Origin of the sequence: Polaromonas sp. (assembly GCF_039930745.1) — a bacterium.
Classification (GTDB): domain Bacteria; phylum Pseudomonadota; class Gammaproteobacteria; order Burkholderiales; family Burkholderiaceae_C; genus Polaromonas.
Genome location: NZ_JBDTTH010000019.1, coordinates 1 through 55,804, shown reverse-complemented (window position 1 = coordinate 55,804; position 55,804 = coordinate 1). Strand labels below are relative to the sequence as shown.

General features: G+C 62.9%; 57 protein-coding genes (1 of these 57 cut by a window edge). 34 read left to right on the top strand and 23 right to left on the bottom strand.

Translation table 11 applies throughout. The features are described 5' to 3' along the window. Together ABI660_RS08895 and ABI660_RS08890 are read right to left on the bottom strand one after the other, a co-directional pair. Positions 1-285 carry the 5' end (the start) of a flavin-dependent oxidoreductase gene (locus tag ABI660_RS08895; protein WP_348067017.1) on the bottom strand. Its footprint begins 954 nt before the window's first position, so only the first 285 of its 1,239 coding nucleotides appear in the window; its start codon is at positions 283-285; its stop codon lies beyond the left edge, outside the window. A gap of 196 nt (positions 286-481) precedes the next feature. Next, a complete protein-coding gene (locus tag ABI660_RS08890) occupies positions 482-1,486 on the bottom strand; it encodes a tripartite tricarboxylate transporter substrate binding protein (protein WP_348067015.1) in 1,005 nt (334 codons plus the stop codon). A 114-nt stretch (positions 1,487-1,600) separates the two neighbouring features. Between ABI660_RS08890 and ABI660_RS08885 the strand changes: the two genes are divergently transcribed. After that, the gene (locus ABI660_RS08885; protein WP_348067013.1) at positions 1,601-2,095 is read left to right on the top strand and encodes a MarR family transcriptional regulator; all 495 of its coding nucleotides are present in this window, start codon (positions 1,601-1,603) and stop codon (positions 2,093-2,095) included. 118 nt (positions 2,096-2,213) lie between these two features. Here ABI660_RS08885 and ABI660_RS08880 read toward each other — a convergent pair whose 3' ends face one another. Continuing rightward, positions 2,214-2,780 carry a molybdenum cofactor biosynthesis protein MoaE gene (locus tag ABI660_RS08880; protein ID WP_348067011.1) on the bottom strand — a complete coding sequence of 189 codons (567 nt, stop codon included), beginning with the start codon at positions 2,778-2,780 and terminating at the stop codon, positions 2,214-2,216. A 285-nt stretch (positions 2,781-3,065) separates the two neighbouring features. Between ABI660_RS08880 and dapA the strand changes: the two genes are divergently transcribed. Continuing rightward, positions 3,066-3,974 carry a 4-hydroxy-tetrahydrodipicolinate synthase gene (gene dapA / locus ABI660_RS08875; RefSeq protein ID WP_348067009.1) on the top strand — a complete coding sequence of 303 codons (909 nt, stop codon included), beginning with the start codon at positions 3,066-3,068 and terminating at the stop codon, positions 3,972-3,974. Here dapA and moaD read toward each other — a convergent pair. The 6 genes from moaD to ABI660_RS08845 form a co-directional block, all read right to left on the bottom strand. Next, complete coding sequence (gene moaD / locus ABI660_RS08870; protein ID WP_348067007.1) at positions 3,971-4,222, bottom strand: molybdopterin converting factor subunit 1; 252 nt, start codon at positions 4,220-4,222, stop codon at positions 3,971-3,973. The two genes, dapA and moaD, sit on opposite strands and share 4 nt — an antisense overlap. After that, positions 4,219-5,478 (bottom strand): gephyrin-like molybdotransferase Glp, encoded by a 1,260-nt coding sequence (gene glp, locus ABI660_RS08865; protein ID WP_348067005.1) that lies wholly within the window; start codon positions 5,476-5,478, stop codon positions 4,219-4,221. The genes moaD and glp overlap by 4 nt, the downstream gene beginning before the upstream one ends. Then, positions 5,475-6,008, bottom strand: coding sequence for a molybdopterin-guanine dinucleotide biosynthesis protein B (gene mobB / locus ABI660_RS08860; RefSeq protein ID WP_348067003.1), 534 nt, complete (start codon positions 6,006-6,008; stop codon positions 5,475-5,477). Before mobB ends, glp begins: the two co-directional genes overlap by 4 nt. Positions 6,009-6,086: 78 nt before the next feature. Then, positions 6,087-7,514: a threonine synthase gene (gene thrC, locus ABI660_RS08855; RefSeq protein WP_348067001.1), complete on the bottom strand. Its 1,428-nt coding sequence runs from the start codon at positions 7,512-7,514 to the stop codon at positions 6,087-6,089. A gap of 163 nt (positions 7,515-7,677) precedes the next feature. Continuing rightward, positions 7,678-9,000 (bottom strand): homoserine dehydrogenase, encoded by a 1,323-nt coding sequence (locus ABI660_RS08850; RefSeq protein ID WP_348067027.1) that lies wholly within the window; start codon positions 8,998-9,000, stop codon positions 7,678-7,680. A 26-nt stretch (positions 9,001-9,026) separates the two neighbouring features. Then, entirely contained in the window at positions 9,027-10,286 is a 1,260-nt protein-coding gene (locus ABI660_RS08845; RefSeq protein ID WP_348066999.1) for a pyridoxal phosphate-dependent aminotransferase, read from the bottom strand. A 150-nt stretch (positions 10,287-10,436) separates the two neighbouring features. Between ABI660_RS08845 and ABI660_RS08840 the strand changes: the two genes are divergently transcribed. The 3 genes from ABI660_RS08840 to ABI660_RS08830 all read left to right on the top strand — a co-directional run bounded on the left by ABI660_RS08840 (position 10,437) and on the right by ABI660_RS08830 (position 13,422). Next, on the top strand, positions 10,437-10,838 hold the full coding sequence (locus ABI660_RS08840; protein ID WP_348066997.1) for an Mth938-like domain-containing protein: 402 nt from the start codon (positions 10,437-10,439) through the stop codon (positions 10,836-10,838). 246 nt (positions 10,839-11,084) lie between these two features. After that, on the top strand, positions 11,085-11,561 hold the full coding sequence (locus tag ABI660_RS08835) for a peroxiredoxin (RefSeq protein WP_348066995.1): 477 nt from the start codon (positions 11,085-11,087) through the stop codon (positions 11,559-11,561). A 166-nt stretch (positions 11,562-11,727) separates the two neighbouring features. Continuing rightward, positions 11,728-13,422: a PhoH family protein gene (locus tag ABI660_RS08830; protein WP_348066993.1), complete on the top strand. Its 1,695-nt coding sequence runs from the start codon at positions 11,728-11,730 to the stop codon at positions 13,420-13,422. A 494-nt stretch (positions 13,423-13,916) separates the two neighbouring features. Here the strand turns inward: ABI660_RS08830 and queG are convergent, their stop codons facing one another. Then, on the bottom strand, positions 13,917-15,017 hold the full coding sequence (gene queG, locus ABI660_RS08825) for a tRNA epoxyqueuosine(34) reductase QueG (protein WP_348067025.1): 1,101 nt from the start codon (positions 15,015-15,017) through the stop codon (positions 13,917-13,919). On the opposite strand from queG, the gene tsaE reads away from it, so the two are divergent. From tsaE to ABI660_RS08810, 3 genes are all read left to right on the top strand, one after another. Further along, entirely contained in the window at positions 15,003-15,509 is a 507-nt protein-coding gene (gene tsaE, locus ABI660_RS08820) for a tRNA (adenosine(37)-N6)-threonylcarbamoyltransferase complex ATPase subunit type 1 TsaE (RefSeq protein ID WP_348066991.1), read from the top strand. The two genes, queG and tsaE, sit on opposite strands and share 15 nt — an antisense overlap. Continuing rightward, the gene (locus ABI660_RS08815; RefSeq protein ID WP_348066989.1) at positions 15,506-16,894 is read left to right on the top strand and encodes an N-acetylmuramoyl-L-alanine amidase; all 1,389 of its coding nucleotides are present in this window, start codon (positions 15,506-15,508) and stop codon (positions 16,892-16,894) included. The genes tsaE and ABI660_RS08815 overlap by 4 nt, the downstream gene beginning before the upstream one ends. Before the next feature lie 148 nt (positions 16,895-17,042). Further along, a complete protein-coding gene (locus tag ABI660_RS08810) occupies positions 17,043-17,261 on the top strand; it encodes a glycine zipper domain-containing protein (RefSeq protein ID WP_348066987.1) in 219 nt (72 codons plus the stop codon). Positions 17,262-17,314: 53 nt separating this feature from the next. Here ABI660_RS08810 and ABI660_RS08805 read toward each other — a convergent pair whose 3' ends face one another. The 3 genes from ABI660_RS08805 to ABI660_RS08795 form a co-directional block, all read right to left on the bottom strand. Next, positions 17,315-17,803, bottom strand: coding sequence for an aromatic-ring-hydroxylating dioxygenase subunit beta (locus ABI660_RS08805; RefSeq protein WP_348066985.1), 489 nt, complete (start codon positions 17,801-17,803; stop codon positions 17,315-17,317). Beyond that, positions 17,800-19,107, bottom strand: a complete 1,308-nt coding sequence (locus ABI660_RS08800; RefSeq protein ID WP_348066983.1) for an aromatic ring-hydroxylating dioxygenase subunit alpha — start codon at positions 19,105-19,107, stop codon at positions 17,800-17,802. Before ABI660_RS08800 ends, ABI660_RS08805 begins: the two co-directional genes overlap by 4 nt. A 364-nt stretch (positions 19,108-19,471) precedes the next feature. Further along, positions 19,472-20,488, bottom strand: coding sequence for a PfkB family carbohydrate kinase (locus ABI660_RS08795; protein WP_348066981.1), 1,017 nt, complete (start codon positions 20,486-20,488; stop codon positions 19,472-19,474). Between the two features lie 128 nt (positions 20,489-20,616). On the opposite strand from ABI660_RS08795, the gene ABI660_RS08790 reads away from it, so the two are divergent. The 5 genes from ABI660_RS08790 (at position 20,617) to ABI660_RS08770 (ending at position 25,592) form a co-directional block, all read left to right on the top strand. Then, on the top strand, positions 20,617-21,606 hold the full coding sequence (locus tag ABI660_RS08790) for a sugar ABC transporter substrate-binding protein (protein ID WP_348066979.1): 990 nt from the start codon (positions 20,617-20,619) through the stop codon (positions 21,604-21,606). A 401-nt stretch (positions 21,607-22,007) separates the two neighbouring features. Next, positions 22,008-22,964, top strand: a complete 957-nt coding sequence (locus ABI660_RS08785; protein ID WP_348066977.1) for an ABC transporter permease — start codon at positions 22,008-22,010, stop codon at positions 22,962-22,964. Next, positions 22,964-23,773: an ATP-binding cassette domain-containing protein gene (locus tag ABI660_RS08780; RefSeq protein WP_348066975.1), complete on the top strand. Its 810-nt coding sequence runs from the start codon at positions 22,964-22,966 to the stop codon at positions 23,771-23,773. The genes ABI660_RS08785 and ABI660_RS08780 overlap by 1 nt, the downstream gene beginning before the upstream one ends. A gap of 122 nt (positions 23,774-23,895) precedes the next feature. Next, complete coding sequence (locus ABI660_RS08775; protein WP_348066973.1) at positions 23,896-24,348, top strand: RbsD/FucU domain-containing protein; 453 nt, start codon at positions 23,896-23,898, stop codon at positions 24,346-24,348. Positions 24,349-24,437: 89 nt separating this feature from the next. Continuing rightward, positions 24,438-25,592, top strand: a complete 1,155-nt coding sequence (locus tag ABI660_RS08770; protein ID WP_348067023.1) for an ROK family transcriptional regulator — start codon at positions 24,438-24,440, stop codon at positions 25,590-25,592. Here ABI660_RS08770 and ABI660_RS08765 read toward each other — a convergent pair. Next, the gene (locus ABI660_RS08765) at positions 25,585-26,247 is read right to left on the bottom strand and encodes a DedA family protein (RefSeq protein WP_348066971.1); all 663 of its coding nucleotides are present in this window, start codon (positions 26,245-26,247) and stop codon (positions 25,585-25,587) included. The genes ABI660_RS08770 and ABI660_RS08765 overlap by 8 nt on opposite strands. Before the next feature lie 137 nt (positions 26,248-26,384). On the opposite strand from ABI660_RS08765, the gene mutL reads away from it, so the two are divergent. Further along, positions 26,385-28,280, top strand: a complete 1,896-nt coding sequence (gene mutL, locus ABI660_RS08760; RefSeq protein WP_348066969.1) for a DNA mismatch repair endonuclease MutL — start codon at positions 26,385-26,387, stop codon at positions 28,278-28,280. Positions 28,281-28,284: 4 nt separating this feature from the next. Here mutL and ABI660_RS08755 read toward each other — a convergent pair whose 3' ends face one another. Beyond that, positions 28,285-29,457 (bottom strand): glycerophosphodiester phosphodiesterase, encoded by a 1,173-nt coding sequence (locus ABI660_RS08755; RefSeq protein ID WP_348066967.1) that lies wholly within the window; start codon positions 29,455-29,457, stop codon positions 28,285-28,287. A 191-nt stretch (positions 29,458-29,648) separates the two neighbouring features. Between ABI660_RS08755 and ABI660_RS08750 the strand changes: the two genes are divergently transcribed. The 5 genes from ABI660_RS08750 (at position 29,649) to ypfH (ending at position 34,456) form a co-directional block, all read left to right on the top strand. After that, complete coding sequence (locus ABI660_RS08750) at positions 29,649-30,515, top strand: alpha/beta fold hydrolase (RefSeq protein WP_348066965.1); 867 nt, start codon at positions 29,649-29,651, stop codon at positions 30,513-30,515. Positions 30,516-30,634: 119 nt separating this feature from the next. Next, the gene (locus ABI660_RS08745; RefSeq protein WP_348066963.1) at positions 30,635-31,834 is read left to right on the top strand and encodes a multidrug effflux MFS transporter; all 1,200 of its coding nucleotides are present in this window, start codon (positions 30,635-30,637) and stop codon (positions 31,832-31,834) included. 166 nt (positions 31,835-32,000) lie between these two features. After that, on the top strand, positions 32,001-32,951 hold the full coding sequence (miaA, locus tag ABI660_RS08740; protein WP_348066961.1) for a tRNA (adenosine(37)-N6)-dimethylallyltransferase MiaA: 951 nt from the start codon (positions 32,001-32,003) through the stop codon (positions 32,949-32,951). Between the two features lie 133 nt (positions 32,952-33,084). Next, entirely contained in the window at positions 33,085-33,732 is a 648-nt protein-coding gene (locus ABI660_RS08735) for an ABC transporter ATP-binding protein (protein WP_348066960.1), read from the top strand. Between the two features lie 61 nt (positions 33,733-33,793). Next, positions 33,794-34,456 carry an esterase gene (ypfH, locus tag ABI660_RS08730; protein WP_348066958.1) on the top strand — a complete coding sequence of 221 codons (663 nt, stop codon included), beginning with the start codon at positions 33,794-33,796 and terminating at the stop codon, positions 34,454-34,456. 17 nt (positions 34,457-34,473) lie between these two features. Here the strand turns inward: ypfH and ABI660_RS08725 are convergent, their stop codons facing one another. Continuing rightward, positions 34,474-35,436, bottom strand: coding sequence for a threo-3-hydroxy-L-aspartate ammonia-lyase (locus tag ABI660_RS08725; RefSeq protein ID WP_348066956.1), 963 nt, complete (start codon positions 35,434-35,436; stop codon positions 34,474-34,476). A gap of 343 nt (positions 35,437-35,779) precedes the next feature. Between ABI660_RS08725 and ABI660_RS08720 the strand changes: the two genes are divergently transcribed. Beyond that, positions 35,780-38,416, top strand: coding sequence for an ABC transporter permease (locus ABI660_RS08720; protein ID WP_348066954.1), 2,637 nt, complete (start codon positions 35,780-35,782; stop codon positions 38,414-38,416). A 105-nt stretch (positions 38,417-38,521) separates the two neighbouring features. Beyond that, complete coding sequence (locus ABI660_RS08715) at positions 38,522-38,782, top strand: hypothetical protein (RefSeq protein ID WP_348066952.1); 261 nt, start codon at positions 38,522-38,524, stop codon at positions 38,780-38,782. A gap of 11 nt (positions 38,783-38,793) precedes the next feature. Here ABI660_RS08715 and ABI660_RS08710 read toward each other — a convergent pair whose 3' ends face one another. Further along, complete coding sequence (locus tag ABI660_RS08710; protein ID WP_348066950.1) at positions 38,794-39,696, bottom strand: LysR family transcriptional regulator; 903 nt, start codon at positions 39,694-39,696, stop codon at positions 38,794-38,796. Between the two features lie 90 nt (positions 39,697-39,786). Between ABI660_RS08710 and ABI660_RS08705 the strand changes: the two genes are divergently transcribed. Both ABI660_RS08705 and ABI660_RS08700 read left to right on the top strand, forming a co-directional pair. After that, complete coding sequence (locus ABI660_RS08705; protein WP_348066948.1) at positions 39,787-40,011, top strand: DUF1127 domain-containing protein; 225 nt, start codon at positions 39,787-39,789, stop codon at positions 40,009-40,011. 98 nt (positions 40,012-40,109) lie between these two features. Then, positions 40,110-40,364 (top strand): hypothetical protein, encoded by a 255-nt coding sequence (locus tag ABI660_RS08700; RefSeq protein ID WP_348066946.1) that lies wholly within the window; start codon positions 40,110-40,112, stop codon positions 40,362-40,364. 18 nt (positions 40,365-40,382) lie between these two features. Here ABI660_RS08700 and ABI660_RS08695 read toward each other — a convergent pair whose 3' ends face one another. After that, positions 40,383-40,820 carry a universal stress protein gene (locus ABI660_RS08695; protein ID WP_348066944.1) on the bottom strand — a complete coding sequence of 146 codons (438 nt, stop codon included), beginning with the start codon at positions 40,818-40,820 and terminating at the stop codon, positions 40,383-40,385. A gap of 117 nt (positions 40,821-40,937) precedes the next feature. Here ABI660_RS08695 and ABI660_RS08690 point away from each other — a divergent pair, with 117 nt between their 5' ends. Both ABI660_RS08690 and ABI660_RS08685 read left to right on the top strand, forming a co-directional pair. Then, entirely contained in the window at positions 40,938-42,023 is a 1,086-nt protein-coding gene (locus ABI660_RS08690) for a lipocalin-like domain-containing protein (RefSeq protein ID WP_348066942.1), read from the top strand. A 193-nt stretch (positions 42,024-42,216) separates the two neighbouring features. Beyond that, positions 42,217-42,939: a phytanoyl-CoA dioxygenase family protein gene (locus ABI660_RS08685; RefSeq protein ID WP_348066940.1), complete on the top strand. Its 723-nt coding sequence runs from the start codon at positions 42,217-42,219 to the stop codon at positions 42,937-42,939. Between the two features lie 49 nt (positions 42,940-42,988). On the opposite strand, the gene ABI660_RS08680 is transcribed toward ABI660_RS08685, so the two are convergent. Continuing rightward, on the bottom strand, positions 42,989-43,414 hold the full coding sequence (locus ABI660_RS08680) for a helix-turn-helix domain-containing protein (RefSeq protein ID WP_348066938.1): 426 nt from the start codon (positions 43,412-43,414) through the stop codon (positions 42,989-42,991). A 77-nt stretch (positions 43,415-43,491) separates the two neighbouring features. On the opposite strand from ABI660_RS08680, the gene ABI660_RS08675 reads away from it, so the two are divergent. The 7 genes from ABI660_RS08675 (at position 43,492) to ABI660_RS08645 (ending at position 49,222) form a co-directional block, all read left to right on the top strand. After that, positions 43,492-44,001, top strand: a complete 510-nt coding sequence (locus tag ABI660_RS08675) for a DUF2938 domain-containing protein (RefSeq protein WP_348066936.1) — start codon at positions 43,492-43,494, stop codon at positions 43,999-44,001. 55 nt (positions 44,002-44,056) lie between these two features. Continuing rightward, positions 44,057-44,650 (top strand): flavodoxin family protein, encoded by a 594-nt coding sequence (locus tag ABI660_RS08670; RefSeq protein WP_348066934.1) that lies wholly within the window; start codon positions 44,057-44,059, stop codon positions 44,648-44,650. Beyond that, positions 44,647-44,874: a DUF2798 domain-containing protein gene (locus ABI660_RS08665; protein ID WP_348066932.1), complete on the top strand. Its 228-nt coding sequence runs from the start codon at positions 44,647-44,649 to the stop codon at positions 44,872-44,874. Before ABI660_RS08670 ends, ABI660_RS08665 begins: the two co-directional genes overlap by 4 nt. Positions 44,875-45,229: 355 nt before the next feature. Then, positions 45,230-46,726, top strand: a complete 1,497-nt coding sequence (locus tag ABI660_RS08660) for a hypothetical protein (RefSeq protein WP_348066930.1) — start codon at positions 45,230-45,232, stop codon at positions 46,724-46,726. Between the two features lie 143 nt (positions 46,727-46,869). Then, the gene (locus ABI660_RS08655; RefSeq protein ID WP_348066928.1) at positions 46,870-48,834 is read left to right on the top strand and encodes an ATP-binding protein; all 1,965 of its coding nucleotides are present in this window, start codon (positions 46,870-46,872) and stop codon (positions 48,832-48,834) included. Then, complete coding sequence (locus tag ABI660_RS08650) at positions 48,831-49,013, top strand: hypothetical protein (protein ID WP_348066926.1); 183 nt, start codon at positions 48,831-48,833, stop codon at positions 49,011-49,013. Before ABI660_RS08655 ends, ABI660_RS08650 begins: the two co-directional genes overlap by 4 nt. A gap of 26 nt (positions 49,014-49,039) precedes the next feature. Continuing rightward, positions 49,040-49,222, top strand: coding sequence for a hypothetical protein (locus ABI660_RS08645; protein ID WP_348066924.1), 183 nt, complete (start codon positions 49,040-49,042; stop codon positions 49,220-49,222). A gap of 110 nt (positions 49,223-49,332) precedes the next feature. On the opposite strand, the gene ABI660_RS08640 is transcribed toward ABI660_RS08645, so the two are convergent. Then, positions 49,333-50,232, bottom strand: a complete 900-nt coding sequence (locus tag ABI660_RS08640) for a KUP/HAK/KT family potassium transporter (protein ID WP_348066922.1) — start codon at positions 50,230-50,232, stop codon at positions 49,333-49,335. Between the two features lie 213 nt (positions 50,233-50,445). Here ABI660_RS08640 and ABI660_RS08635 point away from each other — a divergent pair, with 213 nt between their 5' ends. After that, the gene (locus ABI660_RS08635; RefSeq protein WP_348066920.1) at positions 50,446-51,378 is read left to right on the top strand and encodes an LOG family protein; all 933 of its coding nucleotides are present in this window, start codon (positions 50,446-50,448) and stop codon (positions 51,376-51,378) included. A 404-nt stretch (positions 51,379-51,782) separates the two neighbouring features. Here the strand turns inward: ABI660_RS08635 and ABI660_RS08630 are convergent, their stop codons facing one another. Beyond that, complete coding sequence (locus ABI660_RS08630) at positions 51,783-52,010, bottom strand: hypothetical protein (RefSeq protein ID WP_348066918.1); 228 nt, start codon at positions 52,008-52,010, stop codon at positions 51,783-51,785. Positions 52,011-52,163: 153 nt separating this feature from the next. On the opposite strand from ABI660_RS08630, the gene ABI660_RS08625 reads away from it, so the two are divergent. After that, on the top strand, positions 52,164-53,072 hold the full coding sequence (locus ABI660_RS08625) for a LysR family transcriptional regulator (protein ID WP_348066917.1): 909 nt from the start codon (positions 52,164-52,166) through the stop codon (positions 53,070-53,072). A 10-nt stretch (positions 53,073-53,082) separates the two neighbouring features. Here the strand turns inward: ABI660_RS08625 and ABI660_RS08620 are convergent, their stop codons facing one another. After that, the gene (locus ABI660_RS08620) at positions 53,083-54,645 is read right to left on the bottom strand and encodes a DHA2 family efflux MFS transporter permease subunit (protein WP_348066915.1); all 1,563 of its coding nucleotides are present in this window, start codon (positions 54,643-54,645) and stop codon (positions 53,083-53,085) included. A gap of 2 nt (positions 54,646-54,647) precedes the next feature. Then, positions 54,648-55,804: efflux RND transporter periplasmic adaptor subunit (locus tag ABI660_RS08615; protein WP_348066913.1), on the bottom strand; the 1,157-nt coding region annotated here is incomplete at its 5' end.

Genomic DNA, 55,804 nt, shown 5'->3' with positions numbered 1-55,804 from the left:
AGGCAGCGCGTAGCCGGCGTGGCGGCCGCGCGGCTCGCGGTAGATGAACTGGCCGAAGCGGTTGAAAAACACGCTTTCCTCGTTTGCTATGCCTACCGCTTCCAGCTGAGGCTGCAGGCCCAGCGCGGCCAGTTCGCGCATGGCGTGCGGCAGCAGCGTGATGCCGACGCCCAGCTCGCGCACCTCAGGAACGGTTTCAAAAACCTCGCAGGCCAGGCCGCGCTGGTGCAAGGCCAGCGCCAGGCTCAGGCCGCCTATGCCGCCACCGACGATTGTTATTTTCATGGTGTTCTCTTCGTGGTTTCCACCGGACGGTCATTGCGGACTTGATCCGCAATCTATGCAGGCACACCGCAGTCCGAGTTCATGCGGCATGGATCCCGGATCGAGTCCGGGATGACAGACTTTGGGAAATTTTTTGATAAAAATGGCCTTCAGCCCTTACGGAACGGACGCAAGCAGCTATTGATTCAATAGCAAATCAATTGGCGGTGATGCCCTGGGCCTTGATCAACTGGGCCCAGCGTTTGGCGTCCGCTTCGACCAGGCGCTGGAACTCGGCAGCGCTACTGCCGCCGGGGTCCATGCCCTGGGTCTGGAAAGCCTTTTTGACTTCCTCGCTCTGCAGGATCTCCCTGATTTCGCGGTTGTACAAAGCCACCAGCTCGGGCGAAGTGCCGGGCGGCGCAAAGATGCCGTACCACATGTCCACGTTGACCTTGCCGGCCTTGGCCTCGGCCAGCGTCGGCAGCTCCGGCAGCAGGGGGTGACGCTTCTCGCTGCCGATGCCCAGCGCCAGCAGCCGGCCCGACTTCACGTGCGGCAAGGCCACATGGATGGGCAAAAACATGGTGTCGATCTGGCCACCGAGCAGGTCGGTCAGGGCCGGGCCGGTGCCGCGGTAAGGAATGTGCGTGACAAACACCCCGGCCGTCGCCTTGAACAGCTCCATGGACAGGTGGTGCGGCGTGCCGACGCCCGGCGAGCCGTAGTTGAGGCGGCCGGGCGAACGGCGCGCGGCCGCTATCAGATCCGTCGCGGTTTTAAAGCCGGTTTTGGGGTGGGCAACGAGGATGAGTTGGCCCCAGCTGGTCAGGGTCACCGGTGTCAGGTCTTTCACCGGGTCGAAAGGCAGCTGCGGATAGAGGCCCGCATTCATCACCAGCGTGTTGACTGTCACCAGCAGCGTGCTGCCGTTGGGCGCGGCGCGCACCACGGCTTCTGTGCCGATGTTGCCCGAGGCGCCGGCACGGTTGTCCACCACCACCGGGCGGCCCAGGCGCTCGGACAGTTTCGGGCCGACAGTGCGGGCGATCAGGTCAATGCCGGTGCCGGGGGTGAAGGGCACGATCAGCCGGATCGGGGCCTGGGGCAGGGCCGGTGCCTGAGCCGTCTGGGCCAGCACACCGGCCGCGGCGCCTGCCACGGCCACCAGCAAGCCCAGCTTGAAGGCCAGCCGGCGATGTTGACGATAGGTGATCTGCATCAATACGCCCCTTTGGTTTGCATGCTAACTATTTTTCAATCATACCGACAAGGCACAATCCATGAATTCCCTTAGTCCCCTCTTGGTGCCCGCGTTAACGAGAACTTTACTGCCGTGCCTGCTTTTCACAAACTTACCCAACTTTATGCCCGTCCCGGCTTTCTGCTGCGCCGCGCCCACCAGATTTCCGCTGCCGTCTTCGAAGATGAATGCCGCAGCGTCGGGCTGACACCGGCCCAGTTTGGTGTGCTTAGCGTGTTGCGCGCCAGCCCGGGGCTGGACCAGTCCAGCTTGGCGCGGGCCCTGGGTTTTGACAAGGTGACGGTGCTGCGCGTGTTGCGCGGCCTGGAAACGCGCGGCCTGATCGCGCGGGCACCGGCGCCAGCCAGCCGGCGCAACCTGGCAATTTCCCTGTCCGACGAAGGCCTGGCCGTGCTCAAGCAGGCGCAGGAACCGGCTGATCGGGCGTATGACCGGCTGATGGCACCGCTGGACAAGACGCAGCGCACCCAGCTGGTGAAACTGCTGCAGGTGCTGACCACGGGGCTGGAAAACGAAGCGCGGGCGGCTTTCGTGCCACCCGAGCGAGAAAGCGGCAGCGCGGGCTGAGCCGCGCCGGGGCGTCATTCCGTTTCTAAATCATTCGTGAACGCGAAGGCGAAGCGACGACAGTACAAACGTACGGCTAGCGAAGCCGACAAAGTGCACGGATGATTTAGAAATGGAATCAGGCGTTGCTGGCCTGGATGCCCCACTTGGCCAGCGCCGCGTCGTCGCTGACCCGCGCATCCACCCAGCGCGCGCCCTCCGGCGTGTGCTCTTTCTTCCAGAACGGCGCCTGGGTCTTGAGGTAGTCCATCAGGAATTCGCAGGCCTGGAAACTCTCGCCACGGTGCGCCGAGGTCACCGCCACCATGACCACCTGGTCCAGCGGCTGCAGCAGGCCCACGCGGTGGATCACGCGGACTCCAAAAATATCGAAGCGCAGCATCGCCTCGTCGATCATGGCCTCGATGGCTTTTTCGGTCATGCCGGGGTAGTGCTCGAGTTCCATGGAAAGCACGTCGCCCGAAGCAGCCGGCGAACGCAGCGAAGGGCCGCCCCGAGCAAGTTCAGCCCCCTCGGGGGGCAGCGAACCACACGCAGTGGGGAGCGTGGGGGCCATATTGCGATCGCGAACGGTGCCTGTGAAAGTGCACACCGCGCCTACCCGTTTGTCGCCCGCGCGCAGTGCTGCCACCTCGCCGGCGAGGTTGAAGTCTTCAGTCGTGATCAGTACGCGGGGAGGTGCCATGGTTGCAATTTTGCCACTCGTGCCCCCAAAGGCGGTGGATGCAGCTAAGATTTCCCGCATGACTGGCTGCACCATGCCCACGACCTTCGGGACGCCCTCCGGCAACCCGGGTCGCCAGGCGTGCGCCAGCAAATCGAAAAAACCGTTGCTCATTTGACCGGGGCTGCGGTTCCGTCGTCGAATGAGCGATGGAGCCGCCCGGTTACTTTTCCCAAAGTCTTTGCGGACACCTTCCTTGTTCTGGCGACGGCCTTCAAGCCGGTCAGTTTTTCAGGATGTGTTCTCATGCAAGCAGAAACAGAATCAGCAAGCCATTCAACACCCGTTCAGCGTGATTTTTCGGGGCTATGGATCCCGCTTGTCACCCCGTTCGACGGGGACCGGATCGACCATGCGGCATTAAAGCGCCTGGTTGCACACTACCGCGGCAGCGGCAGCGCGGGGCTGGTGGTGTGCGGCTCCACCGGCGAGGCCGCGGCACTCAGCGACGAGGAGCAAATGGAGGTGCTGCATGCGGTGCTGGCCGAAGCGCGCGGCCTGCCGGTCATCATGGGCCTGTCGGGCTACCACCTGGGCAAGACGGCGGCACGCATCAGGGCGCTGGGTGCCGAGGGCATCAGTGGCATCCTGCTGCCGGCGCCCAGCTATATCCGCCCTTCCCAGGCCGGTCTCATCGAATGGTTCGGTGCGCTGGCCGACGCCAGCGCCGTGCCGCTGATTCTTTACGACATTCCCTACCGCACCGGCAGCACACTGGACCTGGCCACCCTGCTGGCGCTGGCCAGCCACCCGCGCATCTGCGCCATCAAGGACTGCGGCGGCGACCCGGCAAAGACGCAGGCCCTGATTGCCGATGGACGCCTGCAGGTGCTGGCTGGCGAAGACATGAACATTTTTTCAACGGTTTCGCAAGGCGGCCATGGCGCCATCGCCGCGGCCGCGCATGTGCACACGCAGCGTTTTGTCCGGATTGTTGAGTTGCTCAGGGCAGGCGAAACGGCGCAGGCCAATGCCTTATGGGCACCGCTGCTGCCGCTGATTGAGGGTTTGTTTTCGGAGCCCAACCCGGGCCCGCTCAAGGCGCTGATGGCTCACCAGGGACTGCTTCGCGACGGGCTTCGCAGCCCCATGACCCGCGCCTCCGCTGCGCTGGCCGAGCGCCTGCAGCGGCTGGACAAGTCGATCGGCAGTTAGCCGCCTGTCACCGGCGGGAAAAAAGCGACTTCACAGCCTTCGCTTAACGCCGTCGACTCGTCACTCATGACCTGGTTGAGCGCCATGCGCACCGACTTGCCGCGCGCCAAAGCCTGCGCATAAGCGGGGCCGCGCGCGATCAGCTCATCACGCAGGCCGGACAGGCTGGTTGCCGTGGTGTCGACTTGCTCGCTGCCCTGCCCGATGGCTTCACGCACGGAAGCAAAATATTTGACAGTAACTTTCATGCCAGCCATTCCGAAAAAGCAATGAAGCGCACCGTGTCGCCGTGCGTGATGGTCTGCCCCGCCGGGTTGTCCACCACGCCATCGCCCCAGACCGCGGAGGTGAGCACGCCCGAACTCTGGTTGGCAAACAGCTCCAGCCCGCCTGCGGCGTTGCGCCGCACGCGCAGAAACTCGCGGCGCTTGTCGGCCCTGGCCAAAGTGAAATGGGCCGGAACAGCGATGGACCTGGGCGCTACATCGGCCACGCCCTGCAGCCTGAGCAGGAAAGGCTGCACCAGCAGCAAAAAGGTCAGGAAGCTGGACACCGGGTTGCCCGGCAGGCCCATGAAGTGGGCGCTACCGACGCGGCCATAGGCAAAAGGCTTGCCCGGCTTCATGGCAATCTGCCAGAGGTCCAGCGAGCCGAGCTGCTGCACGGCAGGCTTGATATGGTCTTCTTCGCCGACGGACACGCCGCCGCTGGTCAGGATCAGGTCATGGCCCTCAGCGGCATTGCGCAGCGCGGCGAGCGTGGCCTCGCGCTGGTCCGGCACGATGCCGAGGTCGCTCACTTCGCAGCCCAGGCGCAGCAGCAAGGCGCGCAGGAAAAAGCGGTTGGAGTTGTAGATGGCGCCGGGCCGCATCTGCTCGGGCGCCACTTCGCCGGGCATGACCAGCTCGTCGCCGGTGGAAAACAGCGCCACCCGCGGCCGCGCGGCCACCTGCAGCACATTCATGCCAATACTGGCCGCCAGCCCAAGCGCAGCGGGCGTAAGGCGCTCACCTTTTGAGAGCACCGTGGCGCCGCGCCGGACATCTTCACCGGCACGGCGTATCCACTGGCCGGGGCGAGGAATTTGCTGGATACGGACAAAACCTTCGCGCTCAGGCAGCGGCTGGCAGTCTTCCTGCATCACGACGGCGTCGGCGCCTGCGGGAATCGGTGCGCCGGTAAAAATGCGCGCCACGGTGCCGGGCTCGAGCGCGCTGCCAGCGCTGCCGGCCGGGATGCGCTGCGACACCTCCAGCGCAACGCCCTCGTCGGCCAGCTCGGTGCTGCGCACGGCGTAACCGTCCATGGCGCTGTTGTCCTCGGGTGGCACCTGCAGCGCCGAGACCACGTCCTGGGCGAGCACGCGGCCGTCGGCGTCAAAGGTGGACACGGTCTCCCGGCCCGCCAGCGGCGTGGCACAGGCCAGCAGCTCGGCCAGTGCCTCGTCCAGTGCCTTAAGCGGCGGTCGGGCGGCGGGAACGGGTGAAGCAGCGGAAGTGTTCATACATGGAACTCGGCGCGGTAGACAAATCGCTCCTGATTGTCGAGCAGCCAGCCGGCAACGGCATCGATATCGTTCAAATCCAGCACCGGCCTGAGGGTGTCTTGCGGCAGCCGGTCGGGCGAATCGGTGGCAATGGCAACCACAAAATCGTCGTCCGGGTAACGCGCGGGTTTGCCGGAGTCGGCGCGCCAGACTTCCACCTTGAGCAGGTCGCTGCTTTTGAAGCCTTCCACCAGCACCCAGTCCACGCCCTCGTACAGCTCCGCAATCAGGTGGTGCACCGACAGCACCGTGGGCTTTTCGAATTCGCGAATCAGCGCCAGCCGGTTTTCCGATGCCACTACCACCTCGAGGGCACCGGCCTGGCGGTGCCGCCAGGTGTCCTTGCCGGGGTGGTCGATGTCGAATTTGTGGTGCGCATGTTTGACCACCGAAACCCGCAGCCCGCGCTGCTTGAGCGCGGGAATCAGGCCTTCCACCAGCGTTGTTTTTCCTGAGCCGGAATAACCGGCAAATGCAACAACGTTCATATCAAGTTCACCGATCCTGGTTTTTTGCTACTGATTCAATAGCTGATGGCGCCCGCGTCTAAAGGGCTGGAGGCCGATTTAGCTTGTATGGGCAGCGATGTAGGCTTTCACCTGCGCCACGTCGGCCGGCATGCGTTGCACGCGTTTGGGCAGCGCCTCGATGCCTTCAAACTTTGCCGGCCGCGGCGGCAACTGTCCCAGCGCCTCTTCAATGGTCTCGGCAAACTTGATCGGCAAGGCGGTCTCGAGCACGACCATGGGCACGCCGGCCTGCAGATTCTGACGCGCCACCTTGAGGCCGTCGGCTGTGTGTGTGTCGATCATGGTGCCGAAACGCTTGAAGGTATCGCGAATCGTCTGCAGCCGGTCGGCGTGGGTGCTTTTGCCGCTGGTGAAGCCGTAGTGCTGCGCGGCCGACTGGAAGGTGGTGTCGCCGCTCAGGTCAAAGCGGCCCTGCTTTGACAACTGCGTGCCAAACAGGTCGGCCAGGCGCGTCGCATCGCGGCCCAGCAGGTCGAATACAAAACGCTCGAAATTCGAGGCCTTGGAAATATCCATCGACGGGCTGGAGGTTTCGTGCGTGTCGGCGCTGGCTCGGACACGGTACACGCCGGTGCGGAAGAACTCGTCGAGTACGTCGTTCTCGTTGGTCGCGACCACCAGCTTGTCAATCGGCAAGCCCATCATGCGCGCCACATGGCCGGCGCAGACGTTGCCGAAGTTGCCGGAAGGCACGGTGAAGCTGACCCGCTGATCGCTTTCGGTGGTCGCCTGGAAATAGCCAGCGAAGTAATACACGACCTGCGCCAGTAGCCGCGCCCAGTTGATCGAGTTGACGGTGCCAATTTTGTACTTGCGCTTGAAGGCCAGATCATTGGACACGGCCTTGACAATGTCCTGGCAGTCGTCGAACACGCCTTCGATGGCGATATTGTGGATATTGGCGTCCTGCAGGCTGAACATCTGCGCCTGCTGGAAGGGGCTCATGCGGCCTTGCGGCGAGGTCATGAACACGCGCACGCCTTTTTTGCCGCGCATCGCGTATTCGGCCGCGCTGCCGGTGTCGCCGCTGGTGGCGCCCAGGATGTTGAGTTCTTCGCCGCGGCGCGCCAGTTCATATTCGAACAGGTTGCCCAGCAATTGCATGGCCATGTCCTTGAAGGCCAGGGTCGGGCCGTTGGACAGCGCCTCAAGGTACAGCCCGTCTTCGAGCTTGCGCAACGGAACAATCTCGGCTGTGCCGAAAACTTCCTTGGTGTAGGTTTTCTCGCAGAGGGCCTTCAGGTCAGCAGCCGGGATGTCGTCGATGTAGAGCGACAGCACTTCGAAAGCCAGCGCGGCGTAACCGGATTCGCGGTAGATCGTGCGCCAGGCATCGAGCATCGCCGCATTGACCTGCGGATAAGTCTCGGGCAAATAAAGCCCGCCATCGGGTGCCAGGCCTTCGAGCAGGATTTCGCAAAAGCGTTTGCGGTCCGCATGACCGCGGGTCGATAAATATTTCATTGCTCGCCCGGCCGCCCGTAGGGCAATGAGGCCTTGCAGGCCGCACCACCGCGAGACGCGGCGGCTCTTCGTGCCGTCCAAGCCTGCGCGGGCAGACTTGGAGCCGCGGCACTCAGCCCCCTCGGGGGGCAGAGAACGTAGTGAACGTGGGGGCTGTACATATTCAGGCCAGTTCTTCCTTGCGGATACGCGTGATGGGCGAGAGCACCGTGGGCAGCGCCTGCATCTGCGCCAGGGCGTTGTTCATCTTCGCTTCAACGCAGTCGTGCGTGAGGATGATGAGGTCGGTGTGGGTGGAGCCCTCGCCACCGACTTCATCGGCCTCGCGCTGCAGCACGGCGTCAATGCTGATGCCGGCTTCGGCCAGGATGCCGGTCACACTGGCCAGCACGCCGGCCTTGTCGGCCACGTTCAGGCGCAGGTAATAACTGGTGACCACTTCGCCCATGGGCAGCACCGGCATGTCGCTCATGGATTGCGGCTGGAAGGCCAGATGCGGCACGCGCTGCGCAGCGTCGGCGCCGTGCAGGCGCGCGATGTCCACCAGGTCTGCAATCACCGCGCTGGCGGTCGGCTCGCTGCCGGCACCTTTGCCGTAATACAGCGTGGTGCCGACGGCATCGCCCTGCACCACCACCGCATTCATCGCACCTTCAACATTGGCGATCAGGCGCTTGGCCGGCACCAGGCTGGGGTGCACGCGCAGCTCGATGCCTTTGGCTGTGCGTTTCGTGATGCCCAGCAGCTTGATGCGGTAGCCAAGCTGCTCGGCGTACCGGATGTCCTGCGCGCCCAGCTTGGTGATGCCCTCGACATAGGCCTTGTCAAACTGCACCGGGATGCCGAAGGCAATGGCCGACATCAGCGTGGCCTTGTGCGCGGCGTCCACGCCTTCGATGTCGAAGGTCGGGTCGGCTTCCGCGTAACCCAGGCGTTGCGCTTCCTTGAGCACCACGTCGAAGTCGAGGCCCTTGTCGCGCATTTCGCTGAGGATGAAGTTGGTTGTGCCGTTGATGATGCCGGCGATCCACTCGATCCGGTTGGCCGTGAGGCCTTCGCGCAGCGCCTTGATGATGGGAATGCCGCCAGCCACCGCGGCTTCGAACGCCACCATCACGCCGTGCTTGTGCGCGGCCGCGAAAATCTCGGTGCCATGCACGGCGAGCAGGGCCTTGTTGGCGGTGACCACGTGTTTGCCTGCTTCAATCGCTTCCATCACCAGTTGCCGGGCGATGCCGTAGCCGCCGATCAGCTCGATCACGATGTCGATCTCGGGGTTGGCAATAATCTTGCGGGCATCGGCCACCACTTCCACGCCCGCCCCGGCGGCGGCCTGCGCACGGGCGGTGTCGAGGTCGGCAACCATGGCGATTTCTATGCTGCGGCCCGCGCGGCGGAAAATTTCTTCCTGATTGCGCTTGAGGACGGTGAACACACCGCTGCCCACGGTGCCCATGCCCAGAAGGCCTATCTTGATCGGTTTCAAAGGAGTCGATGTCATTTTTGTTCGGGCTATTTAAGAAGCAGTTCGTCCGCTTTGACGCGGGCGGGCTGTCCGCTTTTTCTGCGGCTTTCGAGAAACTTGGCAATGCGCCCAATCGCTTCCCGCAGGTCTTCTTCATGCGGCAGGAAAACAATGCGGAAGTGGTCCGGCGCCGCCCAGTTGAAACCGGTGCCCTGCACCAGCATCACCTTGGTTTCCTTGAGCAGCTCCAGGAAGAACTGGCGGTCGTCGGTGATCGGGTAGACCTTGGGGTCCAGCCGCGGGAACATGTAAAGCGCCGCGCTCGGCTTGACGCAGCTCACGCCGGGAATGGCGGTGATCAGCTCGTACGCCAGATCGCGCTGGCGGCGCAGACGGCCGCCTTCGCAGGTCAGGTCGTTGATGCTCTGGTAGCCGCCCAGTGCGGTCTGGATGGCCCACTGGCCCGGTACGTTGGAGCACAGCTTCATGTTGGCCAGCATGTTCAGGCCCTCGATGTAGTCCTGCGCCTCCATCTTCGGCCCCGACACCACCATCCAGCCAGCGCGGTAGCCGCAGGAGCGGTAGCTCTTGGAGAGCGAGTTGAAGGTCAGCGTCAGCACATCGGTGGACAGGCTGGCAATCGCCGTGTGTTTGACGTCGTCGTACAGCACCTTGTCATACACCTCGTCGGCCAGGATCACCAGGCCGTGCTCGCGTGCAATCCCAACAATGCCCTTGAGCAGGTCGTCGGAATACAGCGCGCCCGTCGGGTTGTTCGGGTTGATGACCACGATGCCCTTGGTTCTGGGCGTGATTTTTGCGCGGATGTCGGCCAGGTCCGGCATCCAGCCGTTGCCCTCGTCGCACAGGTAATGCACCGGTGTGCCGCCCGAGAGGCTGGTGGAAGCCGTCCACAGGGGGTAATCGGGTGAAGGCAGCAGCAGCTCGTCGCCGTCGTCCAGCAAGGCATTGGTGGCCATGGAGATCAGCTCGCTCGCGCCATTGCCCAAATAGATGTCGTCCAGCGTCACCCCCTTGATGCCTTGCCGCTGGGTTTCGTGCATGACGGCCTTGCGCGCCGCAAAAATTCCCTTGCTGTCCGAATAGCCGGCCGAAGACGGCAGGTTCCGGATCATGTCCTGCTGGACCTCTTCGGGCGCATCGAAACCGAACACCGCCAGGTTGCCGAGGTTGAGCTTGATGAGCTTTTGCCCCTCTTCCTCCATCTGCTTGGCGGCATCCATGATCGGGCCGCGGATGTCGTAAAGCACGTTAGCCAGTTTGGCGGATTTGGTGATCGGTTTCATGGTGTGTTCTCGTTCTTCAGCTCACGCAGGCTCTGCAAGCAAGCAATAGGCACGCTCGCGAGCGGAAATTGGGACGGAATCTATAATTTGACCACATAAAACCGCGATTTCGCTGGCAGGCAACCCCCACCACCCTCGACAGAACACCGCATGAAATTACAGCCTGACCACCTCGACGCTCCCTCCATCCTCGGATACGGACCGGGCTGGATCGGCCTGGGGAACCAGGGGGTGGCCGAAAAGATCTGGCACAGCATCGTGATCGGCTCGCGCGGTGAAAAATTCGCCTGGGACTGTGCACGTTTTGAAGATCTCACCGCCGCCCACTTCGAACGCCTGGCCGAAACCCGCCCGGAGCTGGTGATCTTTGGCAGTGGAAGCCGCCTGCGGTTTCCGCCGCCGGCCTTTTTGCGCAGCCTGATGGCCGCGCGGATCGGCGTCGAGACCATGGACACGCTGGCGGCCTGCCGCACCTACAACATTCTGGCCGGTGAAGGCCGCAACGTGGTCACCGCGCTACTGATTGAGGCTTCAGACCCGCAGGACGCGTGAGCGGGTTTTGCGCACCCGCATCTGCGGTCTGCAAGCCCCGGGGATTGGGCAGGAACAGCCCAGAAAAGCGGACCAGGGACTGGCTGCCCATGCATTGCGGCCGGCACTTCCCTCGCCTTGGCACGCCTCTGGAGCTTTCAGGGTAAAATCTAGGGTTGCATCTGGCGCAGCGTAGGGGTTTTGGCCCAAATGTTGCTGCCAAAGCCAACGGCTAATTACAACTACTTTTGTCAGGGTCCAAGCAGTATGGCAGTCGTCGTCAATAAACCACTCCCCGAATTTGAAGCCAACGCCACCAGCGGCGTCAAGGTTTCCAACCAAACCCATCTCGGCCACGTGATGGTCCTGTATTTCTACCCCAAGGACAACACCCCCGGCTGCACCACCGAGGCCATGCAGTTTCGCGACCGCTACAAGGATTTCGTCAAGGCCGGCGCCACCGTGTTCGGCGTCTCGCGCGACAACATGAAGTCGCATGACGAGTTCAAGGCCAAGCTGGAACTGCCTTTCGAGCTGATTGCCGACACCGAAGAAAAAATGTGCCACATGTTCGGCGTGGTCAAGAACAAGATCATGTACGGCAAAAAGGTCAAGGGCATCGAGCGCAGCACCTTTCTCGTCGGTGCCGACGGCACGCTCAAGGAAGAGTGGCGCGGCCTGAAGGTTCCAGGCCATGTGGACGACGTTCTCAAGGCCGTCAAGGCCCTGAAAAAAGCAGCCTGAAAAACCCTTTGCGCACCATCGTCAAAGGCCTTCAGCCATGTCACAAGAGTCGTGCATAATGACTTCATGCTGTTGACCTTAGCGACTGCGCCCACCGAAAAAGCCGCCCTGGCCTCCAGGCGGCTTTTTCGCTTCTTGAACCCTTCTTTTGTGAGCCTAAAGCACTATGCCCTTGCCACCCGCCCCGACCAAACGTGCCGCTTTGCTTTCTGCCGACGCCCTCGACGCGCCGGCCCGCTCACACGCCAAAGCAACACGAAAAACGGATCAGGCCGGGCCAACCCACCAGCCGGCGGCGCTGGAGCTGTTTGACAACCGCTCGGCCGGCGGCGAGGCCGAACACCCCGTAGCCTATCTGCCCAAAGAGCCGGGGCATGCCGGCACCACGGGCGCCAAAAGCTACCAGAAGCAGGGGGCACCTGCGCCGTCCCGGCCCGAACCCGTGGCCAAGGTCAAAAAGCCGAAACACACCGGGCCGGCCAAGCTCTTCGTGCTCGACACCAATGTCCTGATGCATGACCCGATGTGCCTGTTCCGCTTCGAGGAACACGACATCTTTTTGCCGATGATCGTTCTCGAAGAGCTCGACGGCCACAAGAAAGGCATGACCGAAGTCGCACGTAATGCCCGCCAGACCAGCCGCACGCTGGACGCCCTGGCCGGCACCAACGGCGCCGACATTGCCAAGGGCCTGAAGCTCGACACCACCGGGCACAAGGAAGCCGGTGGCTGCCTGTTCTTCCAGACCAAGGTGCTGGACTACTCACTGCCCATGAGCCTGCCGCAAGGCAAGGCCGACAACCAGATCCTCGGCGTGGTCGAAGCGCTGCGCAAGGAATATGCGCCGCGCGAAGTGGTGCTGGTGTCCAAGGACATCAACATGCGCGTCAAGGCCCGCGCCCTGGGCCTGGCCACCGACGACTACCAGAACGACAAGACGCTGGAAGACGGCGACATGCTCTACGCGGGCTCGCTGGCCTTGCCCACCGACTTCTGGACACGCCAGAGCAAGACCATTGAAAGCTGGCAGCAAGGCAGCCACACCTTCTACCGCATCACCGGCCCGATTGTCGGCAGCCTGCTAATCAACCAGTTTGTGTTTTTTGAAGCGCCGGGCGAACCACCGCTGTACGCCCGAGTCACCGAAATCCGTGCCAAGACAGCGGTGCTGAAAACGCTGAAGGACTACACGCACCTCAAAAATGCCGTGTGGGGCATCACCACCCGCAACCGCGAACAGAACTTCGCGATGAATTTGCTGATGGACCCTGAAGTTGACTTTGTCACCCTGGCCGGCACGGCCGGCACCGGCAAGACGCTGATGGCCCTGGCCAGCGGCCTGACCCAGGTGCTGGACGACCGCCGCTATACCGAGATCATCATGACCCGCGCCACCGTGTCGGTCGGTGAAGACATCGGCTTCCTGCCAGGCACCGAAGAAGAAAAAATGGGCCCCTGGATGGGCGCGCTCGACGACAACCTCGAAGTGCTGGGCAAAAACGACAGCGGCTCCGGTGAGTGGGGCCGTGCCGCCACCAACGAGCTGATCCGCTCGCGCATCAAGGTCAAGAGCATGAACTTCATGCGCGGCCGCACCTTCCTGAACAAATACGTGATCATCGACGAGGCGCAAAACCTGACGCCCAAGCAGATGAAAACACTGATCACCCGCGCCGGCCCCGGCACCAAGATCATCTGCATGGGCAACCTCGCGCAGATCGACACGCCCTACCTCACCGAAGGTTCGTCCGGCATGACCTACGCCGTGGACCGCTTCAAGGGCTGGCCGCATGGCGGACACATCACACTGGCGCGTGGCGAGCGTTCGCGGCTGGCGGATTTCGCCAGCGAGGTGCTCTGACACGCCCCGGCGCTGCGGTGATCTGACTCATGAAAAGGCCCGACATGGCCGGGAGCCCGACCAAAGAGCATTTCATGCATCTGTAGCACAGCGAGTCAGCGGTTGCCAGGTCGGTCGCCCTCGCCGTCAAGCTGGCGGACAGCACCGAGAAGCTGGTCAAGAGCGACCAGGAGTGAGTCAAGAAAGAAAGCAGCGCGTCTTGCCTGATCGGCTGACACGGCTGCAGGGTCAGCCCTCCCTGCTGCGCCAAGCCAGCGCACTGCCGACCGATTTTGCGCCACCAGGGACGCTAACCTTTTCATCGCCGCAGGCTGTTCATGACTCGGCCGTTCCGTCACTTTTTTCAGTCGGCAGGCGCTGAAACAAGATACCGCGTGCCTACCAGTTGGGCTTCCCGAGGGCTTTGCCCGCAGGACTGGACGGCCCCGGCCCACCGCGCCTATACTGCTACAAAATAAGTAGCTGGTCGCGCCCGCCCACAAAGGGCTGGAGGCCTATTTTATGGATAACTTCTGGATAAATTCCTGATCAAGCCCCCACGTCACATGCTCACGCACGATTTCACTGGCATGTTCGCGCCGCGTCAGCAAGGCGCCGCGCAGGGCTTCGTCCGCACCCTTGCGCAAGGCGTTGCCCATGGCCACCGCGATGTTGCGCAGCCAGCGCTCATGGCCGATGCGCCGGATCGCGCTGCCTTCCGTGTAGCGCAAAAACTCTTCTTCCGTCCAGGCAAACAGCGTCGCCAGTTGCTGGCCGGTGAGCCCCTGGCGTTCGTCGAAGTCGGGCAAGGCGCTGCGTTGCGCAAACTTGTTCCAGGGGCAGACCAGCTGACAGTCGTCGCAGCCGTAGATGCGGTTGCCGATCAGCGGGCGCAGCTCCAGCGGTATCGGGCCCGCATGTTCGATCGTCAGGTAGGAAATGCAGCGCCGGGCATCAAGCTTGTGCGGCGCGATGATGGCCTGCGTCGGGCAGATGCTGATGCAGGCACTGCAACTGCCGCAATGTTCAGTGACCGGTTCGCTGGTCGGCAAGGCCAGGTCGACATAAATCTCACCGAGAAAAAACATGGAACCTGCCTCGCGGTTGAGCAGCAGCGTGTGTTTACCGCGCCAGCCCTGTCCGCTGCGCGCAGCAAGTTCGGCCTCGAGCACCGGCGCCGAGTCGGTGAAGACGCGGTGGCCCAGCGCCTGCACCTCGGCTTCAATGCGCTCACTGAGTTTTTGCAGCCGCGCGCGCATGATCTTGTGATAGTCGCGCCCCCTCGCATACACCGACACGATGGCTTCGCCGGGCCGCTGCAGGCGCGCCAACTCCATCGCCTGCCATTGCCCGGGCTGTGCGGGCGTGGAAGCCGGCAAATAGTCCATGCGCGCGGTGATCACGCTGACCGTGCCGGGCACCAGTTCGGCAGGCCGCGCACGCTTGAGGCCGTGCGCCGCCATGTAATTCATGTCGCCATGAAAACCGGCCGCCAGCCATGCTGACAATCCTGCTTCTGCCGATGACAGGTCCACACCGGCTATGCCGATTTGCGAGAATCCAAGCTCACGCGCCCATGTCTGAATTTGAGAAACAAATTGATGGCTATTGAAGATCACCAGGACATTGTAAAAAGGATCACCTGGGACACCGAAGCCCGGACCCAGGCTTTTGCCGAAGCACTGGCCGGCAAGCTGCGCGCCGCCACCGCAGGCGGCAACGCCATCATTCAATTGCACGGCGACCTGGGCGCCGGCAAGACCACCTTTGCACGGCATCTGCTCAAGGCCCTGGGCGTATTGGGCCGCGTCAAAAGCCCAACCTACGCGGTGGTCGAACCCTACACGGTGGCGGGCACAACAGCGGGCAGCGCGCTCGCCATCTGGCATTTCGATTTTTTCCGTTTCAACGACCCCGACGAGTGGGAGGAAGCCGGTTTTCGCGACATCTTTGCCAGCCCCGGCCTGAAGCTCGTCGAGTGGCCGGAAAAAGCCGGCAGCCACCTGCCGCCGGCCGACCTGGACATCCACATCGAGATGCTGCCCAGCGAAACGCGGGCCGTCACCTGCACCGCCCGAACGAACGCCGGCGCGGCGCTGCTGCCATGAGCGACAAGCAAGCAATCAGCCGGCGCAACGCGCTGCAGATGGGCAGCATGGTTCTGCTGCTGGGTGTGCAGCAGATTGCGCGCGGCGCGACCATTCTCGCAGTGCGAGTGTGGCCCGCCAAGGACTACAGCCGCGTCACCATCGAATCTGACGCTGGCCTCAAGACAAAAACCTACTTTATCGCCGAGCCGCCGCGGCTGGCGGTGGACATCGAAGGCATCGACCTGATCCCGGCGTTGCGCGAACTGGTGGCCAAGGTCAAGCCTGACGACCCGAACATCTCCGGCATACGCGTCGGGCAAAACGCACCGGGTGTGGTGCGTCTGGTAGTTGACCTGAAGCAGCACATGCGGCCGCAGGTGTTCACGCTGCCCCCCGTGGCCGCCTACCAGCACCGCCTGGTGTTCGACCTTTACCCGACCCAGGTGGCCGACCCACTCGAGGCCCTGATCGCCGAACGGCTGAAAGACAAGCCGGAAGCCGGCGCCGCATCCGACCCCCTGAGCGAGCTGCTGGCGCGCCAGTCGAAGCGCCCTGAAGCGGGCAAGCCGGGCGGCGACACGCCCTCAGCGGCGCCCGGCAGCGGCAAAGATCCGGCGGCAAGTTCCAGCCCGCCGGTCGCCCAGGCGCCGAAGGACGACACGAAAGGTAGTGCGCTGGACCGCAACAAAACCGACCGGCTCGTCATCGTTGCACTGGACCCGGGCCATGGCGGTGAAGACCCTGGGGCCATCGGCCCGGGCGGCACGCGCGAAAAAGACGTAGTGCTGCAGATCGCCCTGCGGCTGCGCGAGCGCATCAACAAGCAGCCCAACATGCGCGCCTTCCTGACGCGTGATGCCGACTTTTTTGTGCCGCTGCACGTGCGCGTGCAAAAGGCCAGGCGCGTGCAGGCCGACCTGTTCATCAGCATCCACGCCGACGCGTTTTTCACCCCACGGCCCCAAGGTGCCAGCATCTTTGCACTCAGCGAGAAAGGCGCGTCCAGCAGCGCCGCACGCTGGATCGCCGACAAGGAAAACTCTGCCGACCTGGTGGGTGGCGTCAACGCCAAGGCCAAGGACGCGCAAGTGCAAAAAGCGCTGTTCGACATGAGCACCACGGCGCAGATCAACGACAGCCTCAAACTCGGTGGTGCCATGCTGGGTGAAATCGGCAGTGTCGGCAAGCTGCACAAGCCGCGTGTCGAGCAAGCCAGTTTTGCCGTGCTCAAGGCGCCCGACATTCCGAGCGTTCTGGTGGAAACCGCCTTCATCAGCAACCCTGATGAAGAAGCCAAACTGCGCAGCGAGGCCTACCAGGTGCAGCTAGCCGACGCTCTGATGCGCGGTATCGGCAGCTATTTCGCCAAAAATCCGCCCTTGGCGCGCAATCGTCCGCTCTAGACCACGCCTTCCGTAGCGGGCCGACAGCCAGGCCAGTTGCTCTCCTACAGAGGCGGAAAACGCCTTGTCTAAAGTGAAAAAACAGGCTCCCAAATCCGCACATGCACGCATGCGTGACGCCTGCGCAAATACACGAAAGGTGGACACCATGAAAAAGCTATTGATAGCTGCAACAGCAGCCCTGATCACCCTGGCTGGTTGCGGTACCAACCCGACAAATGCACAAATAGGCACGGCAACTGGCGCCGTCATCGGCGGTGCGGCCGGCAGTGCGCTGGGCGGCGGCACGCTCGGCACGGTGGGTGGCGCGGCTGCCGGCGCGCTGATCGGCAATGAAGTCGGCAAACGCCAGGACCAGAAGCGTTAGGCCGTTTCTCGCTCTTTCTCTTTCTGTACGACGGCCGGTGGGCCTGCAGGGCCCTACACCGGGTAAATCAGCGAGTTGAGAATCATCTCGCTGTCGTACACACACAGGCGGCGCCTGAACTTCAGGCCGTCGCCTGTTCTTTGAAGTTCATCCAGATAGCGCCCCACGTTATAGACCTCACTGACGCCTGCTGGCCGCGTGCGGAACACGGCGTAATTCGCCTGACTTGTGAGCACATCCCCCTCCGATGAGATGACCTGCGCCGGGCTGAGGACATGCCGGGTGTAATACGGCCCGTGGTAAATCGTCTGCGTAATGCCATAGACGCGGTCTTTCATCATGCCGCGGCTTTCCAGGTCCATCAGCGCCAGCGGCAATCCGCGTTCGAAATTTTCGCGGGCCTGTACGGTGTAGCGACCGTCTTCAAGAAAAAACTCCGGCCAGGCGTCAAAGCATTTTTCATCCAGCGCCGCGGCATAAGCCGCATAAAGCTGGTCCACTTCATACTGGAGCTGCAACCGTTCCAGAGTCACGGCGTTCATGGCGCCATCACTTTCTTCCAGTAGGCATACATGCTGCGGATCAGGGTTTCGGTCACCATGTGTTCTGTCGCCTCGGTACCGGTACCGCCCAGTTCGCACAGTGTGGCGCCGCCTTCCCCGCCCTGCCTGAAGCCATCCTGGCTGAACTCGATGACCTCTCCATCGTCGGCGCTGACAAAACCCGCCGGCCCGAACAGGTTGGCCTGGCGCAGGCGCCGCCTTGTCATCTCGGGCGTGTCGTCCGCAAAACCGAAATGCGTCCAGACAAAATCAAACTCACCCTCGCCGCGCGGCACGATATGGCGCGTGCTCAGCGAGTTGACCTGCTGCTGGATGATGAGGCTGGGAAACAGGGTGATCATGGTCACGGTCGGCGTGATGGCACTGCCGGGGTGGGATGGGTCGTCCACCTTCCACCAGGCTTCCGGCATCACATCAAGCAGCCGGTCGTCATGCAGCGCCATGTTGGCCTTGAAGGAAGTCACACCTTCGGTGACAGCGGTGTTCTGCCCGCCCTCATTGCGGCGCGAGATCATCACGGCATGGCGGCCGTGTGCGTCCATCACCATGCGGCTTTTCTGGTCGGCGCGCCACAGGCCGAAGGTGACAAACCAGGTATGCAGCAAACCGGGGTGGTAGGGGTCCTTGATGTTTTCCATCATCAGCTTCCAGTTGCCCGGAATGCGCTGACGGTTGTAGCCCAGCAAGGTGAGTTTGCGACCTTTGAAGATGCGCTCGATCCAGGGCATCACGTTGGGGCCCAGGTAATCTTCCAGCGGTTCCGCCGCGTCGCTGAAGGTCGCAAACACCAGACCATGCAGCACGGCCACACGCAGCTTGGTCAGGCCGTGGTCTTTGAGCTCGAAGCCTTCGGGCATGCCACCGTTGACGCAATCACCGTCCTTCACGCCGTCCTTGAAGGGCAAGCCGGCCAGGTCGCCGTTGAGCTTGTAGGTCCACTGGTGATAAGGGCAGACAAAACTGCGCGCATTGCCTTGCGGGTTCTGGCAAAAGCGCACGCCGCGGTGGGCGCAGCGATTTTCCACCACGCGGATGCCGGGGTCGACGCCGCGATCTTTGGGGGCCACGCGGTCGCGCACCATCAGAACCTGTCGTTCGCCCACATGGCTGAGCTTGAAATCGCCGGTGTTGGGGATTTCCACTTCGAGGCCCACATAACACCAGTGCGGGCCGTAGAAAATTTTCTCAAGCTCGCGCTGGTAGAGCTGCGCGTCGGTGTAGGCCCAGAAGGGCACGCGGCTGGAACCGGGCTCGCTCCAGCGGGAAAGGGGTTGATCGGCCATCATGCTTGCATCTTCCGGGCCGGCGTCCGGCCTGTGGTTTATGTATTGGGCCTGCCATCATATAAATCGCCCCCGCGCTGGGTCTGCAAGGGGTGCACCGCTAGGCGCAGTCCGCCGGCCGGGGCATCCCCCCGGTCAAGGGCTACAACAACGCGAGGCACCCCTTGTAGCCCCAGCCCTGCGGGTGGCACCCGGAAAAGGCCGCACTCGTCGTTGCGAAGCCTCACCGGGGGCCTACCCCGGCTTCATTTCGCGTCTAGATTGCGGCCTTTTCCGGGTACCACGCGGGGGCGATTTATATGATGGCAGGCCCAAATCATAAGCTTACTTATTAATTTCAAAAAACAGGGTTTATGCGGAGCCCTCAGTCAAACACGCAAGGTGCCTGTTCAACCCTGGCCTGCACTTCCACCCGGGTCGGAGGCACACAGCCGCGCCGCATGACACACAAGCTGGCGCTGGCCACGGCATGGGCCAGCAAGCCGCGCCCCGCGCTATCCGGTAGCGCCAGCAAGGCGCCTGTATCGGCCGCACCGCCTTTTCGCGCGAGCAAGGCGGCCATGAAGCCGGCAAGGAAACAGTCGCCTGCGCCCACGGTATCCATCACCGCCAAGGGCTCCGCTTCGCGGGCGCGCCACTGCCGGCCATCGCGCGTCAACAGACAGGCCCCCTGCCGCCCCAGGGTCAGAACCAATAAACCGGCACCGCTTGCGTCCAGCAGATGCCGCGCCCGCGCAAATACATCAGCGCCAGGTACCTCCAGGTTTTCCAGGTCTTCATCGCTGACCTTGACCACGTCAGCGCACTGCAGCGCAGCGTGCACGTTGCGTCGGTAAGCCCCCAGGTCGGGCATGACCGACGGCCGCAAATTGGCATCCACCACCACCACGCTGCCGGCCTCATGTGCGGCACGCAGCCACGGCACATAGTGGCCGGCATCCTCGGGCGCGAGGGCCAGGGCGCCAGTGCACACCATCTCCAGCGCAGGTGTACGGCGGCACGACTCAATCAGGCTGCCTGCCGTGACCGCGCGGTCCGCCACGTCCTGCCGGTAAAAAACGTAGTCGGGATGGCCTGCGTCATCCAGCCCCACCACAGCCAGCGAGGTGCTTTGTGTCACTGGTTGTGAACGCGCCAGTTGCACGCCGTCATCAACCAGCGCGGCGGCCAGCTGCCGGCCGAAGCGATCACGCGACAAAGGGTTGAGATACAGAGTGTTGACGCCCTGTCGTGCCAGCGCACGGGTCAAATTGAAAACAGCGCCGCCCAGGCAGGGCTCATAACGCCCGTCCGGCTGAACAATCAGGTCAATCAATGCCTCACCAGCGGTTGCAATTTGTACCGCTTTCTCAGGGTTTTCCAGCATTTCAGGGTAATCCATAACTAAAACAACTTGATTTAATAACTCAAGCCCCACTATAGTTCACCAGCGCCCATCACTCATGGGTATTTTCCCGCGAACCCAGCGCCTGCCAGCCTGGAATGTCGATTCAACAAGGAGACCATTTCATGAAAAAGACCACCACCCTCTTGGCACTGTCCAGCCTCGCACTGGCCGCCACATCGGCCTTTGCGGCGGGCGAACCTGTGATCGGCCTGATCACCAAGACCGACACCAACCCTTTCTTCGTCAAGATGAAGGAAGGCGCGGAAGCAGAGGCCAAAAAACTCGGTGCCAAGCTGCTGACCGCTTCCGGCAAATCCGACGGTGACACCGCGGGCCAGATCACTGCCCTGGAAAACATGGCTGCCGGCGGCGCCAAAACCATTTTGATCACCGCCAGCGGCGACGCCATCAGCCCCACCGTTAAAAAACTGCAGGCCAAAGGCGTGCAGGTCATCGCGCTGGACAGCCCTTTCGACGGCGCAGACGCCCTGTTCGCCACCGACAACTACAAAGCCGGGGTGTTGATTGGCCAGTACGCCAAGGCAGCCATGGCCGGCAAGCCCGCCAAAATTGCCACGCTGGACCTGTTTCCCGGCCACCCGGTGGGCGCGCAGCGGCACAACGGTTTCATGAAGGGTTTCGGCCTGCCGGCGGCAGACGCCAAGTCCAACGAGCTGTCCAAAGATCCGGCCGTGGTCTGCATGGCCGATGGTTTTGGTGACCGGGCCAAGAGCCAGACGGCCATGGAAAACTGCCTGCAGAAAAATCCCGACATCAATGTGGTCTACACCATCAACGAACCCGCCGCCGCAGGCGCGTTCAATGCGCTGAAAAAGGCCGGCAAGGAAAAAGGCGTGACCATTCTCTCGGTGGACGGCGGTTGCCAAGGCATCAAGGACACGCAAGCAGGCATCATCACGGCCACTTCGCAGCAATACCCGCTGACCATGGCAGCACTGGGCGTGGCAGCCGGTGTGAGCTATGCCAAAGGCGGCAAAAAAGCTTCGGGATACACCGATACCGGCGTGACCCTGATCTCGGCAAAATCCATTGCCGGTGTGGATAGCAAAGACATCAAGACCGGCATGGACCTCTGCTGGGGCGCAAAGTAAGCGACCAGGTTCTAGTACTGCAACCCGAAAATATCGAAACATGAAAGCGCGTCTTCGCCCCCATGGCGGCGTTGCAATCCTTGCGAAGGCGCACAGCCTTCGCTGCGGCTTGCGCCTTGCCCTGCGCTCGAAGCCATCACTTTCATCTTGTTTCGCTACTTCCGGGTTGCAGTACTAGTGTGCTGTCCCGCAAATAAATGCGATATGAAACCGTCCATACGGCTGCCATGCGGCGTCGCTCGTCGTTGCCATAGCTACGGCTATGGCGCCTTCTCGCTCCTTGCCTGACAACCGTCTGAACAATTTCATTTCATCGCCTTATTTACGGCACAGCACACTAGCCGGCTGTCATCCCGGACCGGGATGACAGAATCATTTTCTCCATCCTGGGGCTCTTTTCGATGAACCTGACTTCGCGCCATATTCCGTGGGGAGCCCTCGGCCCCTGGCTGGCCCTGCTGGCCACCTGCATTTTTTTTACCACCCAGTCAGACCGCTTCCTGACCGGTGAAAACCTGTCCCTGGTGCTGCAGCAGGTGATGGTCGTCGGCGTGCTGGCCATTGGGCAGACGCTGATCATCCTGACGGCTGGCATCGACCTGTCCTGCGGCATGGTGATGGCATTGGGCGGCATGGTGATGACCAAGTTCGCCGTGAACTACGGCATCAATCCCTACCTGGCCATTGTCTGCGGCCTGGCGGTCACAACCGGTTTCGGTCTTCTCAACGGCTTGCTGGTCACACGCATCAAGCTGCCCCCTTTCATCGTGACGCTGGGCACCCTGAACATCGCGTTTGCCATCACCCAGATTTACTCCAACGCGCAAATCGTTCCCAACCTCCCGACAGAATTGACCGCGCTGGGTAACACCTTCGACCTGGGCAGCACGGAAGTCAGCCTGGGAACCATTGCCATGATTGGCCTGTATTTGCTGGCCTGGTTTGTCTTGCGCGACACCGCGCCGGGCCGGCACCTGTATGCCGTAGGCAACAACGCCGAAGCGGCACGCCTGACCGGCATCCGGGTGGACAGTGTGCTGGTGGCAGTCTATGCGCTGGCCGGCCTCTTTTACGGCATTGCCGCGCTTCTGTCGGTGGCGCGTACCGGTGTGGGCGACCCGAACGCCGGGCAAACCGAAAACCTCGATGCCATCACCGCGGTGGTGCTGGGCGGCACCAGCCTGTTTGGCGGGCGCGGCATCATCCTGGGCACACTGGTCGGCGCGGTGATTGTGGGCGTGTTCCGCAATGGCCTGACGCTGATGGGCGTTGCCTCCGTCTACCAAACACTGATCACCGGCATTCTGGTGATTCTGGCGGTCGCCGCTGACCAGATGTCGCGCAAGGGGCCCCGCTGATGAGCACGCAAGCTTCCACCCACGCACCCACGCCCTTGGTCATGCAGGCCAAAGGGCTGGTCAAACGTTATGGCCAGGTCACCGCGCTGGACGGCACCGACTTCGAGTTGCGCGCCGGTGAGATCCTGGCCGTGATCGGTGATAACGGCGCCGGCAAGTCTTCGCTGATCAAGGCTTTGTCGGGCGCCACGGTACCCGACGAGGGGGAGCTGCTGCTTGACGGCAAGCCGATGCGCTTCAAGTCTCCCATTGACGCCCGCCGCGCCGGCATCGAAACCGTCTACCAGGACCTGGCTGTGGCCCCCGCCATGAGCATCGCCGAGAACCTGTTCCTGGGCCGTGAACTCCTCAAACCCGGTCTGCTGGGCCAGTGGCTGCGTCTTCTCGATAAAAAGAAAATGCTGGAGCAGGCCATTGCCCGCATGCAGGAACTCAAAGTCGGGATTCGCTCAATGACACAGGCCGTGGAAACGCTCTCCGGTGGTCAACGCCAATGTGTGGCCGTGGCACGCGCCGCCGCCTTTGCCCAACATGTGGTGATCATGGACGAACCCACGGCCGCACTGGGCGTGAAAGAGGGCAACATGGTGCTGGAGCTGATCCGCCGAGTGCGCGACAAGGGCCTGCCTGTCATCCTCATCAGCCACAACATGCCGCACGTCTTTGAAATTGCCGACCGCATCCACATCCAGCGCCTGGGCCGCCGTGCGGCGGTCGTCAACCCCAAGACCATCAGCATGAGCGACACCGTCGCCGTGATGACGGGCGCCAAAACCGCCGCAGAATTGCCGGAGAGCGCGCTTGCTTGAAGCCCCCACGCTCGGCACTGACGTGTCCTCGCTGCCCCCCCGGGGGGGCGCTGCGCCTGCGGACTGGCAAAGCCAGATCCGCGGCCCCGGCTGGTAAATAGGGAACCGCATGAGGCCCACCCATGCTTAAAGGCATTGACCCCCTGCTCACGCCCGAGCTGCTCAAGCTGCTGGCCGAGATGGGCCATGACGACGCGGTGGTGCTGGCCGATGCCAACTTCACGGCCATGAGTTTGGGCGCGGGCAAGCCTGTGCTGCGCCTGCCTGGCCACGGCATGGCGCGAACGGTGCGCGCCATCGCTTCGCTGTTGCCTCTGGCTGAAGACGTGGACCATCCGGTGGCCTACATGCAGGTCAGTGGCACCGAATCGCCCTATCGCTCAGACCTGCAGCGCGAAGTGCTGGCCTTGCTGGCGCCGGGCTGGTTGCCCCACCAGCAAGCCGAGGCCATTGAACGCCATGCCTTCTATGAGCGGGTTCGCAAAGCCTATGCCATTGTGGTGACGGGGGAGCTGCAGCCTTTTGGCAACTTCATCCTGCGCAAAGGGGTCATCAGCGAGAATCTGCGTCCATGACCGAACTCCCTGTCACCGCCGCCTTTCCCGCTGAACCCGAAGCGGCCGCTCCCGTGTGGTTGCGCCAGAGCGGCTCCAACCACGTGGGCATGCGCCAGTTCAACGAGCGTGTGGTGCTGCAAGCCATCCGGCTGCATGGCAGCGTACCCAAGGCCGAGCTGGCGCGCCTGACCCACCTGACCGCGCAAACCATCGGGCTGATCACCACCCGGCTCGAAGAAGACGGCCTGCTGATCCGGCACGAGCGCGTACGCGGACGCATCGGCCAGCCTTCGGTGCCGCTGGCGCTGAACCCGGACGGCGCTTTTTCCGTGGGCATCAAGATTGGCAGGCGCAGCACCGACTGGCTGCTCGTGGATTTCACAGGGCAGGTCCGGCAGAGGCTGTCACTGGCCTATGCCTTTCCCGAGGCCGACACACTGCTCCCCGTGATCGGCCAGAATCTGCGTGCCCTCAGCGAGCAGCTCGGCGCGCTGGCTCCGCGCCTGGTTGGCGTCGGCGTGGCCGCGCCCTTCCAGCTTGGCGGCTGGCACCGGATGCTGGGGTTGTCGGCGCAGCAGTCAGACCGGTGGAACCGTATCAACCTCAGCGCGGAGGTGCAGGCCATGACCGACCTGCCCGTGAGCTTTGCCAAAGACACCTCAGCAGCCTGCGTGGCCGAACTGGTGTCGGGCCGCGGGCGCGACCTCAAGAGCTTTCTCTACCTGTTTGTCGACACCTTTGTGGGTGGCGGCCTCGTCATCAATTCCCAGCTTCACGCCGGCATCCACAGCAACGCCGGAGCCGTGGCATCGCTGCCGCTGCAGGTGGCTCAAACGGCCGACTTGCCGCCACAGCTGATCAGCCAGGCCTCGCTGTGGGAGTTGGAGCAGTGCTTCAAGGCGCGCGGGCTTGATCCGACCGCTGCCTATGACGAACGCGCCATGCAGCCGCCGTTCGAGTCCGACACTCAGGCTTGGGTGGCCAGCGCCGCCAATGCACTGGCCCACAGCGTGGTCAGCGCAACGGCCCTGCTGGATATCGACGCGGTGGTGATGGACGGGTCGTTTTGCCGCCCTCTGCTGCAGCGCCTGATTGAAGCCACGGGCGCAGCACTGGGCCGCTACAACTGGGAGGGTCTCTGGCCGGCTCAGGTGATGGCCGGCAGTATTGGCTCCGACGCTCGCGCACTGGGCGGCGCCATGCTGCCTCTGCATGCCAATTTCGCCCCTGATCGCGACCTGTTTCTCAAAGGTGCTAGCTAATCCGGCCCGCAGACGATGACTTGTTTCGGCTCGCTTTCCATGCGCCATAGAGAACAAACAGCCCGGGAATCAGGATCATGGTCCAGATGATCTTGCTCAGATTGGCCTGTACCCAGGGCAGGTTGCCGAAGAAGTAGCCGGCGCTGCTCACGCCCACCACCCAGATCAGGGCGCCGATCACGTTGTAGGCACTGAACTTGGTACGGCTCATCTCGGCCACACCGGCCACAAACGGCGCGAAGGTGCGAATGAAAGGCATGAAGCGCGCGATGATGATGGTGATGCCGCCGTAACGCTCGTAAAACTCGTGTGCCTGGTTGAAAGCGCGCTTGTTGAAAAACTTCGACTGCTCCCACTGGAAGACCTTGGGGCCGAAATAGCGGCCTATCGAGTAATTGCACTGGTCGCCCAGGATGGCGGCCGTCAGCATCACCCCCATAGCCACAGGAAGGCTGAGCAGACCGGCGCCGCACAGGGCACCCACCACAAACAGCAACGAGTCGCCGGGCAGAAAGGGCATGACCACCACACCGGTTTCGACAAAAATAATCAGGAAAAGCAGCGCATAAACCCAGGCGCCGTAGGTCTGGGTAAAGGCCTCCAGGTGTTTGTCCACGTGGAGAATGAAGTCCATCAGAAAAGCAAGAAGTTCCATGCGGGGATTTTGACACGCGGCTCCAATGCGCCGGCTTGTTACACCTTTTGTTCGTCAGGCCTTCCCACGGCATGGCGCGGCGAGGGGGAGGTCGAGTGACAGTGAATTCATTGATTCAGCCTACTAGAATCCATCCTGTGACACCCGCCTCCACCCTTTCTGCCGCAGCCGCCCCCCGCCGCCCCATCCGGGAACTGCCGGACGAACTCGTCAGCCAGATTGCCGCTGGCGAGGTGGTGGAACGCCCGGCTTCCGTGGTGCGGGAACTGGTGGACAACGCGCTGGACGCGGGAGCCACGCAAGTGACGGTGCGGCTACTGGCTGGCGGCGTGCGCCTGATTTCTGTGGAGGACGATGGCCAGGGCATTCCACGCGAGGAACTGGCAATCGCTTTGCGCCGCCACGCCACCAGCAAGATCGCCTCGCTGCGGGATCTGGAAGCCGTCGGCACCATGGGTTTTCGCGGTGAAGCGCTGGCCGCCATCAATTCGATTGCCGACATGAGCTTGCTCTCGCGGGCGGAAGGCAGCGACCTGGCGGCGCATGCCTGGCTGCTGGACGGCCGCACCGGCGAACTCACGCCGGCCGCCCGCACCCGGGGCACCACCGTCGAAGTGCGCGAGCTGTTTTACGCCACACCGGCCCGCCGCAAGTTTCTGAAAACCGACGCCACCGAGCTGGCGCATTGCATCGAGGCCGTACGGCGCCACGCGCTGGTGCGGCCCGACGTGGGCTTTGCGATCTGGCACGAAGGCAAGCTGGTCGAGCAGTGGCGCGCCTGCACGGGCGAAACCGCCCACGAACAGCGCCTGGCCGACGTGCTGGGCAGCGAGCTGCTGGGGCAAAGCATCGCGGTCGATTACAGCGCGGGATCGGTGCGCGTCACCGGGCGCGCAGGCATTCCCGATGCGGCGCGTTCGCGGGCCGACCAGCAGTTTGCCTACGTCAATGGCCGTTATGTGCGCGACAAGGTGCTCACGCACGCCGCACGCAGCGCCTACGAAGACGTGCTGCACGGCCACCGCCAGCCGGTGTATGCGCTCTACGTCACCATGGACCCGGCGCGAGTGGACGTCAACGTGCACCCGACCAAGATCGAGGTGCGTTTCCGCGACAGCCGTGAGGTACACCAGGCGGTGCGCCATGCGGTCGAGAATGCGCTGGCGGCACCACGCGCGGCGGCGGCAGTGCTGGCGGCAGCCAGTGGGGCATCTGCCGATAATTTTGAATCAAATCGCCCACCAGCCCTTTCCCCATGGGCGCAACCAGCTATTAATTTCGGAGCGCCTCAGCCGTTCCGCCAGAACCCGCAAGTCTCCGACTTCGAGGCCATGTGGCCTGCTACAGCATATCCGGCAGGTGCCGACAACCCGCGCGCCGCCGGGCTTCCGGCGGACCCAACCGGGCCCGAAGATGCTGGCGCAGTCAACCAGGACCTTCCCCCCGGGGACTGGCCATTGGGCCGCGCCGTGGCGCAGCTGCAAGGGATCTACATCCTGGCCGAAAACACCCAGGGCCTGGTGATTGTGGACATGCACGCCGCACACGAACGCATCGTCTATGAACGTCTGAAAAACCAGATGGACAGCGCCAGCATTGCCAGCCAGCCGCTGCTGATCCCGGCCACCTTTGCTGCCACGCCGCAGGAAGTTGCCGCGTCCGAAGCCCATGTGGACACTTTGAAGGCGCTGGGCCTGGAGATCACCCCGTTTTCACCACGTACCCTGGCCGTGCGCGCGGTGCCGACCAGCCTGGCGCAGGGAGATGCAGTGGAACTGGCGCGCAGTGTGCTGGCTGAACTCGCGCAGCACGATGCGAGCACCGTGATCCAGCGCGCGCAAAACGAGCTGCTCTCGACCATGGCCTGCCACGGCGCCGTGCGCGCCAACCGCAAGCTCACCATCGACGAAATGAACGGCCTGCTGCGCCAGATGGAAGCCACCGATCGCTCCGATCAGTGCAACCACGGGCGTCCCACGTGGCGCCAGGTCACCATCAAGGAACTCGACAGCCTGTTCCTGCGGGGACGTTAAATCCTTAGCGCGCCCGCGCCTTCACCGCGGTGTCCGGAAAATCGCTGAACACGCCGTCCACGCCCATCTCGAAAAACTTTTTGTATTCTGCCGCCGCATCGCCGCGGTAGTCGGACACCAGGCGTTTTGCTTCGCTGCGGAAGGTGAAGGGGTGCACAAACAGACCGGCAGCGTGTGCGTCTTTCACTACCGACTTAGGCGGCAGCAGCACCCGGTCGCGTTCGTCGATGGCGCCATCGCCATTGAGGTCATCAGGCTTGCCGTCGCCGTTGGCATCCACCTGCCGTGCCGGCAACAAATAGGCTTTCCAGGGGCCGATGCCGTCGGCATAGGTCTTGATCTCCTTCAGGCCGGCGGGCGTCAACAGATCGGCAAATGTGCGGCTGTCTTTGGCCAGCGCGAAGTCGTACGGTTTGTCGAAAGGCGGCGCAAGCGTCACCTTGCCCTGGGCATCCACACCGTCGCCGTCTATCAGCTGCACCAGACGCACGGCCGTCTTGCTGCGCAGGTATTTCAGGTTGCTCACCTCAAATGACTGCACGATTACCGGCGAATTTTTCGAGGTGTAACCGTATTCGGCCAAAAGCCTGAGCAGCCGGTCCTCCAGCGCCAGGCCGGCCGCCGCATGGTAGGTCGGGTGTTTGGTTTCGGGGTAGACGCCAATGCCGCGGCCCGTCCTGACGCTTTCGCTGCGCGCCAGGTCCAGCACTTCGCGCAGGGTCGGGATGGCGTACTTGCCGTTATGCGACTGGTCGCGTTCCGGCATGGCCTGCTTGGCGCGCAATGTCTTGAGCTCGGCCAGCGTCAGGTCGGTGGTGAACCAGCCCGTTTCAGCCACGCCGTCCACCTGGCGCGTGGTTTTGCGGGCAGCGAACTCGGGGCGGGTTGACACATCGGTGGTCGCCGTGATGTTGGGTTCGTGCCGCACCACCAGTTCGCCGTCCTTGGTGGCCACCACATCGGGTTCGATGAAATCGGCGCCCAGCTCGATCGCCCGCTTGTACGACTCCAGCGTGTGCTCCGGCAAATACCCGCTGGCCCCACGGTGGCCCATGACCAGCGGCGCCTTGCCGTCCAGAGTCGGGTAACGGCCGGGTGAGGAAGTTGCCGCACAGGCGGCAAGCCCCAGGATACCGATGGCTGCCAGACAGGCCGTCAGGATGCGCGGTGAATACATGATTCTCCTCTCGTTGTCAGTTGAATGTCCCAGTATGGTGCGTGCAAGTGACGGTTTGATGAAGCGCTGTTGCAACTGTTTGCGCCCGGCGACCGCGAGGCTTGCGGTAGCGAACATGGCAGGAAACCTGCTTGTCGGGGGGATTCCCTGACAACGCGAACTTTTACACCGATTACCACTCAGTCATAGCCATGAAACGCTGGCCCCTCTTCGCTGCCCTCCTCCTTCTCCTTGGTTTTGCCGTCCTCTCGGGATGCAGCACGCTCGATGAGCGGCAGCGTGCCTGGATCTTCCAGCCCAGTGACCGGTCCTGGAGCGGTGGCCTCGCCGCCGCGGAAGGCATGGAAGACGTCTGGATCGACTTCAAGCCGGCAGCCGGTGGTGAACCGGCCCGGCTGCATGGCCTGTGGCACCCTGCAGAAGATGCCAAAGCACCCATCCTGCTGTACCTGCATGGCGCCCGTTTCAACGTGACCGGCTCGGCTCCACGCATGCGCCGCATGCAGGAACTGGGCTTTTCGGTGCTCGGCGTGGACTACCGCGGTTTCGGCAAAAGCACGCAGACCTTGCCTTCCGAAGAATCTGCCTACGAAGACGCCCGCGCCGCCTGGGACTGGCTGGCAAAAAAATACCCCGACCGGCCGCGTTATGTTTTCGGCCACTCCCTGGGCGGCCCGATAGCCATCAACCTGGCCGCCGAAGTCACCGACGAAAGCGGCACCATCGTTGAAAGCACCTTCACCTCCATTGCTGACGTGGTCAGTACCTCCAAATGGGGCTGGGTGCCGGTGTCCATGCTGATCACCCAACGTTTCGAAGCCGCCCGCAAGGTCGGCAAGATCGGCTCGCCGCTGCTCGTGGTGCATGGCGGCGAAGACCGGCTGATCCTGCCCGACCTGGGACGCAAGCTGTACGAGGCCGCGGCCCTGCCCAAGCTCTTTGTGCTGGTGGAAGGCGGCTCGCACCACAACACCAACTCGGTAGGTCAGGCCCAGTACCGTCAGGCACTGGCCCAGCTGTTCAGCCTGAACAGCCTCGCGGTGTCCGCAGCCCCCTGATACCGAAGCCGGATCAGCCGGCCCGCCCCCGCGCGCAGCGATCTGATACGCTCAGATCAATGTTTTCCCCGCCTCCTGCCGCCGCCCCTCTTCCTCCTGCGGCCAGCTCCCCGGCTGCCATGCCGCCTACCCTGGTGGTGCTGGTGCTGACCCTGCTGCTCGGCATCCAGCCCGTCACCACCGACCTGTACCTGCCGGCGCTGCCCGCACTCACCGAAGGGTTCGGCGCGCCGATGGCGCAGGCCCAGCTCACGCTCACAGGCCTGCTGATGGCGTTTGGCATTTCCCAGCTTTTCTGGGGACCACTGTCCGACCGTTTTGGCCGTCGGCCCATCCTGTTGCTGGGGCTGGGCGCTTATGTGCTGGCCGCCATAGGCGCGGCGCTGGCGCCGTCCATGGCACTGCTGATCATCTGGCGCATCGTGCAGGGCGCGGCCATGGGGGCAGCCGTCATGTGTGCCCGCGCCATCGTGCGCGATCTCTACGCGCCGGTGGCTGCCGCGCGCGCCATGTCGCGCGGGCTCACCGGCCTGGGTGTGATCGCCTGCCTGAGCGCGCCGCTGGGCGGCCTGCTGTCGGATCTTTTCAATTGGCGCGCGGCACTGCTGGCGCTGGCGGTGTTCGGCGCGCTGGCGCTGGCCATGATTGCATTGCGCTTTGAAGAAACCCTCACGCTGAAAAACCCGCGCGCGCTCGAACCGCGCACCCTGGTCAGCACCTGGTGGACAATTCTGCGCAACCCGACCTTCGTCGCCTTCTCGGCGCTGTCCACCGCTTCCTACGGCGGGCTGTTCACCTTTCTGGCCGCCTCGTCCTTTGTTTTCATCAAGGTGCTGGGCCTGTCCAAGACCGAATATGGCCTGGTCATGTTCTCGATGTCTTTTGTGTATGTGCTGGGCACCTTCTGGTGCCGCCGCTTGCTGCCGCGTTTTGGCGTGCGCCGTTCGGTCGCGATGGCCGGTGTGCTCACGCTCAGCGGCGGCCTGCTGATCAGCGCGCTGGCCTTGGCCGGTATCCACAACGTCTGGGCCCTGCTGCTGCCCTACTACCTGTTTGTATTTGCGCATGGCGTGCACCAGCCCTGCAGCCAGAGCGGCGCCGTCAGCCCCTTCCCCGGCGCGGCGGGTGCGGCCTCGGCGCTCAACGGTTTTTTGATGATGCTTGCCGCCTTTGCCATGGGCGGCTGGCTGGGCAGCCACATGGACGGCACGGTATTTCCGCTGGCCTATGGCGTGCTGTTCTGGAGTGTCTGCATTTCCGTGATTGCCTGGACGCTGGTCCAAAAACATGGCGAACCGGCACAACTTGTGAAAGCCTGACGCGATGTCGGACGAACGCAGCGCAGGGCAGCCCCAGGCAAGTTCAGCCGCTGAGGGGCTGCAAGCTGCGACTCCCTCTTCACCAGCCGGGGCCGCGGAACCGGCTTTGCCGGGCCGCAGGCGCAGCGCCCCCTCGGGGGGCAGTGCATTACACGAAGTGAAAAGCGTGGGGGCCAGATGGATCGGACTGGCCGGGCCGACTGCGTCGGGCAAAACTGCCGCGGCTTTTGCGATTGCCGAGCGTCACCCGGTGGAAATCATCAGCGTCGACTCGGCCCTGGTCTACCGCGGCATGGACATCGGCACGGCCAAACCGACGCCGGCCGAACTGGCCTTTGTTCCGCACCACCTCATCAACATCCGCGACCCGCTGCAGGCCTACAGCGCGGCGGAGTTTGCCGCCGATGCCACACGTCTGATCGAAGAGATCAGCGCGCGCGGCAAGCTGCCGCTGCTGGTGGGCGGCACCATGCTGTATTTCAAGGCTCTGCTCGAGGGCCTCGACGACATGCCGCCGGCTGACCCGGTGATTCGCGCCGCGCTGTTGGCCGAAGCTGGAACCAAAGGCTGGCCCGCTCTGCACGCCGAGCTGGCCACCGTGGATGCCACAACAGCAGCGCGGCTGGCCCCGAACGACTCGCAGCGCGTCTCCCGCGCGCTGGAGGTGTTCCGGCTCACCGGCCGGCCGCTGTCTTTCTTCCACCAGAAAAACGCTATCGAAAAGGTAGCTGGTGGCGCCCGTCCCATAAGGGCTGGGGCCATTATTTCTTTAGAACCACAAGACCGCGCCTGGCTGCACGAACGAATCGCCCAGCGCTTTGAAGCCATGCTGGCCGCCGGTTTTCTCGACGAGGTGCGCAGCCTGCGCGCACGTGGCGACCTGCACGCCAACCTGCCGTCCATGCGCTGCGTCGGCTACCGCCAAGCCTGGGAGGCGCTGGAAGAAACCTCCCCCATGGCCGAGCTGCGCGACAAGGGCATTTTTGCCACGCGCCAGTTGGCCAAACGCCAGATCACCTGGCTGCGTTCCATGCCCGATAGGCAGATCGTTGCCTGCGATGCCCCGGATGCGGTGCAGCAGGTGCTTGACCGTGTGGCCGAACTGGAAGCGTCTTGAACTTGCAAAAATTCCCCACCTGTCATCCCGGACTCGATCCGGGATCCATGCCGCATGACCCACGTCAGGAGCTTGCACCACATGGATTGCGGGTCAAGCCCGCAATGACAAATTCAGTGACGGAGCCCCAGGCATGAGCCTGCGCATTCATCAGCTCGGCAAACACTACGGTGAGGTCGCCGTGTTCAGCAACGTTTCCCTGGAAGTTGCCCCCGGCGAATTTGTCGCCATCGTCGGCGAGTCCGGCGTGGGAAAATCCACCCTGCTCAACTGCATGGCCGGCCTGGACAGCTGGGACACCGGCTCGGTCAGCCTGGACGGCGTGGACCTCGGCAGCCTCAGTGACGACCAGCGCGCCCTGCTGCGCCGCGAAAAGGTCGGCTTCGTCTTCCAGGCTTTCCATGTGTTGCCACACCTGGACGTGGCGCAGAACATTGCGCTGCCCCTGATGCTGCTCGGCCAGCACGACGATGCACGGGTACAGGCCATGCTGGCTGCTGTTGGCCTGGAAGGCCTGGGCGAACGCCTGCCGCAGCAGCTCTCGGGCGGGCAGTTGCAGCGCGTCGCGATTGCCCGGGCCCTGATCCACCGCCCCAGCCTGCTGTTGGCTGACGAACCCACCGGCAACCTGGACGCGACCACCGCTGCCAAGGTGATGGACGCACTGGTAGCGCAAACGCGTGAACACGGCGCCTCGCTGGTGCTGGTCACCCACTCCGAAACCGCCGCGTCGCGCGCCAATCGCGTGCTGCACCTCAGCAGCGAAGGCGTGTCGGGCTGAAGCGGCACGTCCCTGCAGACAACAACTTGTCAAACGCGCGACCGGACCCAACTGAAGCTTGATGAACGCCCCATCCTTTGAAACCCTGGAGCTGCTTCCCGCCACCGCGCCACGCCAGCTGTTCGTGCTGCTGCATGGCGCCGGCGGTTCAGCGGTGGACATGCTGGAGCTGGCCAACCTGATAGGAGACTCCTTTGCCGAAGCGGCCGTCGTGATGCCGGAAGGCATCGAGCCCATCCACCTTGAAAAAACAGAACGTCAATGGTTTCCGACCTTCGAGCTGACCGATGCCAATCGCCCGGAGCGAGTCGCCAAGGCCGTGCCGCCGCTGGCCGCTTTTATTCGCCAGCAGCAGGAGCGCTTCGGCATTCTGCAGTCTGATACGGCGCTGGCCGGTTTTTCGCAGGGCGCCACTCTCGCGCTGGCGCTCAGTGACCATCACGATGGACTGGTCGGCCGCGTGTTGGCTTTTTCGGGGCGCTACGCGGCCTGGCCCGAGAAGGCGCCCAGCCTCACGACCATCCATTTGCTGCATGGCCAGCTTGACACGGTAGTGCCAGCACAACTGGCACAACGGGCCTATGCCGAACTGATGGCACTGGACGCTGACGCCACCTGCGACATTGCATCAACAGTCGGCCATGAGCTGCATCCGGCGCTGATGGATCAGGCCATTCACCGCCTACAGACCTGCGTGCCGCTGCGCTTCTGGCGTTCGGCGTAAGACAAGGCGCTGCAGGCTCAGTGCCCGGCCAGCAGGTCGGCGTAACGCAGCAGATCCACATTGCCGCCGCTGATGATCACGCCCACGCGCAGCCCCTTGATCGCCGCAGCATCGGCGCAGGCGCCGGCAAAAGCCAGGCAGCCGGTCGGCTCCACCACCATCTTCATGCGCTCCGCAAAAAAGCGCATCGCCTCCACCAGTTGTGCATCGCTCACCGTCAAAATGTCGTCCACATCGCGCCGGATGATGCCGAAGGTGTAGTTACCCAAGTGCTGGGTCTGCGCACCGTCGGCAATGGTTTTGGGCACGGGAATACTCACAATGCGGCCCGCACGCAGCGACTGCAACCCATCGTTGCCGGCTTCGGGTTCGACGCCAAACACCTTGCACATGGGCGCCAACGCGCGGGCTGCCAGGGCCGAGCCGCTGGTCAGCCCGCCACCACCGAGGCAGACATACAGGCGGTCCAGCGGGCCGGTTTCCTCTATCAATTCCTTCGCGGCCGTGCCCTGGCCGGCAATCACATCAGGGTGGTCGTACGGCGGGATCAGGGTCATGCCGCGCTCGGTTGCCAGCTGCTGGGTCAGCGCCTCCCGGTCTTCGGTGAAGCGGTCATACAAAACCACCTCGGCACCGTAACCACGCGTGGCCGCCAGCTTGGCGGCGGGCGCGTCCTGCGGCATCACGATCAGTGCCGGCATGCCCAACATGCGTGCCGACAGCGCGACCGCCTGCGCGTGATTACCGGAAGAAAAAGCAATGGCCCCCGCGCTGCGCTGCGCGGCATCAAACCTGGACAAGGCGTTGAAAGCACCGCGAAACTTGAATGCCCCCATGCGCTGGAAGTTTTCACATTTGAAGAAAAACTGCGCGCCCCAGCGCGCATCCGCGGTGGCCGACCGCAGCACCGGTGTGTGGTGCGCATGGCCTGCTATCCGCGCGGCGGCGGCAACAACATCGTCGTAGGTGGGAAGCTGCATGGCGGGTGGGCTTTCATTCAGTGGCTGGGAAGACCATAGCTAAGGGCCTGTTCACACTATTTATGCAAGTGCGAAGGTGGTGAAAACAGCGCCAATCTAGGCGCGCGACGACGCTCAGCCTGGCGGGCTGGGCTAGGAGTGCAACAACGAGTGGCGTTGTTTTCACCACCTTCCCTCCGGGTTGCGGCCAAAAGGGCCATGCGCAGCGTTGCAAAGCCTTGCCGGGCTCCAGCCCGGCTGCATTTTGCGCCTCGCGCATGACCTTTTTGACTCGCAACGCATCTTGCATAAATAGTGTGAACAGGCCCTAATCACCGCTGCCCCTGAAAGGCACAATCAGCCCATGCTCGCCCTCCTCTCCACCTTCTCCTGGCAGGAGCTGCTGCACCACAAGTGGCGCAACGCGGCGGCCGTGGTAGCCGTCATGCTGGGTGTGGCGCTGGCGTTTTCGGTGCAGCTGATCAATGCGTCTGCACTCAGCGAGTTCTCGCAGGCCGTGCGCTCGGTCAACGGCCAGCCCGACCTGGAACTGCGCGCCATGCGCGGGGTGTTTGATGAAGCGATTTATGCACGCGTGGCCGCACACCCGCAAGTGACGCTGGCGAGCCCGGTGCTGGAACTCAGCACCTATGCCGTGGCCGCCAACGGGAAACGTGTGGCGCTGCGCGTGGTTGGGGTTGATGCGCTGGTGGTGGCGGCGCTGGCGCCGGCATTGATGCCCGTGCCATCGGCCGGGGCCGATCGGCTGGCGCTGCTCTCGCCCGACGCCCTCTTCCTCAACGCGGCTGCGCGCCAAAGCCTGCCGGACGGGCAGCTCCACTTGCAGAGCGGCCTGAACCTGCTTCCTGCCCGCGTGGCGGGCAGTGTCGCCGCGGGCGGTGCAGCGCTGGCGGTGATGGACATTGGCGCGGCGCAGGAGTTGTTTGGCCGCACCGGCCAACTCTCACGCATCGACGTCCGCCTGCAGGCCGGCACCGACCGCGCCGCCTTTGTCAGTACGCTGCAATTACCCGCCGGCATCACGGCCACCGAGCCGGGCGACGACGCACAGCGCGTGAGCAATCTCTCGCGCGCCTACCGTGTCAACCTCACGGTGCTGGCGCTGGTGGCGCTGTTCACCGGCGCTTTTCTGGTGTTTTCGGTGCTGTCGTTGAGCGTGGCCAAACGCGCGCAGCAGTTTGCGCTGCTGGGGGTACTGGGCCTCACCGGCCGCGAGCGCCTGCGTCTGGTGCTGTGGGAGTCCGCGCTGCTGGGCACCGCCGGCAGCGCCGCCGGCATCGCGCTGGGCACGGCGCTGGCCGCGCTGGCCTTGCGCGTGCTGGGCGGTGACCTAGGCGGCGGCTATTTCTCCGGTGTGGCGCCTGCGCTGCAATGGGACCTGGGAGCCGCTGCGGTTTACGGCTTGCTCGGCATCGTTGCAGCGCTGGTGGGCGGCTGGTGGCCCGCGCGCGCCGCACAAAAGCTGCCGCCCGCGCAAGCCCTCAAGGGCCTGGGTGCACCGCCGGCCGGTGGCACGCCCTACCGGTTCAGCCTGCTGCTAATCGCTGCAGGCGGGCTGTTGGCCCTGAGCCCGCCTGTTTTTGGCATGGCACTGGGCGCCTACCTGTCGGTCGGCTTGCTGCTGGTGGGCGGCATCAGTGCGCTGCCCTGGCTCATCGCCCTGCTGTATGACCGCATCGCCCCGCACGCGGCACAACGCCTGCTGCCGCTGCTGGCGGTGGAAAGGGCGCGCCGCGTGCGCGGCAGCGCAGCGGTGGCGGTCAGCGGCGTGGTGGCTTCGCTGAGCCTGGCAGTGGCGCTGACGGTGATGGTGGCGAGTTTTCGCGACTCGGTCACCCACTGGCTGGACGTGGTGCTACCGGCCGACCTGTATGTGCGCACGGCCAACAGCACGGCCGCCAGCGACACGATTTCTTTCAGCCCGGAGTTTGTGCAGGCGCTGGCGCAGTTGCCGGGTGTGGCGCGCGTCGCCACCTTGCGCGTCACAAGTTTGCTACTCGACGCCAACCAGCCCACGGTGGCGCTGATTGCGCGTGACCTGCAAGACCCGGCCGCCAGCTTGCCGCTGGTGGGCAGTGCGCTGCCGGTACCGCCGGGCCATGTGGCGATTTATGTGAGCGAGCCCATGGTCGATTTGTACGGCGCGCGCCCGGGCAGCGTCTTTACCTTGCTTTCCAAGCCTTTTAGTGCTCTAGCCCTTGATGGTCGGGCGCAAGCAGCTATTGATTCAGGAGCAAACGAGGCGACAGCCAATAAGGGACCGCGCAGCGAAGGGCCGCCCCGAGCAACGCAAAGCGACAAGCGTGGGGGCGAACGTTTCTATGTGGCCGGTGTCTGGCGCGACTACGCACGCCAGTTCGGCGCCATTGCCATGGACAGTCGCGACTTCCAGGCCCTGACCGGCGACCGGCGCGTCAACGACCTGGCGCTCTGGCAGGCCCCGGGCGCGAGCGATGCGCAGCTGCAGCAGGCCGTGCGTGAACTGGCGCAGGCACAGTCGGGCGCCGGGGCCTTGATCGAGTTCGCTTCCAGCAGCCAGATACGCGCCACCTCGCTGCGCATCTTTGACCGAAGCTTTGCCGTGACCTACTGGTTGCAGGCGGTGGCCATTGCCATCGGCCTGTTCGGCGTGGCGGCCAGCTTCAGCGCCCAGGTGCTGGCGCGGCGCAAGGAGTTTGGCCTGCTGGCGCACCTGGGCCTGACGCGCCGGCAAATCCTCACGCTGGTCGCAGGCGAAGGCGCCGCCTGGACGCTGGCCGGCGCGCTGGCCGGGCTGGGCCTGGGCCTGGCGGTGTCGCTGGTGCTGGTGCATGTGGTGAACCCGCAGAGCTTTCACTGGACCATGGACCTGGCCCTGCCCTGGGCGCGGCTGCTGGCGCTGTGCGCGGCTGTGTTTCTGGCGGGCACCGTCACCGCCTGGCTGGCCGGGCGTGCGGCGGCCGGCAAGGACGCGGTGCTGGCGGTTAAGGAAGACTGGTAGCGGCGTAAAAAACTGCCACCTGGCGATCTGACGGAGCTGCGCGACCCGCTCTTTCATTTGCTTACCAACTACCTGGTTTTTGATGGTGAAAGTTTGTGAATTGTCATGACTTCGTCGCACCGCACGCGCATCATGAATGTCTCACTCGAGGAGATCTTCACCATGGCAACCGCTCAATTTCGCATTGAAAGCAGGGACCCTCTGCGCGGCAGCCTGCTGCCCCCGGCCTCACTTCAGCAGCTCTACACCAACCAGTCGCTGGCTGTGGCCGTGGCGGTGAAAAGCCTGACCGATCCCACGCGCCAGGACATTCGCGTGGTGCACATTCCCAGCGGTGAAGTTGTTTTCCAGACCTCGCAGCATTAACCTGTGCGCCGCTATCTTTCGCCGCTTCCCTGGCGGAATTGCTCCAGCGTCAACAGCAGGTTGCGCGTGGCGCCGTCCACCGCTTCGAGCGGCCTGTGCACTACGGCCGTATGCCGCGTCAGCAGCGGCTTGAGTGGAACCACCTGCACACCCTGGTGCACCAGCGACTCCGCAGGCTGCTCCAGCGGCAGCACCGCCGCGCCGTAGCCGGCGGCCACCAGGCTTTTCATCGCTTCGTTGTAGTTGAGCTCGATGCGCGTGCGCGGGCTCAGGCCCGCATTGGCAAACCACTCCATGGTCAGGTGGTACATGTGCGTGGTCGAATCGTTGAAAATCAGCGGCCGTGCAGCCAGCCATTGCGGCGTGATGCGTTTGGGCACCGTCCAGTGCGCGGGAACAAAAGCCATCATCGGGTCGCTGCGCCAGTGCGTCATGACGACGCCGGGCCGGGGAAGCTGGGGCGAAGCGACCAGCCCGACGTCCAGCGTGCCCTGGCTGAGCCGTTCCATGGCTTCGCTGGAACCGAGGATGTTGACCTCGACATCAATGTCGGGGTGCGTCCGCTCCATGGCCTTGAGCACTTCGGGCAGCAGATACACCAGCACGCCGGTTGAACTGCCCAGCCGCACGCGGCCAATGCGGCCCTCGACATGGCGTTGCACCGCGTCCACCGCGTCGTCGGCATCGCGCAACAGGCGCCTGGCGCGCTGCACCAGCACCGCACCGGCAGCCGTAGGCTCTACCCTTCTGCCGCCGCGCAGCACCAGCGGCGCACCCAGCCGGCTCTCCAGTTCGCTGACATGCAGGCTGACGGTGGGCTGGGCCAGGTGCAGCGCGCGCGCCGCCGCTGAAAAAGTTCCCAGGTCGGCAATGGCCACCAGGGTGCGCAGTTGATCAAGGTTCAGTTCACGCATCAGAAATCCTGATAGTTTTGATCAGAAAACTCAACTTCCACAATACCACGATAAACCGCACCATTGGCAGCTTCACCCAGGAGCATCGCCATGCTGTACAAAATCGTTGGTTTTCCTTTTCTTGCGCTGGCGCGCGGACTCACGCAGATGACGCGTGTGTTGCCGTCGTGGCCGTCACAGGACAAGGGACTGCGCCGCAGCCGAGACGAGTTGGCGCAGATGAGCACACGGGAACTGAACGACCTGGGCATAGGCAGGGGTGACATTCCCGCCTTGCTTGATGAGCCAGCGGCCTGGCGCAGGGACAGGCGCTAGTGTCCTGCCTGAAGGGCAAGAAAATCAGTGCATTGCACCATCAACCGGCGTAGCATGGAGGGCGGAAACTCCCAAGCGTTTTCCGGAGGTGCTGCATCATGAACATCGTATTGGCTGCCATCGTTCTGGCCTTGATCTGCCTGCTGGGGATCTGGCTGCTGCCCAGCTGGCGCGCGCTGAGTGCGCAACTCGGTAACCTGTTCCCCAGCGCGCCAGAGCCTGACACCGGCTTCGGGGCAATCAAACCGGCGCAACGGCTGCGCGCCGGCAAACAGCCACCCGTGCATGCACCGGCGTACCTGCACGGCAGCAAACGACACACCGTGCTGCCGTACCAGGCGCGCGGCCGTTAGCGCCAGTTCGCCGCGCGCTCAGTGGGTGATGACCACCAGCACGCTGCAGGGCGCGTGTTCGATCAACGACTTCGACACCGAACCACGCCACCAGCGCGCCGCCCAGCCGTCCAGATGTTTGTGGCCCACCGCGATCAGGTCGGCGCTGATTTTCTTGGCGTATTTGGTGATCTCATCAACCGTTTCACCCACCACCACCTCGCCTTTTGCCTGATGGCCAGAGGCCGCCAGCTGGCGCAAACCTTCGTCCAGGATGGCGGTGTATTTCTCTTTCTCATGCTCGGCCAGGCTTCTGTCGTACACGCCGCCTTCCACACCGATCAGGTCCATGTAGAGCGGCGTCACGGCAATCAGCGTCAGCGCGGCCTGGCTCCACTGCGCAATCTCCTGGCAGTCCAGCAGTGCCTGCTGCCCGGCCTTGGAGCCGTCATATGCCAGCAAAATCTGTTTGTACATGTTGCATCTCCCGCATAGAGTCAAAGAAAAATTTTCACGAACGGTTCAAGGATAGACCTTACATTCCTGCCCCGCAACCGCAACGCTCCCTAGTTTCCTTGCTGCGAAAATGAATTGATGCGCCCTGCCAACGCCCTTGCCCACCTGTCCAGCCCGCTGCGCCGGCGCTTGCTGCTGGCCGCGGGCATCGCCGCAAGCGCCGGCCCGGTCCGCGCGCTGCCCACGAAAGCGCTGCTGTTTCCGCGCGATTTTGGTGCACACCCCGACTTTCACACCGAGTGGTGGTACATCACCGGCCATGCAAGCTCGGGCTCGCGCGAGTTTGGTTTTCAGCTCACGTTTTTCCGCTCGCGCGTGGACGGCACGCAAGGCATGGCGTCGAAGTTTGCCGCCAAACAGCTGATCTTTGCGCATGCCGCCGTCACCGACGTGCAGGGCAACAAGCTCTGGCACGACCAGCGCATTGCCCGCGAAGGCTTTGACATTGCCAGCGCCAGCACGCAAAGCATGGCCCTCAAGCTGCGCGGCTGGTCGCTGCAAAGCCAGGGGCGCACCCATAGCGCCCGCCTGCCCGCCAGCGACTTTGCAATGGACCTGGCGTTTACCGAAACACAACCGGTGCTGCTGCAGGGCAAGCAGGGTCTGTCGCGCAAGGGGCCGGAAGAAAAACAGGCCAGTTATTACTACAGCCTGCCGCAGCTGGCCACCAGCGGCAGCCTGCAGCTCAAGGGCCAGAAGTTTGAAGTGACAGGCAAGGCCTGGCTGGACCACGAATGGAGCGAAGAGCTCTTGCACCCCAGCGCCACCGGCTGGGACTGGATAGGCATGAACCTCGACGACGGCAGCGCCCTCACCGCCTTCCGCCTGCGTGACAAGGAGGGCAACGCCGTGTGGGACGGCGGCTCCTTCCGCTCTGCCAAAGGCGAGCTTTTTCCCTTCAGCCGCGGCGAAGTGATCTTCAGACCCGTGCGCCGCTGGAAAAGCCCGCTGAGCCAGGCCACTTACCCGGTGGAATGGCTGGTACGCACCCCGGCCGACATCTACACCGTGCGCGCCGTCATCGACAACCAGGAACTCGACAGCCGTGCATCAACAGGCGCGATTTACTGGGAAGGCCTGAGCGAGCTGATCGACAGCAATGGCAAGCGCGTCGGGCGCGGCTACCTGGAAATGACAGGGTATGCATCGCCACTGCGGCTGTAGCAAGACACAAGACGTCGAGCGCGCCATCGAGCACGATACACTTTGCGGGGCCGCAAGCCCGGATGCCGGACTTGCTCACTTGCCAAAGAGATATTCATGGCGCTGGAGACAGCGGGCAAGTGCAGGCCTGGGCTTAGGATCATTGCGTCGGGCGAACACCCCTCCAGATCGCCCGCCACCTTCCAGACCCGCCATGGCCAAACGCACCCTCCCTCTGCAACCCTCCGACATTGATTTTTTCAATGCAGAGGGTTACCTGCAACTGAAGGGGTTTCACCCCGGCAAGCAAATGGCCGGCATCAAAAAAAGCATCATGGATGAGCTCAGGCGCCTCAATGTCTGGGCGTCGGGAAAGAGCCTGCCCAGCCCCCTGCGCGCCTTGCCGCCCTTTCAGCAGATTGCAAGGCTTTCCACGCTCGTGAAGATACCAGGCATGCACGAAGCGGTGATGACGCCGCAGCTGTCTTCCGTCATCGCCTCACTGGCCGGGCGCACGCCTTCTGCCATCCAGGACACGCAGCTCCTGCTGTCTTTACCCAACCAGGGCACCTGGACGCTGGAGGGATTGAACTGGCATGTCGATGTCGCAGCAGAACCGCCCACCTCGCTCCCGGGTATCCAGGCCTTCTTACTGATCGATGAGGTCTCGCCTCATGGCGGCGCGACACTCACGCTGGCGGGCTCACACAAGGCCATGGCGCGCCAGGCAGCCCATCAACCCGCGCTTCGGGACATTCTCAAAACAAGCACAGACCTGGCCACCAGCCTTCAGGGAACCGGTATTCATGTTGTCGAAATGTCGGGGCAGGCGGGCGACGTTTTCCTGATGGATATGCGGCTTTTACACACACCGTCCATCAACGCAACCAAACACATCCGGATGATGGCAACTGCGCGCTTCTTCCTGGGCGCATAAAAGCAAGCGGGTTGCGGCTCGCTTCCATGGTGTTGAACCGATCCCTTTTTTACGAAGGCACCGCTCGGGTCTTCTTCACCCGCGGCGCCAGTTCCCCCGCCACCGCCGCGCGAAGCAGGCGCTGAAAGGTCGGGCACTCCGCATGGCTGGGCGCGGGGCACACCGCCGCATGCCTCAGCCCGTTGCGCATCGCCTTCAGGCGCCGGATGGTCTGGTCCAGCTCGTCCGCCTTGGCGCTGAGCGACTGCCGATTGATGCTGGCTTTGCCGTCCGGCGAAAACATGGCGCCGATGTCACCCAGCGAAAACCCGGCCGCCTGCCCCAGCGCAATCAGCGCCAGCTGGTCCAGCACGCCCGGTGAAAACGTGCGGCGCAAACCCTGCCGGCCCACCGAGGTGATCAACCCTTTTTCCTCGTAATAACGCAACGCGGAAGCGGGCAGACCCGATTTTTTGGCGACTTCGGCGATATCCATCAAAAACCTCTTGACTTCAAGTTGACTTGAACTTGTAGAGTGACACCAACTTCACTTTTCGTCAACGGGGAATCCACATGAACACATTGATTACAGGCGCGGCGTACACCCTGCTCATTGGCATGGGCGCGACCGCGGTCATGGACATCTGGCTGCTGCTGCTTCAGCGCCTGGGCGTGCCCACGCTCAACTTCGCGATGATCGGCCGCTGGGCCGGTCACTGGCGCCGCGGTACCTGGAAGCACGACGCCATCGCGAAGGCGGCGCCGGTGCGCGGCGAGCTCGCCTTGGGGTGGCTGCTTCACTACACGACGGGTATTGCCTTCGCAGGCCTGCTCGTCGCCATCGTCGGCCTGCCCTGGCTTCACAGCCCGACGCTGCTGCCGGCCTTGGGCGTGGGCATTGCCACGGTGGCCGCGCCCTGGCTTGTCATGCAGCCGGCGATGGGCGCAGGCATCGCTTCGTCCCGTACGCCGGCACCGGGCAAGAACCGGCTGCGCAGTCTGGTCAACCACAGCGTTTTTGGATTCGGCCTGTACCTCGCCGCCGATTTGTCCGCCGTTCTTGTCGCCTGGATCTCGCGATGAAGACTTTTTTCAGAGATTCGTTCACACACACACAACCCAACATTGAAAGCAGAACATGAAGAAGCAAAAACTGGCCGTCATCTATCACAGCGCGCATGGCCACACCGCGCACATCGCCGGGCACATCCTGGCAGGCGCGCAATCCGTGCCCGGCATCGAGGCGCATTTGCTGAAGGCCGAAGACCTCACCGGCGCGCCCGACCGCCTGCTGGACTACGACGGCTTTGTCTTCGGCTCACCCACCTACCTGGGCGGGGTGTCCGGCACCTTCAAGACCTTCATGGATGCCACCGGCCGGCTCTGGAAAAGCCACGCCCTCAAAGGCAAGCTGGCGGCGGCCTTCACCGTGTCGTCTCTGCCCGCCGGCGACAAACAATCCACGCTGCTGTCGCTCTTCGTCTTCGCCATGCAGCACGGCATGGTCTGGGTGGGCAACGCCATCCTGCCCGAGCAGCGCAGTGGCGTACCTGAGGAAGAAGCCCTGAACCGGCTGGGCTCCTGGTCAGGTCTGATGGCGCAGGCCGGGCACTCAGCGCCCGCAGACGCCTTTCCGCCCGGCGACATCAAAACCGCGCAACTGTTCGGCGCCAACGTCGCCCAAGCGCTGCTGCGCATGGCATGTTCTGAAGAATTAAAGGTGACCGCATGATTCCGAGAAAATTCGAGCCCGTCCTGTTCGGCTTGGTCCTGTCAGGCCTAATGTCGCTGCTGGTGTCCGGCATCTCCACCTTCCGCGCCACGGGCCTGGTGCCTGGCTTTTTGATGCTGTGGGCGGGTTCCTGGCTCATGGCGTGGCTGTTCGCCTTTCCGGCCGTGGTGCTGGTGGCGCCGGTGGCGCGCAGGGTAGTGCGGAGTCTGTTGCGGCCGGATTGAGGATACGGCACCCCACAAGATGCTCGTGTGTTGAGTCACCCGGTAAGCAACCCATCGTACTGGCGCTGCGCATGATGCAGTGGGAGAAAGGTGCCAAGCCGGAGAATGAAGTGCTAGGAGAGGAAAAGCGGCTGGTGATACCAAGCTGTAGCAACAAACCTCTGGCGGTAGCTATCGACAATAGGTGGTTATCGGTATCAACTACGCTGTCCTGACTCCCGCTCCACCACCGGACCGGCTCGAGGACATCGTTAGCGACCGGAGCTGAAGTAGACGATTTTTACGTATCGCTCCGACATGGACAACGCTAGCTTAAAAAACGCGTCGTCGCTGATATTGGTTTGAGGAGAACTTAATGGGCCAAGCTAGAAGGCGCGGTAGTTTTGAGCAAAGGCAAGCGGAACTGTGGACGCAGTATGGTGTCAAGCCACTCACGCCGGAACGATATAACGCTTATGTTGCGTGGACGCGCACGCCCATCGCTTCATTTTTGGGCGAGGAACTTGAGTTTTTCTCGTCATCCGACGAGGTTTTGGTAGGTGTCATTCTGCTCGACACGACGGATCGCGACTTTGCTTTTGTCACCCTGGGACGCGATGAGAAGGGGCGATTCAGGGCTATTGATTGCAGCGCGAGTTTGACGAGGACAGAGGCACGACATCTCCTGTTTGCGAGCATCAAACGTCATGGCGACTCGCGCAGCGCAGTGTTTCCACAGGGTGATGCGGACGACAAGGCTGGCGTCGATCTGTTCCAAGCCACGGCTCCTAGGGACAAGCTTCACCCTTCATTCAAACTACTCAACGAAGGGGACCATTGGATACCAGCCAAGTCCATCATGTCCGAGATGATGCGTCACTTCCGAGACGTAGACGGAAACTTCGTCGAGCAGTTCCAGACGACGGGGTTCGACTCTCGGATATGGGAACTGTACCTATACGCTGCATTGCTTGAACTGGGTTTGTTCGTAGAGAAGCCAAACCCAGCCCCCGATTTCTGCGTCAAGTCCGGGCGGAAGCAGGTTTTCATTGAGGCAGTCACCGTGAACCCGTCTGCGGGCGAACCGAAAGTCGAGCCTTCCAAGGAAGGGCTGATGCGCAGTCCAGAAGAGATTCTTGAACTCCTCAAAGGCAAGGCTCCGATTAAGTTCGGCAGCGCTCTGTACTCCAAACTGAATCGGAAGAAGCCTTATTGGGAGTTGGATGACGTAAAGGGGAAGCCTCTAGTTTTTGCCATCGCAGATTTTCATGAGAGTCAGTCGATGACTTGGACATCCCCGGCCCTGCTGCAGTATCTCTATGGCGTGAGCCACGACTTCGTTCGAGATGAAGCTGGTCAACTAGTCATTAGCCCGATCAAGCTGGAAGCATTTGAGTTTGAGGGAAAGAAGATACCTGCGGGCTTTTTTCTTCTACCGGGTTCAGAGAACGTCAGCGCAATACTATTCAGTTCCTCCGGAACGCTTTCTAAGTTCAATCGAATGGGGCGCCTGGCTGGATTCGGGCTCGCGAACCAGCACATTTTTCGCTGGGGGCTCCATCACAAGCATGATTTGAACTCGGCGCTACCAGAACCCTTTCTCCACGACGTGCGGCAGGGCATCACGACGGAGACTTGGGCAGAAGGGCTGTCGATGTTTCACAACCCTCAAGCCCGCCATCCGGTGGATCACCGGATTTTTCCTTCCATCGCCCATCACCGGTACGTGGACGGACAGATCGAGAGCCTTCTCCCAGACTTCCATCCGTATACCTCGTACACGTGGAATCTTCTGGCGGTGGACGACGAAACATTTGAGAAGACACGCAAAGAGTTTGAGAGCGGTATTAATGCGCAGCCGGTCGACACATGACTCGATCAGTAAAATTCGGAATTTCAAAAGTACGACCCAGAGGTCAATGCTTGATGCTTCAAGCATTGGGGAGTATCGGTCCGGCTTTTGAAAAAATTTGACACATACAGGGAGAAACGGCCGTGGCTAGACCGAAGAATCAAGTGGACACTGCGACGGGCTCGTTCTTCGAAGAGGACTATCTGGTGCGCTCGCTTGGCCGGATTGCGCATGATCCAGAAGTTGCACTGACAGAACTGGTGGCAAATGCGTGGGACGCTGGCGCATCCCTTGTCGACATCACGGTGCCCAGTGTGGGACATACTGCCTTGGTGGTTCAGGACGACGGGCACGGCATGAGCCCCCTCCAGTTCAAGGGGCGTTGGATGCGGTTGGGTTACGACCGAATCAAGCACCAAGGCGTGCAAGTCGAGTTCCCGCCAGATCGCGCGGCCTGGCGCCGGAAAGCCTATGGGCGCAATGGCGTGGGCCGGCATGGCCTGCTGTGCTTCGCCGATCAATACTCCGTTGAAACGTGGCGCGAAGGCAAAGGCGCCGGCTTCGAGATTGGCACTCAGAGCAGCGAAACCCCTTTCAAGATAACGAAAGAGTCTTCCTTCCTACGCCAAGGCACGGGCACGAGACTGTCGGTGGTAGTCGAGCGCCATCTTCCCGATGCAGATCGAATCCGGGAGATTCTGTCGGCCCGGTTTCTACACGATCCGCAGTTCGTCGTGAGGGTCAATGGCCAATCGGTGTCACTGGCCGATCAGTCAGGGCTCATCGAGCGGATGCCGCTCAACATACCCGGTTGCCCGGAGGCCGAGGCATTTGTGGTCGATTCGACACGAGCCGCGAAATCCACGATCTATCAGGGCGTCGCGTTTTGGGTAAATGGTCGCCTTGTAGGCTCGCCGAGTTGGGTGGTCGGATCGGAGGCCGTCATCGACGGTAGAGCCCGTTTTGCAAAGCGGTATTCCATCGTGGTGAAGACCGAGGATGGCTGGACCGGCGAAGTAGAAGCGGACTGGGCGCGGTTCAAAGCAGGGCCGAGGAGCGAGGCGCTCTTCGAGGCTGTGCGCCAATACGCCCAAGAAGTCTTTGGCAAGCTTTCCGCGAACTTGGTCGAGGAGAACTCGGAGGAGGCGTTAATCCGCCATCGCGAAGATTTCAAAGGTCTTTCGCAACTTGGGCGCATCGAAGTCGCGAGCTTTGCGCGCGAGCTGGTAAGAGCCAACCCGACCGTGCACCCGGACACGCTGTCCGCCGCGGTGCAGGCGCTGATCAATTTGGAGAAGTCGCGAGGCGGCGCGGGGCTTCTGGAAAAGCTCACCAAGTTGGACGACACCGACATCGAGGGGCTCGACCGGCTGCTCAGCCAATGGACCGTTCGGGATGCCTTATCGGTGCTCGACGAGATCGACCATCGCTTGGCGGTCGTCACGGCTATCGAGAAGCTTTGCGGCGATCCGGCAACGGACGAGTTGCACACGCTTCATCCGCTGGTGACGCAAGCCCGCTGGCTATTCGGCCCCGAGTTCGACAGCAGCGAATACGCATCCAATGTGAGCCTTCGGACGGCCACCGCCAAGATATTCGGGAAGAGGGTCGCGACGACCGCGTTTTCGAACTCGCGACAGCGACCCGACATCGTCGTTCTGGGCGACGCCACTTGCTCGGTTGTGGGTACAGAGTCGTTCGACTCAGCGAACTCCAATTTGATGCGCATCCAAGACGTATTGATCATCGAGCTTAAGACGGGCAGGTCCGCCATTGGGCGCGAGGAGATGAATCAAGCGGACGGCTACATCCAGGACTTCTTGGGCAGCGGCGCATTGGATGGTACGCCCACGTTCAGGGCCTTTGTGGTTGGCTACGAGATCGCTCCCAAGACCTCGCGGGACAAGGAGATAAAAGAGGAAGGAGTCCTTCGCGGTAAGGTGATGGCAACAACCTACGGCCAACTCACAAGGTCGGCGCATCAGCGACTCTTCCGCCTCAAGGAACGGATACCTGCTCGCTACGAGGATGTTTCCGGTGCCGACCTCTCCGCGAGAGTTATGCAGACCGCAACCCAAGCCCAGCTGTCTCTTGGTGAGGTAAGCCCGAATCAGGCCGAGAAGCCGTGACCAAAAAGCTGTTGCTCTTGGACTACGGTGACGACACGCTGGACGGCCGGCCGATCAAGCTGCGCTTTTTGTGGACCAAGGCGGCGCCCGATGTGCCGCGCTGGGAACAGGCGTTCTCAAGCGACGGCGGCGCGACCTGGGAAACGAACTGGGTGATGACTTTCACGCGTGCGGGCTGATCGCCTGCACAGCCGCCAAGGTGTGCGTGGCCTGCTGGCTCATCACCCAGGGCCACCACCGCAAGACGCTACCCGCCGAAGTCGCCGCACGTGTGCGCCTGCGCGACGTCACGGGCGCGGGGAACTTTGATCTGGTCACGCCGGGCACGCTGGCGTTTGAGGCAGTGTTCGATGAAGTGCGGCGTTTGTTGAAATCGGCGATTTTATAAGTCAAATCGGACTCCAGCCCTTATTGAACGGGCACAACCAGCTATCAAATACATAGCAATTTGACAACCAAATTCAAGAGATAGCCGGCACCCGCATGCTGGCCGGCCGCTCAAATCTGCACCCTCGTCCCCAGTTCGATCACGCAATTGTTGGGCAGGCGAAAGAAAGCAGCCACGCTTCCGGTGTTGCGGGACATGACGGCAAACAGGGCTTCGCGCCAGTGCGCCATGCCGGCCCCTTTGGTCGGCACCACAATCTCGCGGCTGAGGAAATACGAGGTCTCGAACAGGTTGATGGCAAGGCCTTGCGCCTGGCAGAGTTCCAGCGCCTTGGGGATATCCGGTGTGTTGATGAAGCCGTAGTTGACTTGCACCCGCCAGAAGCTCGGAACCAGCGGCGTGACCTGGACGCGCTCTTCAAACGGAATCCATGGAATGTCCTGAAACACCACGGTCAGAATCAGGTTGCGCTCGTGCAGCACCTGGTTGTGTTTGAGGTTGTGCATCAGGGCCTGCGGCACGGTATCGGGGTTGGCCACGGCATACACTGCCGTGCGCGGAATGCGGTGCACACGGTCTGCAGACAGTGCCGTGATGAAGGGCAGCAGCTCCGGGTCGTCGCGCCGCATGCTTTCCATCAGCAGTTCCCCGCCGCGCCGCCAGGTCGCCATGACGGTGAAGATGGCCGCGCCGAGCACCAGCGGAAACCAGCCCCCCTGCCAGAACTTGAGCGAGCAGGAAATCACCAGCAGCAAATCGAGCATCAGAAAAACGCTGGTTGCCGCAATCGCCGCCGGCAGCGGGTAAGCCCAGGCATGGCGCACCACAAAAAATGTCAACACGGTAGTCACCAGCATGGTCACCGTCACCGCAATGCCGTAGGCCGAGGCCAGCGCCGACGAACTGCCAAAGCCAACGACGGCTAGTAGCACCGCCACCAGCAGCAGCCAGTTGACTTCAGGCATGTAGATCTGCCCGGCCTCTTTCGCCGAAAGAGTGCGCCACCACAAAGTGCCTCTGGCGGCAGCCGTCGATGAACCGGCACGCAACGGGAAAGGCCTGAGGCAGCGATTTGCTATGCTTGTTCCGCGCCTCAGCCACTCATGTGGCAGCGAGTGGACGATTGAGGCATTTGTATACAGGTCGTTGGTGGAGGAAAAGCGGCGCGCTCGTTGCCTCCATGATTCACAAACATGACTGGTCCCTGTACAAGGAGAAATGACATGCGATTCAAGCTCATACCGTGGCTGGCGGTTTCAACGCTCATTGCGGGCCTTGCCGGCTGCCAGACAGCAACAGGGCCCGCCAGCGCTGCAAAATCATCAACACCCCCGATCGAGTCCATCGGCTTGAACCTCGCCTGCCCGACATCCAGGTCAACTGTTCCGAACGCCGACTACATCGGACCCTACATGGGCGTGGAGAACATTGTCCCGTTGAAGGAAGTGGCCCAGGACGTGTATTGCTCCGACACTTTCAAAGCCCGGAATTTTCCGCGCGGCTTCGTCACTATTTATGGCAGTTCCCGCATCAAGGAAAAAAATGCCTCATGTGATGCGCGTGGAGAAAACTGCAACGAGGCTGTCAAAGCCGCGAATGATGTGATTTACCGGGACACCAGAAACTTTGCCTACGCCTGGACCCAGCGATATGGCAAGAAGTACCCGATCATGACGGGAGCGGGTCCTGGCGTCATGGAAGCGGGAAACAAGGGGGCCGCTGAAGCGGGCGGAGCCAGCGTTGGCTACACGACGTATTACGACCGCAAAGCCGATCCCGATGTTGCAAAGCCGTATGGCGGTGACGCCAGACTGGCACTCAATGCCTACGTGACGCATGGCTTGATCTTCTCCAGTGTGGCAGTGCGTGAATACACCATGATCAAGCATTCAGCGGCGATGGTCATTGCACCGGGTGGAACGGGTACCGAATGGGAGCTGTTTCAGATCATTGAAACAATCAAGAGCAGGCAACTGGCGAAGGTGCCCGTGTACCTGCTGGGCCATCGCCAGACCCACTGGCGCAGCCTTGAGGCACGCTTGAAGGACATGGTGGACCGGAAAACCGTCAATGCAGAAGAGTTGGCGTTTTTGAAGTATGCGGAAACCAGCGAGGACTTGATCAAGCAACTGGGTGTTGATCTGGGTCTGAACTGATATTTGCGCACAAGCTCTGCAGAGAAGGAAGATCAGACCGCCCGTCGCCCAGAGATCTGAGGCAAGCCCGGCGCCTCGCCGGGTTCAGCTTTGCAGGCTGGCCGATTTCTCAAAGAATTTGAGGTCTTTCAGGTCTTTGGCCCTTATTGCTCCTGCACGAACAGCTATTAAATCAATAGCATCCAGAATTCTCTAAAAGGCCAGATCTTCCCCGTTTGAAAGCCGCTGCTGGAGCCAGAAGGAGTGGCCTGCGCTGAACAGGGAGTGGACAGCACCAGCGTTGCGCCACGCAGCCTGCATTACAAGAGGCTGGGCGCACGGTGGACCGAGTGCCGCACCGAGCGCATGGCCGACCAGCGGGCTCACCCCCAGCCGATAACCACCCTTAGCCGCCTGAAAGCTGATCAGTAGTCGGCGCGCATCAGCCGCTGGGAGCGGGCGCTCATGTTGCGGCGGATGGAGGGTGTCATCCAGGGAGGAGACAGCCGCGCAACGTGCGCGGCGGCCAGCGTTGTGAGCATGGCATCTGCGGCGTCCAGCACTTGGCGAACCACGGAGGGAGACGACGAGCTGCGCTGGCCGACGGAGATTCCGTTGGCTTGGGCGTTGGCGAAAAGTACGGTGCGAGTCATGAAGCTTCCTTTCAAAATTAAGCTGAACAGGGCTGCCTTTTCAGTGGCATTGGGGAAAGTATAGGGTTTACGAGCATAGAAGTAAAACGACTTATATTTCATTTCAATGCAAAAATATTGCTTTAAAAATACCGCCTGCAATGGCGTCCATTGATGGATATCAACCTCGCCCGCACCTTTCTGGAGATCGTTTCCAGCCGCAGCTTTGCCCAGGCTGCGGAACAACTGCATGTCACACAGACAGCGGTCAGCGCGCGTGTGAAAACGCTGGAGGATTTGCTGGGCCGCAAACTTTTTGTGCGGAACAAGGCGGGTGCGTCAATGACAGCGGCGGGCGAGCAGTTTGTCCGCCACGCCATGGCGCTGGTGCAGGCATGGGAGCAGGCCCGCCACCAGATGACAGTGCCGCCTGGGCGCCGGGCGCTGGTCACGGTGGGTTGTGAAATCAGCCTCTGGCATCCCCTGCTGCTGGACTGGCTGCTCTGGATGCGCCAGGGTGCGCCGGACCTGGCCCTGCGAACCGAGGTGGGCCTGGCAGAAGACCTGCTGGAGCGTGTGGCCCATGGAACGCTGGACATTGTCATTGCCTACGCGCCCCGCCAGCGTCCCGGCCTGCGGATCGAGCTGCTGATCGAAGAAAAACTGGTGCTGGTGAGCACCACGCCCGGGGTGCAGGCGCCCGAAGCAGCCGACTACGTGTATGTGGACTGGGGGCCCGAGTTCTCGGCGCAACACAGCCTGGCCTTTCCCGAGCTTTCCAGCGTGGGGGTGTCGTCCAGCTTGGGGCCGCTGGGGCTGGAGTACCTGCTCACGGTTGGTGGCGCGGGCTACTTCCGGCAAAACGTGGTGCTCAGCCATGTCAAGGCTGGGCGCTTGCACCGGGTGCCGGGTGCGCCTGAATTTCTGTACCCGGCGTATGCCGTGTATGCGGCCAACGCGGACATGAAGGTCCTGCAGCCGGCGCTGACCGGATTGCGGCAAGTGGCTGCCGGCCGGCCTGCGGCAAAGGCGCAAAAAACCGGCGGGAACGTCAGGAAAACCAGGCTTTCACCGCCGCGTTAAGCCTGGCGCCTCAGTGCGCACCCGCCGCGGCATCCAGCCCGCCGGTCGGGGCTTTTTGCGGATGGGTCAGCCACACCAGCGGGATCAACGCCAAAAACAGCAGCGCCGAGATCCAGAAGATGTCGTTGGCCGCGAGCATGAAGGCCTGCTGGTCCACCAGGCGGTTGACCTGTGCCAGCGCCTGCTGGGGCGTGAGCCCGGACGCCGTCAGTCCCGACAGCGCGGCCTGCGCGGCCGGGCTGCCGATGTTGATGGTTTCTGCCAGCTGCGCATGGTGCAGCGCGGCGCGGCTTTCCCACAGCGTGGTCGCGATCGAGGTGCCCATGGCCCCAGCGGTGATACGCACAAAGTTGGTCAGACCCGACGCGGCCGGCATGAGCTCGGGCGTGAGGCCCGACATGGTGATGGTCATGAGCGGGATGAAGAAAAACGCCATGGCCACACCCTGGATGACGGTGGGAATCAGGATGGTGCCGAAATCGGCCTGGGTGCTGAATTGCGAACGCATCCACAGCACCAGCGCAAACACCACAAAGGCAAAGGTGGCGTAGCGGCGCGGGTCGACACTGCCCACCGTCTTGCCCACCACTGGCGACAACACCAACGCCAGCAGGCCCACAGGCGCCATGATCATGCCGGCATCTGTCGCCGTGTAGCCCATGAACTGTTGCAGCCACAGCGGCAGCAGCACCACGTTGCCGAAGAACAGGCCGTAGGCCACCGAGGTCGTGATGGTGCCGGCCCAGAAGTTGCGGCGCGCGAACAGGCGCAGCTCCACCACCGGGTGTTCGTCGGTGAGTTCCCAGATCAGGAAGAAGGCAAAACCCACGGCCGCGGTGACGGCCAAGCCGATGATCAGCGGTGAGTGGAACCAGTCGTGCTCTTTGCCCAGGTCCAGCATCATCTGCAGCGCGGCGATCCAGATCACCAGCAGCGACAGGCCCACGGTATCAATGGGCAGCTTCTTCGTGACGCTTTCGCGTTTGTGGTAAATCGTCCAAGCAGCGAAAGCCGCCAGCATGCCCACGGGAATGTTGATGTAGAAAATCCAGGGCCAAGAAATGTTGTCGGTGATCCAGCCGCCCAGCAGCGGCCCCATCACGGGCGCGACCAGCGTGGTCATGGCCCACATGGCCATTGCCAGCCCGGCGAGAGCGCGCGGGTAGCTGGCGAGCAGCAGCGATTGCGACAGCGGGATCATCGGCCCCGCGACAAAGCCCTGCAGCGCGCGCAGCGCGATCAGGCTGGTCATGTTGGGCGCCAGGCCGCACAGCCACGATGCGATGACAAACAGGATGACGCTGGAGACAAACAGGCGCACCTGGCCGAAGCGCTGCGACAGCCAGCCGGTCAGCGGCACGGCAATCGCATTGGCCACGGCAAAACTGGTGATGACCCAGGTGCCCTGGTTCGGGCTGACGCCCAGGTCGCCGGCAATCGCCGGCAGCGAGACGTTGGCAATCGAGGTGTCCAGCACGTTCATGAAGGTGGCGGCTGACAGGGCAATCGTGCCCCAGGTGCGTGCGGACCCTTCGAGCGGCGGATGCGCTACGGCGGCGGGGGCGCTGGCCATGCTCAGTTCGCGCGGGAAGCGGGTGTGGCGGCGGCCAGGGCGGCGGGTGCCGGCACAAGCCTGGTAGAAGCCGTGTGGCTGGCGGCGCGTGCACGCCCAAGGTTGGCGGCAATCACACGGTGCACGGCGGCTTCGGCGCCGTTGTCGGGCACCTGCGGGGCCAGCGCCTGCGACGCGGCAGCGCCCGGCGCATCAGCCAGCGTCTTGCCGTCACGGTTGGTGATATCAACCTCGGCGTCCATGGACAGACCAACGCGCAGCGGATTCTTCGCGATCTCTTCCGCGTTGAGCGCCACACGCACCGGCACGCGCTGCACCACCTTGATCCAGTTGCCGGTGGCGTTTTGCGCCGGCAGCAGCGCAAAGGCCGCGCCTGTGCCCACACCCAGGCCGGCGACAGTGCCGGTGTATTCAACCTTCTTGCCGTACAGGTCGGCGGTGAGCTTGACCGGCTGGCCGATGCGGATATTGCGCAACTGCACTTCCTTGAAGTTGGCATCGACCCAGACCTGCTTGAGCGGGATGATGGACATCATGGGTGTGCCGGCAGCCACGCGCTGGCCAAGCTGCACCGTGCGTTTGGCGACGTAGCCATCGACTGGCGCGGGCATGGCGACACGCTGGGTGGCAAGGTAAGCCTCGCGCACCTTGGCGGCGGCGACCTGCACGCTGGGGTGCTGCTCGACGCTGGTGCCGTCGGTCAGTGCCTGGTTGCTGGCGAGCTGTTCACGCGCAGCAGCCACGCCGGCCTGCGCCGCGGCCATCGCGCTTTTCGCATTGGCCAGCTGCGTCTGGGCGTGGCCGAGTTCTTCACGCGAGACCGCGCCGTTGCCGGTCAGCGCCTGGCGCCGGTTCAGGTCGTCGTTGGCGCGGGTGATTTCGCTTTGCGCACGTGCGACGTCGGACTCGCGCAGCGTCACCTGGGCAGCCAGCGAGCCGTTGTTGGCGTACAGGGTGCGCACCTGGCGCACCGCCTGGGCCAGCGCGGCCTCGGCCTGGTCCAGCGCGACTTTGGCATCGGCCGGGTCGAGCTGCACCAGCGGCTGGCCGGCTTTGACAAAGTCGGTGTCGTCGGCCATCACGCCGATCACGGTGCCGCCGATCTGCGGCGTGATCTGGATCACGTTGCCCTGCACATAGGCGTTGTCGGTGGACTCGT

Coding starts and splice junctions, on each gene's coding strand:
- ABI660_RS08840 (WP_348066997.1), top strand. CDS start 10,437: ATGAAATTACAGCCTGACCACCTCGACGCTCCCTCCATCCTCGGATAC.
- ABI660_RS08810 (WP_348066987.1), top strand. CDS start 17,043: ATGAAAAAGCTATTGATAGCTGCAACAGCAGCCCTGATCACCCTGGCT.
- ABI660_RS08765 (WP_348066971.1), bottom strand. CDS start 26,247: ATGGAACTTCTTGCTTTTCTGATGGACTTCATTCTCCACGTGGACAAA.
- ABI660_RS08805 (WP_348066985.1), bottom strand. CDS start 17,803: ATGAACGCCGTGACTCTGGAACGGTTGCAGCTCCAGTATGAAGTGGAC.
- ABI660_RS08725 (WP_348066956.1), bottom strand. CDS start 35,436: ATGCAGCTTCCCACCTACGACGATGTTGTTGCCGCCGCCGCGCGGATA.
- ABI660_RS08685 (WP_348066940.1), top strand. CDS start 42,217: ATGGCCAAACGCACCCTCCCTCTGCAACCCTCCGACATTGATTTTTTC.
- ABI660_RS08665 (WP_348066932.1), top strand. CDS start 44,647: ATGATTCCGAGAAAATTCGAGCCCGTCCTGTTCGGCTTGGTCCTGTCA.
- ABI660_RS08755 (WP_348066967.1), bottom strand. CDS start 29,457: ATGTATTCACCGCGCATCCTGACGGCCTGTCTGGCAGCCATCGGTATC.
- ABI660_RS08675 (WP_348066936.1), top strand. CDS start 43,492: ATGAACACATTGATTACAGGCGCGGCGTACACCCTGCTCATTGGCATG.
- ABI660_RS08795 (WP_348066981.1), bottom strand. CDS start 20,488: ATGGATTACCCTGAAATGCTGGAAAACCCTGAGAAAGCGGTACAAATT.
- ABI660_RS08835 (WP_348066995.1), top strand. CDS start 11,085: ATGGCAGTCGTCGTCAATAAACCACTCCCCGAATTTGAAGCCAACGCC.
- ABI660_RS08620 (WP_348066915.1), bottom strand. CDS start 54,645: ATGGCCAGCGCCCCCGCCGCCGTAGCGCATCCGCCGCTCGAAGGGTCC.
- ABI660_RS08830 (WP_348066993.1), top strand. CDS start 11,728: ATGCCCTTGCCACCCGCCCCGACCAAACGTGCCGCTTTGCTTTCTGCC.
- ABI660_RS08775 (WP_348066973.1), top strand. CDS start 23,896: ATGCTTAAAGGCATTGACCCCCTGCTCACGCCCGAGCTGCTCAAGCTG.
- ABI660_RS08890 (WP_348067015.1), bottom strand. CDS start 1,486: ATGCAGATCACCTATCGTCAACATCGCCGGCTGGCCTTCAAGCTGGGC.
- ABI660_RS08800 (WP_348066983.1), bottom strand. CDS start 19,107: ATGGCCGATCAACCCCTTTCCCGCTGGAGCGAGCCCGGTTCCAGCCGC.
- ABI660_RS08770 (WP_348067023.1), top strand. CDS start 24,438: ATGCGCCAGTTCAACGAGCGTGTGGTGCTGCAAGCCATCCGGCTGCAT.
- ABI660_RS08690 (WP_348066942.1), top strand. CDS start 40,938: ATGCGCCCTGCCAACGCCCTTGCCCACCTGTCCAGCCCGCTGCGCCGG.
- ABI660_RS08695 (WP_348066944.1), bottom strand. CDS start 40,820: ATGTACAAACAGATTTTGCTGGCATATGACGGCTCCAAGGCCGGGCAG.
- ABI660_RS08735 (WP_348066960.1), top strand. CDS start 33,085: ATGAGCCTGCGCATTCATCAGCTCGGCAAACACTACGGTGAGGTCGCC.
- ABI660_RS08680 (WP_348066938.1), bottom strand. CDS start 43,414: ATGGATATCGCCGAAGTCGCCAAAAAATCGGGTCTGCCCGCTTCCGCG.
- ABI660_RS08635 (WP_348066920.1), top strand. CDS start 50,446: ATGCGATTCAAGCTCATACCGTGGCTGGCGGTTTCAACGCTCATTGCG.
- ABI660_RS08785 (WP_348066977.1), top strand. CDS start 22,008: ATGAACCTGACTTCGCGCCATATTCCGTGGGGAGCCCTCGGCCCCTGG.
- ABI660_RS08715 (WP_348066952.1), top strand. CDS start 38,522: ATGACTTCGTCGCACCGCACGCGCATCATGAATGTCTCACTCGAGGAG.
- glp (WP_348067005.1), bottom strand. CDS start 5,478: ATGAACACTTCCGCTGCTTCACCCGTTCCCGCCGCCCGACCGCCGCTT.
- ABI660_RS08880 (WP_348067011.1), bottom strand. CDS start 2,780: ATGGCACCTCCCCGCGTACTGATCACGACTGAAGACTTCAACCTCGCC.
- ABI660_RS08780 (WP_348066975.1), top strand. CDS start 22,964: ATGAGCACGCAAGCTTCCACCCACGCACCCACGCCCTTGGTCATGCAG.
- dapA (WP_348067009.1), top strand. CDS start 3,066: ATGCAAGCAGAAACAGAATCAGCAAGCCATTCAACACCCGTTCAGCGT.
- ABI660_RS08705 (WP_348066948.1), top strand. CDS start 39,787: ATGCTGTACAAAATCGTTGGTTTTCCTTTTCTTGCGCTGGCGCGCGGA.
- ABI660_RS08700 (WP_348066946.1), top strand. CDS start 40,110: ATGAACATCGTATTGGCTGCCATCGTTCTGGCCTTGATCTGCCTGCTG.
- ABI660_RS08710 (WP_348066950.1), bottom strand. CDS start 39,696: ATGCGTGAACTGAACCTTGATCAACTGCGCACCCTGGTGGCCATTGCC.
- ABI660_RS08670 (WP_348066934.1), top strand. CDS start 44,057: ATGAAGAAGCAAAAACTGGCCGTCATCTATCACAGCGCGCATGGCCAC.
- ABI660_RS08745 (WP_348066963.1), top strand. CDS start 30,635: ATGCCGCCTACCCTGGTGGTGCTGGTGCTGACCCTGCTGCTCGGCATC.
- ABI660_RS08625 (WP_348066917.1), top strand. CDS start 52,164: ATGGATATCAACCTCGCCCGCACCTTTCTGGAGATCGTTTCCAGCCGC.
- ABI660_RS08790 (WP_348066979.1), top strand. CDS start 20,617: ATGAAAAAGACCACCACCCTCTTGGCACTGTCCAGCCTCGCACTGGCC.
- ABI660_RS08630 (WP_348066918.1), bottom strand. CDS start 52,010: ATGACTCGCACCGTACTTTTCGCCAACGCCCAAGCCAACGGAATCTCC.
- moaD (WP_348067007.1), bottom strand. CDS start 4,222: ATGAAAGTTACTGTCAAATATTTTGCTTCCGTGCGTGAAGCCATCGGG.
- tsaE (WP_348066991.1), top strand. CDS start 15,003: ATGGCTATTGAAGATCACCAGGACATTGTAAAAAGGATCACCTGGGAC.
- thrC (WP_348067001.1), bottom strand. CDS start 7,514: ATGAAATATTTATCGACCCGCGGTCATGCGGACCGCAAACGCTTTTGC.
- ABI660_RS08845 (WP_348066999.1), bottom strand. CDS start 10,286: ATGAAACCGATCACCAAATCCGCCAAACTGGCTAACGTGCTTTACGAC.
- ABI660_RS08660 (WP_348066930.1), top strand. CDS start 45,230: ATGGGCCAAGCTAGAAGGCGCGGTAGTTTTGAGCAAAGGCAAGCGGAA.
- mobB (WP_348067003.1), bottom strand. CDS start 6,008: ATGAACGTTGTTGCATTTGCCGGTTATTCCGGCTCAGGAAAAACAACG.
- ABI660_RS08815 (WP_348066989.1), top strand. CDS start 15,506: ATGAGCGACAAGCAAGCAATCAGCCGGCGCAACGCGCTGCAGATGGGC.
- ABI660_RS08750 (WP_348066965.1), top strand. CDS start 29,649: ATGAAACGCTGGCCCCTCTTCGCTGCCCTCCTCCTTCTCCTTGGTTTT.
- ypfH (WP_348066958.1), top strand. CDS start 33,794: ATGAACGCCCCATCCTTTGAAACCCTGGAGCTGCTTCCCGCCACCGCG.
- ABI660_RS08720 (WP_348066954.1), top strand. CDS start 35,780: ATGCTCGCCCTCCTCTCCACCTTCTCCTGGCAGGAGCTGCTGCACCAC.